This is a genomic window from Acinetobacter sp. DSM 11652, assembly GCF_900109815.1.
Classification (GTDB): Bacteria; Pseudomonadota; Gammaproteobacteria; order Pseudomonadales; family Moraxellaceae; genus Acinetobacter.
This window is the reverse complement of record NZ_FOBK01000002.1, coordinates 126577-184247: the sequence shown is the minus strand read 5'-3', so window position 1 is coordinate 184247 and position 57671 is coordinate 126577. Positions and strand designations below refer to the sequence as shown.

The 57671-nt window shown below is 38.3% G+C and carries 56 protein-coding genes and 1 riboswitch (2 of these 57 only partly in view); of the genes, 32 read left to right on the top strand and 24 right to left on the bottom strand.

Annotated elements, in window-relative coordinates; genetic code table 11:
• On the bottom strand, positions 1 to 1760 hold the 5' portion of the coding sequence (gene putA / locus BMW42_RS03220) for a trifunctional transcriptional regulator/proline dehydrogenase/L-glutamate gamma-semialdehyde dehydrogenase (protein ID WP_092766386.1). Its footprint begins 1990 nt before the window's first position; 1760 of the gene's 3750 nt are visible here — the first part of the coding sequence; its start codon is at positions 1758 to 1760; its stop codon lies off the left edge, out of view.
• Positions 1761 to 1885: 125 nt separating this feature from the next.
• Between putA and BMW42_RS03215 the strand changes: the two genes are divergently transcribed.
• Complete coding sequence (locus tag BMW42_RS03215) at positions 1886 to 2377, top strand: Lrp/AsnC ligand binding domain-containing protein (RefSeq protein WP_035263751.1); 492 nt, start codon at positions 1886 to 1888, stop codon at positions 2375 to 2377.
• A gap of 45 nt (positions 2378 to 2422) precedes the next feature.
• Here the strand turns inward: BMW42_RS03215 and putP are convergent, their stop codons facing one another.
• A complete protein-coding gene (gene putP / locus BMW42_RS03210; protein WP_092766385.1) occupies positions 2423 to 3937 on the bottom strand; it encodes a sodium/proline symporter PutP in 1515 nt (504 codons plus the stop codon).
• A gap of 368 nt (positions 3938 to 4305) precedes the next feature.
• On the opposite strand from putP, the gene BMW42_RS03205 reads away from it, so the two are divergent.
• A complete protein-coding gene (locus tag BMW42_RS03205) occupies positions 4306 to 5763 on the top strand; it encodes an aspartate ammonia-lyase (protein ID WP_092766384.1) in 1458 nt (485 codons plus the stop codon).
• A gap of 168 nt (positions 5764 to 5931) precedes the next feature.
• Positions 5932 to 6819, top strand: coding sequence for a DUF4349 domain-containing protein (locus tag BMW42_RS03200; protein WP_092766383.1), 888 nt, complete (start codon positions 5932 to 5934; stop codon positions 6817 to 6819).
• 9 nt (positions 6820 to 6828) lie between these two features.
• Here the strand turns inward: BMW42_RS03200 and BMW42_RS03195 are convergent, their stop codons facing one another.
• From BMW42_RS03195 to BMW42_RS03185, 3 genes are all read right to left on the bottom strand, one after another.
• Positions 6829 to 7551, bottom strand: a complete 723-nt coding sequence (locus BMW42_RS03195) for an SIR2 family NAD-dependent protein deacylase (protein ID WP_092766382.1) — start codon at positions 7549 to 7551, stop codon at positions 6829 to 6831.
• Between the two features lie 75 nt (positions 7552 to 7626).
• Positions 7627 to 8535, bottom strand: a complete 909-nt coding sequence (locus tag BMW42_RS03190; RefSeq protein WP_092766381.1) for an alpha/beta fold hydrolase — start codon at positions 8533 to 8535, stop codon at positions 7627 to 7629.
• Positions 8536 to 8546: 11 nt separating this feature from the next.
• On the bottom strand, positions 8547 to 9089 hold the full coding sequence (locus BMW42_RS03185) for a PadR family transcriptional regulator (protein ID WP_092766380.1): 543 nt from the start codon (positions 9087 to 9089) through the stop codon (positions 8547 to 8549).
• Between the two features lie 138 nt (positions 9090 to 9227).
• Between BMW42_RS03185 and BMW42_RS03180 the strand changes: the two genes are divergently transcribed.
• From BMW42_RS03180 to BMW42_RS03170, 3 genes are all read left to right on the top strand, one after another.
• Positions 9228 to 11252 carry an NADPH-dependent 2,4-dienoyl-CoA reductase gene (locus BMW42_RS03180; protein ID WP_092766379.1) on the top strand — a complete coding sequence of 675 codons (2025 nt, stop codon included), beginning with the start codon at positions 9228 to 9230 and terminating at the stop codon, positions 11250 to 11252.
• 146 nt (positions 11253 to 11398) lie between these two features.
• The gene (locus BMW42_RS03175) at positions 11399 to 11806 is read left to right on the top strand and encodes a nuclear transport factor 2 family protein (RefSeq protein ID WP_092766378.1); all 408 of its coding nucleotides are present in this window, start codon (positions 11399 to 11401) and stop codon (positions 11804 to 11806) included.
• Positions 11807 to 11857: 51 nt separating this feature from the next.
• Positions 11858 to 12958: a YheT family hydrolase gene (locus tag BMW42_RS03170; RefSeq protein WP_092766377.1), complete on the top strand. Its 1101-nt coding sequence runs from the start codon at positions 11858 to 11860 to the stop codon at positions 12956 to 12958.
• A gap of 97 nt (positions 12959 to 13055) precedes the next feature.
• On the opposite strand, the gene BMW42_RS03165 is transcribed toward BMW42_RS03170, so the two are convergent.
• The gene (locus tag BMW42_RS03165; protein ID WP_092766376.1) at positions 13056 to 13454 is read right to left on the bottom strand and encodes a hypothetical protein; all 399 of its coding nucleotides are present in this window, start codon (positions 13452 to 13454) and stop codon (positions 13056 to 13058) included.
• A gap of 227 nt (positions 13455 to 13681) precedes the next feature.
• On the opposite strand from BMW42_RS03165, the gene BMW42_RS03160 reads away from it, so the two are divergent.
• The 7 genes from BMW42_RS03160 (at position 13682) to BMW42_RS03130 (ending at position 21984) form a co-directional block, all read left to right on the top strand.
• A complete protein-coding gene (locus BMW42_RS03160) occupies positions 13682 to 15322 on the top strand; it encodes a CTP synthase (RefSeq protein ID WP_035263731.1) in 1641 nt (546 codons plus the stop codon).
• A gap of 32 nt (positions 15323 to 15354) precedes the next feature.
• The gene (gene kdsA / locus BMW42_RS03155; RefSeq protein ID WP_035263729.1) at positions 15355 to 16212 is read left to right on the top strand and encodes a 3-deoxy-8-phosphooctulonate synthase; all 858 of its coding nucleotides are present in this window, start codon (positions 15355 to 15357) and stop codon (positions 16210 to 16212) included.
• A 46-nt stretch (positions 16213 to 16258) separates the two neighbouring features.
• On the top strand, positions 16259 to 17548 hold the full coding sequence (gene eno / locus BMW42_RS03150) for a phosphopyruvate hydratase (RefSeq protein ID WP_092766375.1): 1290 nt from the start codon (positions 16259 to 16261) through the stop codon (positions 17546 to 17548).
• Positions 17549 to 17815: 267 nt separating this feature from the next.
• On the top strand, positions 17816 to 18205 hold the full coding sequence (gene ftsB, locus BMW42_RS03145) for a cell division protein FtsB (protein ID WP_035263725.1): 390 nt from the start codon (positions 17816 to 17818) through the stop codon (positions 18203 to 18205).
• Positions 18171 to 18896, top strand: coding sequence for a 2-C-methyl-D-erythritol 4-phosphate cytidylyltransferase (gene ispD / locus BMW42_RS03140; RefSeq protein ID WP_092766374.1), 726 nt, complete (start codon positions 18171 to 18173; stop codon positions 18894 to 18896). The genes ftsB and ispD overlap by 35 nt, the downstream gene beginning before the upstream one ends.
• 82 nt (positions 18897 to 18978) lie before the next feature.
• Positions 18979 to 20115, top strand: a complete 1137-nt coding sequence (gene rodA, locus BMW42_RS03135) for a rod shape-determining protein RodA (protein WP_092766373.1) — start codon at positions 18979 to 18981, stop codon at positions 20113 to 20115.
• A 396-nt stretch (positions 20116 to 20511) separates the two neighbouring features.
• Positions 20512 to 20600: riboswitch (glycine riboswitch) on the top strand.
• A gap of 139 nt (positions 20601 to 20739) precedes the next feature.
• Positions 20740 to 21984: a D-amino acid dehydrogenase gene (locus BMW42_RS03130; protein WP_092766372.1), complete on the top strand. Its 1245-nt coding sequence runs from the start codon at positions 20740 to 20742 to the stop codon at positions 21982 to 21984.
• A 42-nt stretch (positions 21985 to 22026) separates the two neighbouring features.
• Here the strand turns inward: BMW42_RS03130 and nfsB are convergent, their stop codons facing one another.
• From nfsB to BMW42_RS03110, 4 genes are all read right to left on the bottom strand, one after another.
• Positions 22027 to 22680 (bottom strand): oxygen-insensitive NAD(P)H nitroreductase, encoded by a 654-nt coding sequence (nfsB, locus tag BMW42_RS03125; protein ID WP_035263717.1) that lies wholly within the window; start codon positions 22678 to 22680, stop codon positions 22027 to 22029.
• A 113-nt stretch (positions 22681 to 22793) separates the two neighbouring features.
• On the bottom strand, positions 22794 to 23213 hold the full coding sequence (locus BMW42_RS03120; protein WP_035263715.1) for a hypothetical protein: 420 nt from the start codon (positions 23211 to 23213) through the stop codon (positions 22794 to 22796).
• Positions 23214 to 23348: 135 nt separating this feature from the next.
• The gene (locus tag BMW42_RS03115) at positions 23349 to 24080 is read right to left on the bottom strand and encodes a UDP-2,3-diacylglucosamine diphosphatase (protein ID WP_092766371.1); all 732 of its coding nucleotides are present in this window, start codon (positions 24078 to 24080) and stop codon (positions 23349 to 23351) included.
• 117 nt (positions 24081 to 24197) lie between these two features.
• Positions 24198 to 24707, bottom strand: a complete 510-nt coding sequence (locus BMW42_RS03110) for a peptidylprolyl isomerase (RefSeq protein ID WP_035263711.1) — start codon at positions 24705 to 24707, stop codon at positions 24198 to 24200.
• 165 nt (positions 24708 to 24872) lie between these two features.
• On the opposite strand from BMW42_RS03110, the gene BMW42_RS03105 reads away from it, so the two are divergent.
• Positions 24873 to 26594, top strand: a complete 1722-nt coding sequence (locus BMW42_RS03105; RefSeq protein WP_092766370.1) for a glutamine--tRNA ligase/YqeY domain fusion protein — start codon at positions 24873 to 24875, stop codon at positions 26592 to 26594.
• A 218-nt stretch (positions 26595 to 26812) separates the two neighbouring features.
• On the opposite strand, the gene BMW42_RS03100 is transcribed toward BMW42_RS03105, so the two are convergent.
• The 5 genes from BMW42_RS03100 to BMW42_RS03080 form a co-directional block, all read right to left on the bottom strand.
• Complete coding sequence (locus tag BMW42_RS03100) at positions 26813 to 27400, bottom strand: lecithin retinol acyltransferase family protein (protein WP_092766369.1); 588 nt, start codon at positions 27398 to 27400, stop codon at positions 26813 to 26815.
• Positions 27401 to 27547: 147 nt separating this feature from the next.
• A complete protein-coding gene (locus BMW42_RS03095) occupies positions 27548 to 27784 on the bottom strand; it encodes a hypothetical protein (protein WP_092766368.1) in 237 nt (78 codons plus the stop codon).
• A gap of 114 nt (positions 27785 to 27898) precedes the next feature.
• Positions 27899 to 28132 carry a hypothetical protein gene (locus tag BMW42_RS03090; protein ID WP_035263705.1) on the bottom strand — a complete coding sequence of 78 codons (234 nt, stop codon included), beginning with the start codon at positions 28130 to 28132 and terminating at the stop codon, positions 27899 to 27901.
• Positions 28133 to 28374: 242 nt separating this feature from the next.
• Complete coding sequence (gene trmA, locus BMW42_RS03085) at positions 28375 to 29460, bottom strand: tRNA (uridine(54)-C5)-methyltransferase TrmA (protein ID WP_092766367.1); 1086 nt, start codon at positions 29458 to 29460, stop codon at positions 28375 to 28377.
• Positions 29461 to 29545: 85 nt separating this feature from the next.
• Positions 29546 to 30445 carry a LysR substrate-binding domain-containing protein gene (locus BMW42_RS03080; RefSeq protein WP_035263702.1) on the bottom strand — a complete coding sequence of 300 codons (900 nt, stop codon included), beginning with the start codon at positions 30443 to 30445 and terminating at the stop codon, positions 29546 to 29548.
• A 186-nt stretch (positions 30446 to 30631) separates the two neighbouring features.
• Here BMW42_RS03080 and BMW42_RS03075 point away from each other — a divergent pair, with 186 nt between their 5' ends.
• Positions 30632 to 30955: a hypothetical protein gene (locus tag BMW42_RS03075; RefSeq protein ID WP_092766366.1), complete on the top strand. Its 324-nt coding sequence runs from the start codon at positions 30632 to 30634 to the stop codon at positions 30953 to 30955.
• 241 nt (positions 30956 to 31196) lie between these two features.
• On the opposite strand, the gene BMW42_RS03070 is transcribed toward BMW42_RS03075, so the two are convergent.
• From BMW42_RS03070 to ilvA, 4 genes are all read right to left on the bottom strand, one after another.
• Positions 31197 to 32546 carry a TrkH family potassium uptake protein gene (locus BMW42_RS03070; protein WP_092766448.1) on the bottom strand — a complete coding sequence of 450 codons (1350 nt, stop codon included), beginning with the start codon at positions 32544 to 32546 and terminating at the stop codon, positions 31197 to 31199.
• A complete protein-coding gene (locus tag BMW42_RS03065; protein WP_092766365.1) occupies positions 32546 to 33202 on the bottom strand; it encodes a potassium channel family protein in 657 nt (218 codons plus the stop codon). The genes BMW42_RS03070 and BMW42_RS03065 overlap by 1 nt, the downstream gene beginning before the upstream one ends.
• A 107-nt stretch (positions 33203 to 33309) precedes the next feature.
• The gene (locus tag BMW42_RS03060) at positions 33310 to 33657 is read right to left on the bottom strand and encodes a hypothetical protein (RefSeq protein ID WP_092766364.1); all 348 of its coding nucleotides are present in this window, start codon (positions 33655 to 33657) and stop codon (positions 33310 to 33312) included.
• 114 nt (positions 33658 to 33771) lie between these two features.
• A complete protein-coding gene (gene ilvA / locus BMW42_RS03055; RefSeq protein ID WP_092766363.1) occupies positions 33772 to 35310 on the bottom strand; it encodes a threonine ammonia-lyase, biosynthetic in 1539 nt (512 codons plus the stop codon).
• A 104-nt stretch (positions 35311 to 35414) separates the two neighbouring features.
• Here ilvA and rpiA point away from each other — a divergent pair, with 104 nt between their 5' ends.
• The 8 genes from rpiA (at position 35415) to BMW42_RS03010 (ending at position 44043) form a co-directional block, all read left to right on the top strand.
• Positions 35415 to 36086, top strand: coding sequence for a ribose-5-phosphate isomerase RpiA (rpiA, locus tag BMW42_RS03050; protein WP_035263693.1), 672 nt, complete (start codon positions 35415 to 35417; stop codon positions 36084 to 36086).
• A gap of 114 nt (positions 36087 to 36200) precedes the next feature.
• Positions 36201 to 36884: a M48 family metallopeptidase gene (locus tag BMW42_RS03045; RefSeq protein WP_092766362.1), complete on the top strand. Its 684-nt coding sequence runs from the start codon at positions 36201 to 36203 to the stop codon at positions 36882 to 36884.
• A gap of 644 nt (positions 36885 to 37528) precedes the next feature.
• Positions 37529 to 38578: an N-acetyl-gamma-glutamyl-phosphate reductase gene (gene argC / locus BMW42_RS03035; RefSeq protein WP_092766360.1), complete on the top strand. Its 1050-nt coding sequence runs from the start codon at positions 37529 to 37531 to the stop codon at positions 38576 to 38578.
• A 76-nt stretch (positions 38579 to 38654) separates the two neighbouring features.
• Positions 38655 to 39404 carry a DUF6776 family protein gene (locus BMW42_RS03030; RefSeq protein WP_035263690.1) on the top strand — a complete coding sequence of 250 codons (750 nt, stop codon included), beginning with the start codon at positions 38655 to 38657 and terminating at the stop codon, positions 39402 to 39404.
• 16 nt (positions 39405 to 39420) lie between these two features.
• On the top strand, positions 39421 to 39834 hold the full coding sequence (gene clpS, locus BMW42_RS03025; protein WP_035263688.1) for an ATP-dependent Clp protease adapter ClpS: 414 nt from the start codon (positions 39421 to 39423) through the stop codon (positions 39832 to 39834).
• 9 nt (positions 39835 to 39843) lie between these two features.
• Positions 39844 to 42120: an ATP-dependent Clp protease ATP-binding subunit ClpA gene (gene clpA / locus BMW42_RS03020; RefSeq protein WP_092766359.1), complete on the top strand. Its 2277-nt coding sequence runs from the start codon at positions 39844 to 39846 to the stop codon at positions 42118 to 42120.
• Between the two features lie 61 nt (positions 42121 to 42181).
• Positions 42182 to 42535, top strand: coding sequence for a YnfA family protein (locus tag BMW42_RS03015; protein WP_092766358.1), 354 nt, complete (start codon positions 42182 to 42184; stop codon positions 42533 to 42535).
• A gap of 215 nt (positions 42536 to 42750) precedes the next feature.
• Positions 42751 to 44043: an MFS transporter gene (locus BMW42_RS03010; protein WP_092766357.1), complete on the top strand. Its 1293-nt coding sequence runs from the start codon at positions 42751 to 42753 to the stop codon at positions 44041 to 44043.
• A 49-nt stretch (positions 44044 to 44092) separates the two neighbouring features.
• Here BMW42_RS03010 and argF read toward each other — a convergent pair whose 3' ends face one another.
• Entirely contained in the window at positions 44093 to 45013 is a 921-nt protein-coding gene (gene argF / locus BMW42_RS03005; protein ID WP_092766356.1) for an ornithine carbamoyltransferase, read from the bottom strand.
• 118 nt (positions 45014 to 45131) lie between these two features.
• Positions 45132 to 45785 carry a TetR/AcrR family transcriptional regulator gene (locus BMW42_RS03000; RefSeq protein ID WP_092766355.1) on the bottom strand — a complete coding sequence of 218 codons (654 nt, stop codon included), beginning with the start codon at positions 45783 to 45785 and terminating at the stop codon, positions 45132 to 45134.
• 219 nt (positions 45786 to 46004) lie between these two features.
• On the opposite strand from BMW42_RS03000, the gene prpB reads away from it, so the two are divergent.
• Positions 46005 to 46889 carry a methylisocitrate lyase gene (prpB, locus tag BMW42_RS02995; RefSeq protein WP_092766354.1) on the top strand — a complete coding sequence of 295 codons (885 nt, stop codon included), beginning with the start codon at positions 46005 to 46007 and terminating at the stop codon, positions 46887 to 46889.
• A gap of 4 nt (positions 46890 to 46893) precedes the next feature.
• A complete protein-coding gene (gene prpC, locus BMW42_RS02990) occupies positions 46894 to 48024 on the top strand; it encodes a bifunctional 2-methylcitrate synthase/citrate synthase (RefSeq protein ID WP_092766353.1) in 1131 nt (376 codons plus the stop codon).
• A gap of 31 nt (positions 48025 to 48055) precedes the next feature.
• Here the strand turns inward: prpC and BMW42_RS02985 are convergent, their stop codons facing one another.
• The 3 genes from BMW42_RS02985 to glnL form a co-directional block, all read right to left on the bottom strand.
• The gene (locus BMW42_RS02985) at positions 48056 to 48709 is read right to left on the bottom strand and encodes a hypothetical protein (RefSeq protein WP_092766352.1); all 654 of its coding nucleotides are present in this window, start codon (positions 48707 to 48709) and stop codon (positions 48056 to 48058) included.
• Positions 48710 to 48813: 104 nt separating this feature from the next.
• Positions 48814 to 50304, bottom strand: a complete 1491-nt coding sequence (gene glnG, locus BMW42_RS02980; protein ID WP_092766351.1) for a nitrogen regulation protein NR(I) — start codon at positions 50302 to 50304, stop codon at positions 48814 to 48816.
• On the bottom strand, positions 50291 to 51400 hold the full coding sequence (glnL, locus tag BMW42_RS02975; protein WP_092766350.1) for a nitrogen regulation protein NR(II): 1110 nt from the start codon (positions 51398 to 51400) through the stop codon (positions 50291 to 50293). The genes glnG and glnL overlap by 14 nt, the downstream gene beginning before the upstream one ends.
• A 361-nt stretch (positions 51401 to 51761) precedes the next feature.
• On the opposite strand from glnL, the gene rimO reads away from it, so the two are divergent.
• From rimO to rseP, 7 genes are all read left to right on the top strand, one after another.
• Positions 51762 to 53105, top strand: coding sequence for a 30S ribosomal protein S12 methylthiotransferase RimO (gene rimO, locus BMW42_RS02970; RefSeq protein WP_035263671.1), 1344 nt, complete (start codon positions 51762 to 51764; stop codon positions 53103 to 53105).
• 47 nt (positions 53106 to 53152) lie between these two features.
• Positions 53153 to 53881, top strand: coding sequence for a UMP kinase (gene pyrH, locus BMW42_RS02965; RefSeq protein WP_035263670.1), 729 nt, complete (start codon positions 53153 to 53155; stop codon positions 53879 to 53881).
• Between the two features lie 76 nt (positions 53882 to 53957).
• Positions 53958 to 54512, top strand: coding sequence for a ribosome recycling factor (frr, locus tag BMW42_RS02960; protein ID WP_035263669.1), 555 nt, complete (start codon positions 53958 to 53960; stop codon positions 54510 to 54512).
• Positions 54513 to 54520: 8 nt separating this feature from the next.
• Positions 54521 to 55267, top strand: coding sequence for a polyprenyl diphosphate synthase (gene uppS / locus BMW42_RS02955; RefSeq protein WP_092766349.1), 747 nt, complete (start codon positions 54521 to 54523; stop codon positions 55265 to 55267).
• Positions 55268 to 55269: 2 nt separating this feature from the next.
• Positions 55270 to 56094 carry a phosphatidate cytidylyltransferase gene (locus BMW42_RS02950; protein ID WP_035263666.1) on the top strand — a complete coding sequence of 275 codons (825 nt, stop codon included), beginning with the start codon at positions 55270 to 55272 and terminating at the stop codon, positions 56092 to 56094.
• Positions 56095 to 57291, top strand: coding sequence for a 1-deoxy-D-xylulose-5-phosphate reductoisomerase (gene ispC, locus BMW42_RS02945; protein ID WP_092766348.1), 1197 nt, complete (start codon positions 56095 to 56097; stop codon positions 57289 to 57291).
• A gap of 1 nt (position 57292) precedes the next feature.
• On the top strand, positions 57293 to 57671 hold the 5' portion of the coding sequence (gene rseP / locus BMW42_RS02940; RefSeq protein ID WP_092766347.1) for an RIP metalloprotease RseP. Its footprint extends 977 nt past the window's final position; 379 of the gene's 1356 nt are visible here — the first part of the coding sequence; the start codon lies at positions 57293 to 57295; its stop codon lies beyond the right edge, outside the window.

The window sequence follows — 57671 nt, the reverse complement described above, 5'->3', positions numbered from 1 at the left end:
CCCATTGGGGTGGCTTTAATTTGAACTTTAGACCATTGTTGATAAGTATGATTCAAATGTTCAAGGTCTTGGTCATTTGCAAGATCAATTCCAAGAGAGTTAGGGCGATGATCAGCATATAAATGTTTCGGATATGGAATAGCAGGGTGCTTTAATCCAACTTTGCCTTCGATTCGACTTGTGACATCAATGGTTTGATGTGGATTTTCAATCAAGTCATCAATTTTGAGTGTTTTATCAGCAATACGATTTACAAAAGACGTGTTTGCCCCATTTTCAAGCAATCGTCTAACCAAATAAGCCAAAAGGGTTTCGTGATTTCCGACAGGTGCATAAATTCGGCAAGGTACGCCTAGTTTATCATCTGCTTTAGAACCGACGACTTGTTCATAAAGTGGTTCACCCATGCCATGTAAACATTGGAATTCGTATTGTCCCTTATAATATTGTTCAGGATTTGCCAAATGATAAATAGTGGCTAAGGTTTGTGCATTATGTGTTGCGAATTGTGGATAAATAAAGTCTGGTTCGGCTAAAAGTTTGCGAGCACATGCAATATAAGATAAATCTGTGTGCACTTTTCGAGTAAAGACAGGATAATCGGTCATGCCTTCAACTTGTGCTTTCTTAATTTCACTGTCCCAATAGGCGCCTTTGACCAAACGAATCATTAAACGTTTTTGACTACGCTTAGCTAAATCAATGATGTAATCGACCACGTAAAAACATCTTTTTTGATAAGCTTGAATCACAAATCCAATGCCTTTCCAGCCATTCAATTTTGGTTCGAAACATAAGCGTTCAAGAAGTTCCAATGAAATTTCCAGCCGATCAGTTTCTTCAGCATCGATATTTAGACCAATATCATATTGTTTCGCTAGAACCGCTAAATTAAAGACTTTGTGATAAAGCTCATCGTGTACACGGTCAATTTGCGAGCGTTGATAACGTGAATGAAGCGCCGAAAGTTTGATTGAGATCCCAGGGCCTTCGTAAACATCTTTGTCAGACGATGCCTTACCAATCGCATGAATCGCATTTGTATAATCTTGATAATAGCGCTCCGCATCATGATCTGTAAGTGCTGCTTCACCTAACATATCATATGAGTAACGAAAGCCTTGTTCTTCTAATCGTTCGGCATTATTTAACGCCTCATCAATGGTTTCACCTGTAACAAACTGTTCACCCATCATACGCATAGCAACATCAACGGCTTTGCGAATAATGCCACGGCCACTTCGTGCCAAGATGCCTGTGAGTAGACCAGATAAACTATTTGCTTTAGGTGTTTCCATTAATTTACCGGTCAACATTAAGCCCCATGCTGCCGCGTTTACAAACATTAGGCTGCTTTGACCTAAATGATCTTTCCAATTGCCTTGGTTGATTTTGTCTTTGATCAATAAGTCACGTGTTGCTTTATCAGGGATACGTAAGAGCGCTTCAGCTAAACACATGAGCGCAATACCTTCTTGTGAAGATAATGAAAATTCTTGTAATAAACCCTGTACAATGCCTGCTTTGCCCGCTGACCCTTTACGTTCACGTAATGAATGCGCTAAATTGAAGGCTAATTGATAAATTTTGTCTGAAATTTCTTGATCAATCTCGGTCTCTTCGAGAAGTGTTTCGACACATTCAGACTCATCACGGCGCCATGCACGATTTATTTCTAATTCTAGATCTGATTTATCTTTAAATTCAGTAATGTCTTGAATGTCTAATGGGCGAGAAAGGGGTGAGCTAAGTTGTTCCATGAGATATACGCCAGCGTCCTGTGACAATGAAATAGATTTATCTTTAAGGTTTATTTAATTTATGATTACAGAAAATATGGTGCATAACTCACTATAATTGGAGTTAAATTTAGAGAATAATTCGCATGCAGACTCAAATGATGACCTTGGATCGTACAGATTTAAAAATTTTAGATATCTTGCAAAAAGATGGGCGTCTATCAAATATAAAACTTGCTGAAATGGTCAATCTTTCTCCCACAGCAGCGCTTGCTCGAGTACAAAAATTAACCAAAGATGGATATATTACAGGTTATGAAGCCAAGTTAAACCCAGATCTGCTGAATCGAAGTTTTGTGGTATTTGTCGAAATTTTATTAGATAAAACAACTCCAAATGTATTAGAAGAATTTTCTGATGCAGTCAGAAGTTACCCTGAGATTGTTGAATGTCACATGATCAGCGGAGGGTTTGATTTTGTGGTTAAAATCCGTTGCGCCAACATGGAAGAGTTTCGCAAGATTTCTGGACAGGTTTTATGGCAACTGCCAGGCATCAAAGAAACCCGTAGCTATCCAGTGATGGAAGTTATTAAGGAATCGTCGCAAGTGCAACTTAAGCAAACATTTAAAAAGTAAATGTATAAGAAAGGGGCTATAAGCCCCTTAATTTTTTATTTCTCATTACCTTCCATTTTTGATTTCTTGCATTTCAATTTCATATTTCTGTTGAGCTTCATCAAAACGGTCAGTCACATCTTGCGCTGGCGGGCGGCCTAATAAACTCATCACCATAATACTCATCCAAGATAAAATAAACCCAGGAATGATTTCATAGACGCCTGTATCAGCCATGGTGTTTTTCCATACAATGACGGTAACAGCACCAACAATCATACCTGCCAATGCGCCATTGATGGTCATTCGCTTCCAGAAGAGAGAAAGGATAATCAGTGGTCCAAATGCTGCACCAAAGCCAGCCCACGCATAAGCAACTAAACCGAGTACCTTGCTGCCCGGATTCATTGCAAGGAAGATCGCCATAATCGCAACGATTAATACCATCAAACGACCTACCCAAACCAGCTCGGTTTGTGATGCAGATTTACGAATAAATGCTTTGTATAAGTCTTCTGTAAGCGTGGTAGAGCATACCAATAGCTGGCAACTGAGGGTACTCATCACTGCTGCAAGAATCGCGGCGAGAATCACTCCTGCAACCCATGGATTAAATAAAATTTTAGTTAATTCCATAAAAACAGTTTCAGGATTTGCATTGACTGCAGCACCGAGTTGAGGAAACGTATCAAAGTAAGCGATTCCGAAATAACCGACAGCGACTGCACCACCAAGACATAGAATCATCCATGTCATTCCAATTCGACGTGCTGCTGGAATAGACTTCACGGAATCTGCTGCCATAAAGCGCACAAGAATATGTGGTTGACCAAAGTAGCCAAGTCCCCATGCCATTGAAGATAAAATTGCTACAGTGTTGAGATCTGAAAGTAAATTATTCGCTAATGGGCGTGCGGATTCCACAAGGACACTAACTTGCTGAGCATTTTCACCAATGGCTAAATAGGTCATTACTGGAGCAAGTAAAAGCGCAAAGATCATCAAGCCTGCTTGGAATGTATCTGTCCAACTGATGGCTAAGAAACCGCCAATACAGACATAACTAATCGTTGCCACTGCTCCAATCCATAGGGCTGTGTTGTAATCCCAACCAAATAGGCTTTCAAATAAACGTGCACCTGCGACCATGCCAGAGGCACAATAAATTGCAAAGAAAATCAAAATTACAAAAGCTGAGATGATACGAAGAACTTTTTTCCGATCACCAAAGCGGCTGGTGAAATAGTCGGGGAGAGTCAATGCGTTATGTTGTATTTCGGTATGAACACGTAGACGACCCGCGACCAACAGCCAGTTCAACCAAGCACCGATAATTAAACCAATGGCAATCCAAGCTTCGGATAAACCTGAGAGATAAATTGCACCAGGTAGGCCCATGAGTAACCAGCCACTCATATCTGATGCACCTGCGGATAATGCAGTGACGACACTGCCTAAACTCCGACCACCTAAAATATAATCATCAAAATTATTCGTGGCTTTGTAGGCATAAAGCCCAATGCCAAGCATCGCCACAATATAAAAAATAAATGTGATTAGCGTAGGATTTAATTGGCTCATTGCTATGCCATCCTTTGTCTGTCCTAAATGACCATCTTTCCGAGATGAATTTTTAATCGAATTATTCGAGGAGCTGATTCAAGCACGTTTTGAAAATTACGCTCTGTTACATTTGAGTGAGATTTATAGTTGTTTAGTGAAACTGAATGTAATTTTGGTTACAAAGACTATTTTTTCAAAAAAGTTTACTTTGAGGTTTAAAACAATTCTATAAATGATTATTTTTAACATAAAGTTACATTTGTCACTTAAACAGCGAAGTTGTAATTTTTTATTGCATAAAGAAGTATTAAATCAATAGTGAAAATAAGCATGAAGCCTATCATCGATATTGCACGATAATGGTGCATTATTGTTGAGTAATAAAAGTGTCTACGGTTCAATTTGATAAAACAAGAATAGAGCATGATCTGCTCGGTGAAAAAGCGGTTCCTTTCGATCGTTACTATGGGATTCATACCCTGCGTGCGATGGAGAATTTTCAGATTTCGCATCAACAAATAGGTGAAAACATACATTTTATTCGTGCATTGGCACAGGTAAAAAAAGCATCAGCACAGACAAATTTAAAATTTTCCAAATTGAGTCAAGATGTCAGCCAAGCGATTCAATGGGCTTGTGATCAACTGATTGAGCAGCCTGAAAGTTGGAAATCATCATTTCCAATTGATATTTATCAGGGTGGGGCTGGAACTTCTATTAATATGAATAGTAATGAAGTGGTGGCTAACCTTGCACTCGAGCATCTCGGCTTGCCTAAAGGTCAATATGATGTAATTCATCCAAACGACCATGTGAATAAATCGCAATCGACCAATGATGTTTATCCAACTGCATTGAGACTAGCAACATATTACAGTTTAGAAGATTTATTGTCTCAAGTTCGCTCATTAATCGCTGCTATTGAGATCAAAGCATCTGAATTTCAACACGTAATTAAAATGGGGCGAACTCAACTCCAAGATGCTGTACCCATGACACTCGGACAAGAGTTTCGTGCATTTGCGACGCTATTAAAAGAAGACTATCGCCTCATCCAAAAGATGCGTCATTTACTGCTAGAAATAAATTTGGGTGCGACTGCGATTGGAACGGGTGTGAACACACCTCATGGATATGCACTAGAAGTGGTTCAAACGCTTTCTCAAATTACTGGATTGAAATTACAAGGTGCTGAAGACTATGTTGAAGCCACCAGTGATTGTGGCGTATTTATTATTCTATCAAGTACTTTAAAGCGTTTAGCCATCAAGCTCTCAAAAATTTGTAATGACCTGCGCTTATTAAGTTCAGGGCCTCGTACGGGATTAGCTGAAATTAGATTACCTGAATTACAAGCCGGCTCATCCATTATGCCTGCGAAAATCAATCCAGTTATTCCTGAAGTAGTGAACCAAATTGCTTTTAAAGTCATTGGTAATGATTTGACAGTGACCATGGCAGCTGAAGCGGGGCAATTACAATTAAATGTCATGGAACCTGTAATTGCACTGACCATGAATGAATCAACCAATTTATTAATTCAAGCAATGCAAACACTAGAAAACAAATGTATCCAAGGTATTACTGCAAATGAACAGACTTGTTACGATGCAGTGATGCGAAGTGTTGGCATCGTCACATTATTAGATCCGATTCTAGGCCATGCCAAATGTGATGAAATTGGGAAGGTTTGTCTTGCAGAAAATAAAACCATTCAGCAAGTTGTCATTGAGCAGAATCTTTTGACGCAAGAGCAGTTAAATCAAATTTTCTCTTTTGAAAATTTAGTGTCTGAGATCGCGGGTCATGTTGTCGATGATATGAACATGGACAAAGTAAGCTAATAGAGTAGATAGAATCTGAAAATCAATTGAATATGAATTGATGGCATATTTCATTCAATGAGGTATGCCATTTTCATTGAAACTTTTAAGTATAATTTCTTAATTGAATGTTTATAATAATTAAAATTATGAGCTATCAATACAAACATTATAATTTAGAGAGAATGAATGAAAAGAATAGCAATAAGCACGCTGCTGTGTTCGATGTTGCTGGCATCCTGTTCAAAAAAAATAGAGGAACATTCTGCTGAAGCAGTTCAAGAAAATACTGCTGATACTCAAGTCGATATGCAAGAAGCGGCTGAACCAAATACTTTGCCCGTCCAGGAGCAAAAACCTGAGGTCATATTAAATCAAGAGGTTAATCCAGTTGAACTGACTCGTCGTATGGTTCGAGAGGCGCAAGTGAACTTTACCGTTAAGGATGTGGTGAAAAGCAGTTTAGAGATCGAAAAAATAACCCTTGAAGCAGGCGGATTTATTGAAAGAAAAGATATTGATTTCAATGTGGTTGATCTTAAACGTCAGAATATTTCAGAAGGTAAAGTAAAAGTATTTGAAAAAGTTGAACCTATATCTTTTATGGTGCTACGTGTACCGAGTGAGCGTGCCCCACATGTTGTTAATCAACTTTTACCTTTAATGTTTTTTTTGAATCAGCAACGCTATAGTGCACAACGTTTTGAATTGAAGCTTCTTCAAGAAAAAATGAATCAAGCACAGACTATTTCAAGTCAAGCACGACCAGCTCATTTGAATGAAATCACACGGCTCACTCAACTCGAAGTTCAAGACCGTGTTAAATTCAGTACGATCAGTTTACAACTGAATCAACCAACACTGGTCCGAGAAAGGGTTGATATTGATATTGATGCAGTGGCGCGATTAAATGGTGATCACTTTATTCAGCGTGCTTGGAATAGTATCAAATATGGCTGGCAATTTGTGCTCGATCTTTTGGTGTTTTTATTAATGATTTGGCCTTTGTATTTGATTGTCTTAATTGGCTTCTTGTTATATAGATGGTTAAAACCTTATTTTGATAAACTCAAATAAGCCCATGCCTCAATTTGGCTGAACTGAAGAAAGAAGTTTAGCCAAATCTTGCATTCCTTCGGTTGCTGATTTTGAGATACATGTATAGTTTTGTGGCACACGGCCGAGATCGGCTTTAGGGTCGATATAATACGCATCACAACTTGGTGAAATACTGTGTACTAAGCCTGCAACAGGATAAACAGCTAAGCTCGTTCCAATCACAACAAAGATTTCAGCTTGCCGGCAAATCACTTCTGCTTCTTCAAAAGCGGGAACGGATTCACCAAACCATACGACATGTGGACGAAGCGGATATCCAGCGTCACAGAAGTCACGAGAAATATCCAGTTCAGTGCCTTCAATTGTGTAAAATTTGTCTGTGAATTGAGCATCTGGCCCCGAGGTTTTGGCGAGTCTTATATTTCCATGAAGATGCAGTACTTTTTTGCTTCCAGCGCGTTCATGTAAGTCATCAATATTCTGCGTGATCACATGGACATCAAAATGTTGCTCAAGTGCTGCAATCGCAAGATGTGCTGCATTAGGTTCAGATGCTAAAATTTTTTTTCGCCGTTCATTGTAAAAGCGCTGTACTAAAACAGGATTGTTACGCCAAGCTTCAGGCGTTGCGACGTCCTCTATGCGATGGTTTTCCCAAAGTCCATCGCTATCTCGAAATGTATTGATACCACTTTCGGCACTCATACCAGCACCCGAAAAAATCACAAGCTTTGTTTTAGACTGATTCATCCAATCTCCATCCTATTGATTTTGTGCCCACGTATGACGTCAGGATCAACTTAATATTCAAATATTCATTAGAGCTTATATAGTTTGATTCAGAAATTTTGAGATTTCTTGTGCGAATTTAATGGGTTCATTGATTAAAGGCGTATGCCCTGAGCGCTCAAACAGTACGATACGATGATTTTTAACCGATTCAGCAATGAGCTTTTGCCCTTGCGCTGGATAGAGTGCGGATTTAGCGCCGATAAAAAAAGTTACTGGACATTCTAACTTTGAGATCGATGCTCTGTAATCTTCTTTATGGTTTAGATAATTGTCAATGTACCAACGCATATAGTCGAGACGTTGCATAGGGAGGATTAACTTTTGAATTTTCGGTTGATTGAGTGTTGTTTTAAAAATTTTAGCGCTCAATTGATGATTATCTTGTAAAGATAAAAATTTAACCCAAAGCTCGACTAATTCGCGGCTTAAGTGAGTAGGTAATTCACTCAGGTTTTGATAATTTTCATGTTGATGTAAAAAAGAAGAAAGTTCGATGAGTAGCTTTTTGAACTCTGGATAGCGATCGCCCAATAGCCCGAAACTCCAAGTTTCATCAGAAAGTATTTTAGGGGTTTGATCAATATGCAAGTATGCTTGGATTTGATCAGCAAATTGACCATATTGCATACCATGCATGGCAGTAGTTGCCCCCATAGAATAAGCAATCACTTTATATTGTTGTCTAGGGCGTTGACTGATCAATGCCTGAATATCGTTCCAGTGACTTGAAATAGCATCAGTATCTGGAATTTTACAATGCTTAGACCCACCAAAACCGCGCCAGTCAGGAATAATGAATTTATATTTCTTTAAATTAAATGCAAAAAAAGGAATCCATTGCCAACTTTGCATTCCTAAACCAGATAGCACCAAAACAGGTTCACCTTGACCTATTTCACGAACATATAATTTTTCGTCATCTTGCATGGTATAAAATGGCATAGATATATCCTTTATTTTGTATTCATTATTTTCAATTGTGGAATTACACGTTCTAACCAACTGATCCAACCTTGCTCTAATTCAATGCCTAATTGAAGAATCATTTTATGAATATAGAGTGTACGATCATCATTATTTTTATTGGCAAAATCTTTGTCGTAAATCGCTTGGTATATTTTTAACTTATTTTTATGAATTTCTAAATGAGACTCCAATTCTGTCAGCACATTATTACCACCTAGTTGTGCTTCAGCTCTTAAACGCACCATCAATTCTTCTCTGAGTTGGGCAGGCTCACTATGCTGTACCATCCAATTGGCAAGTTCAGTTCGACCTAGAGCATCAACTTTATATTTTTTCTTTCTCGAGTTGGGATCACCTTCATCAATAGTCGAAATCCAACCTTTTTTTTGCATAGCATTGAGTTCACGATAGATTTGTTGATGAGTTGCATTCCAAAAGAATCCCATAGAACGGTCAAAGCGACGCGCAAGTTCAATACCTGTACTTGGTTTTTCGATGAGACTGGTCAACAAAACATGTGCTAAAGACATAAATCATATATCGTAAAATGTTGAATCAACTTTATTATGCAACATGTTGCATAAAATGCAAAATTAGAATATATATTTATGCAACAAGTTGCATGAAGCACACAATAATAGCAAGCAAACGCGAGCCATGAGGTCAGAATGTCAAATTATCCAAACTTACTTGCACCACTAGATTTAGGTTTTACCACTTTAAAAAATCGTGTATTGATGGGTTCAATGCACGTAGGTTTAGAAGAGGTTGAAGGTGGCTATGAACGTATGGCCGCATTTTATGCTGAGCGTGCTCAAGGACAGGTCGGTCTTATCGTGACGGGGGGAATTTCACCCAACGATGCTGGTGTGACTTTTGCTGGAGGGTCAAAATTAGACTCGATTGCTGAAGCTGAGAAACATAAAATCATTACACAAGCGGTGCATGATGCTGGTGGTAAGATTGCAATGCAGATTTTGCATACTGGTCGATATTCATATCAGCCTGAAAATGTTGCACCATCAGCAATTCAGGCACCAATTAATCCAGTTAAACCTCATGCTTTAAGCTCAGCTGAAGTTCATCAAACCATTGATGATTTTGCCAACTGTGCAAAGCTGGCTCAATATGCAGGTTATGATGGTGTTGAGATTATGGGGTCTGAAGGTTACCTCATCAATGAGTTTATCGCAGCACGTACCAATCACCGTGATGACGAATGGGGTGGGAGTTATGAAAACCGTATTCGTTTGCCGATTGAAATCGTGAAACGTACCCGCGCAGAGGTGGGTGAAAACTTTATTATCATTTATAGACTTTCGATGCTCGACTTGGTTGAGGGCGGTTCAACGCTTGAGGAGGTCATCCATCTTGCAAAAGAAATTGAGAAAGCCGGCGCGACTATCATTAATACAGGTATTGGTTGGCATGAAGCGCGTATACCCACGATTGCAACGAAAGTACCTCGAGCAGCATTTACATGGGTGACAGAAAAGCTAAAAGGTGAAGTCAATATTCCATTGATTACCTCAAATCGTATCAATACCCCTGAAATGGCTGAACACGTGTTAGCTTCAGGTCATGCAGATATGATTTCTATGGCTCGCCCAATGCTTGCAGATGCAGAATTTGTACTAAAAGCTGAACAGGGTAGAAGTGACGAAATCAACACGTGTATTGGCTGTAACCAAGCGTGTTTGGATCATATTTTTTCACTCAGAATTGCGTCATGCTTGGTTAATCCACGTGCATGCCATGAAACTGAACTCATTTTTAAAGAAACCCATACGCCTAAAAAAATTGCTGTCATTGGTGCAGGTCCTGCAGGATTGAGTTTTGCTACTTATGCAGCTGACCGTGGTCATCAGGTCACCATTTTTGAAGCAGCCGATCAAATTGGGGGGCAATTTAATATTGCAAAAACGATTCCAGGAAAGGAGGAGTTTTATGAGACATTGCGTTACTTTAAGCGAAAAATTGAGTTGCAGCCTTTAATTCAATTAAAACTTAACCATACTGCAACTTTTGAAGAGCTCAATACAGATCAGTTTGATGAAATTGTCGTCGCTACAGGTGTGACACCTCGACATTTAGATATTGAAGGAATTGATCATCCAAAAGTGCTGTCTTATATCGAAGTTTTAAGAGAGAAAAAACCAGTCGGACAGCGTGTTGCGATTATTGGTGCTGGTGGTATTGGTTTTGATACTGCTGAGTATCTAACCCATGAGGGGGAAAGTGGAAGCTTGAATCCTCAAAAATTTTATGATGAATGGGGAATTGATACATCATATTCTAATGTAGGAGGTTTAAAACCTGCTCAAGTTGAACAGCCATCACGTGAAATCTACTTATTACAACGTAAAGCGACTTCAGTTGGTGCAGGCTTGGGTAAAACGACGGGTTGGATTCATCGTACTGGATTAAAAAATCGCGATGTAAAAATGGTTCCAGGTGCAACGTATAACAAGATTGATGACCAAGGTTTACATATCACAATCAACGAACAAACTACCGTCTTAGACGTGGATCATGTGGTGATTTGTGCAGGTCAAGAATCATATACGGCTATGTTTGATCAACTTGAACAGGCAGGTAAAAAAGTTCATTTAATTGGTGGGGCGAAAGAAGCGGGTGAGCTGGATGCAAAACGTGCGATTCGTCAAGGCGCTGAATTGGCTGCCAAGATTTAAGCCATAAAATTTCTCTCTTGTATTCTAGATGAAAGTGCAAGAAGAGGATTTGGAGAGGGTACTTAATTAAATGAGACCTCTCCTTGACGCAGTATTCTCCCTTTTCTTCTAAAAGGTTGGACTGATACAACAAAAAGGACATAAAAATGACACTCGAAACCACACAAAAATCTATTCAACGTTGGCACCACATGCTTGAAACGCGTGATTTAAGTCTATTGAATGAGCTTTTGTCTGAAGAAGTCGTATTTAAATCACCCGTCGCATTTAAGCCTTATCCAGGCAAACAAGTTGTTACTTTTATTTTGACCAATGTGATTGAGATCTTTGAAAATTTTCGTTATCACCGTGAGTTCTATACAGCAGATGGGTTCAGTGTTGTGCTTGAATTTTCCGCAAATGTGGGTGAAAAAACATTAAAAGGTATTGATATGATCCAGTTTAATGAGCAAGGTCAAATTATTGACTTTGAGGTGATGATTCGGCCTAAAAGTGGTTTAGAAGCTTTGGCGTTGCAAATGGGCCAACGTATGGCTCAATTTCTACCAAAATAAATTAGGCATGTTTTTGGCTTATGAATTGGAGTAAGTAAATTCGGAGTCTGTATGAATCTTAATCAGCGTTTCAAGTGGGTGCAGGAATTCACTCAAACCCAATTTGATTATTTTACTGGTGCAGCTATACCTTCAATCTATTTTAATCCGCAAGGTGAGTTAGCGTATGTGATTTCAAACTTGAAACGTTTGCATTATAAATATAGACCAACGCCGTGGCTCTCGAATACGCATGCTCACTTGGTGTATTTTGATAAAATTCGAAAGAAAACCGTAAAATTAGAATATGACTTCATTGAACAGTTAATAATGTCTGATGGGGGAACAACGGGTATTGCTTGGTATGGTATGCATCTGCCTGCGGAAACACCTACTATTTTAGTGCTGCATACCATTACTGGAAGCCCAGCCAGTATGAGAGAATTGGTCAGAGACTTACATCAAGTCACAGGTTGGCGTATCGCATTGTGTTTAAGACGAGGGCATGCAGGTCTACCACTTTCAGTTCCTAAAATTAATCTTTTTGGAAACACGCAAGATCTAAGAGAGCAGATTGAACATATTCAACAGCGCTTGCCATATTCTAAATTGTATGCAGTTGGGTCTTCAGCAGGAACTGGCTTATTGGTTCGATATTTAGGTGAGGAAGAAAGCTCCACACCAATTCAAGCGGCTTTCGCACTTTGCCCTGGATACAATACGGAAACTGGTTTTTCAAATGTTCATCCTTTTTATAGCCGTTTGATGGCAAAAAAGTTAAATTCACATTTTTTAAAACCGTATAAGCAACATTGGCGAAATTTAGAAAGTTTAAAGCAACTGAGTGTTGCTAAAGATTTATTTGATTTTGAAAAAACATATTATCAGTTTGCTGGATTTGAAAATTATGACGCATATTGTAAAGCGACAAATCCCATCTATGTCTTTGAGAAGATTAGAGTGCCGTTGATGATTTTAAATTCGGAAGACGATCCAGTATGCCATATCCGCAATTTAGAGCCTTATAAAGAAGTGATTCAACATATGCCGAACATGGCAGTAGTGACCACAAAAAAAGGAAGCCATTGCTGTTTCTATGAAGGTAATAAAAATCCAGAATCTTGGGCACACAAATTAATTGCAGAATTTTTTTTAGAATTAGAGAAAGCCTGACAATTTTTGTTGTTTATAAATGAATAACAATTTGAATTTCATTCATGTTGACATAAAAAAACCGAGTCTTGTCACTCGGTTTTTTTAAATTTGAAAATTAGTTTTCTAAAGCAGGGGTAGCAGCAGCAATAGCAGCGGCAACAGCATCATCTTCAGATTGAGAACCACCTGTTGATGCACTTGGAGAAGGTGTAGGGCGTTCTACATTTTCAACAGCTGGTGCTGGCGCAGGATTCGTTTGTGCAGGCGCATCACGGTATTCACGACGAATAGTCGCTGACGTATTGTTTGTCTCCTGATGCTCAATTTCAACTTGAGTTGGTGGCTCAGGTTCGATTTCAGGTTCAGAAATCTCTATGTTCTCAATTTGTTCTGCCTGTTCAGTTGTTTCAACAGTTTGTTCCTGTTCTTCTTCCTTAGGCGCTTCTTTTTTTACACATGCAGTAACGAGGAGTACAGATAAGATTGCACCACCGATTAAAAATTTTTTATTCATAGTTGCTCAAAACAAACTAGCTAGATCGACTGACGTAGTATAACAGCAAATTAACAGATGAAAATCACTGAAAGTGTGCGTGAATCTTTATTGGAAATGATGATAGAATAACCAATTGTTTATTGTTCTTTGAATTGATGCGGATTGACTTTGCTTTATAGGTACAGAGTAAAGTAAAATTGCGCAACATTGCAGGCCGATTTAGGCTCGATTGTACGAGAAACCCAATGACCCATTTTATTTTCGTTACTGGTGGTGTTGTTTCATCACTAGGTAAAGGTATTTCAGCTGCTTCAGTTGCTGCACTTTTAGAAGCCCGTGGATTAAAAGTAACCATGGTGAAAATGGATCCATATATTAATGTCGATCCAGGGACGATGAGCCCGTTCCAACATGGTGAAGTTTTTGTCACAGAGGATGGTGCGGAAACTGACTTAGACTTGGGTTATTACGAACGTTTCTTGCGTCGTGCGAAAATGACCAAGCTTAATAACTTTACATCTGGTCGCGTGTACCAAGACGTTTTAAATAAAGAGCGTCGCGGTGATTACCTTGGTGGAACAGTTCAAGTTATTCCACACATTACAGACAATATTAAAGAACGTGTTCTTCGCGCTGGTGAAGGCTATGACGTTGCTATTGTTGAGATTGGCGGTACAGTAGGTGACATTGAATCTCTCCCATTCATGGAATCTGTTCGTCAGTTAATGGTTGAACTTGGTCACAAACGCACAATGCTGATGCATTTAACGTTGTTGCCATATATCAAGTCAGCTGCAGAGTTGAAAACAAAACCAACTCAGCACTCAGTGAAAGAATTACTCTCAATCGGTATTCAACCAGATATTTTGATCTGTCGTACTGAACACGATGTTGATGCTGATACAAAGCGTAAAATTGCGTTGTTCACGAACGTAGAAGCTCGTGCAGTTGTGGTGTGTAAAGATGCACGCACAATTTACGAAATTCCACGTACGTTCTATGAACAAGACGTTGATGATTTAATTTGCGAGCGTTTTGGTTATAACGATTTACCAGAAGCCGATCTTTCAGATTGGGATAATGTCGTAGAAGCACTATTAAATCCTGAGTACACTGTTCGTGTTGCGATGGTGGGTAAATATGTTGAACTTCCAGATGCTTATAAATCTGTAAACGAAGCACTCTTACATGCAGGTATCCAAAACCGCGTTAAAGTTCAAATTGATTATGTCAATGCCGAAGAACTAGAAAGCCAAGATGTAGCGGAAGTGTTGAAAGATGCTGACGCAATCTTAGTTCCTGGTGGTTTTGGCGAGCGCGGTACTGAAGGTAAGATGCAAGCGATTAAATTCGCACGTGAGAATGGAATTCCATTCCTTGGTATTTGCTTGGGTATGCAACTTGCGGTCATTGAATACGCACGTAATGTTGCTGGTATCGTAGATGCAACTTCAACTGAATTTAACCGTTCAACTAAATCGCCTTTAATTGGTTTGATTACGGAATGGTTAGACGAACGTGGTGAAGTACAACAACGTTCTGTAGATTCTGATCTTGGTGGAACAATGCGTCTTGGCGCTCAAAAATCAGAATTGGTTGAAGGCACTAAAACTGCAGAAGTGTATGGTTCAGTAGAAATTATTGAACGTCATCGCCATCGTTATGAAATGAATAATCGTTATATTCCTACTTTAGAAGAAAAAGGTATGAAAATTTCTGGTTATTCACCAATCCAACGTTTAGTTGAAACTGTTGAAATTCCTCAACATCCTTGGTTTATTGCTGTACAATTCCACCCGGAATTTACAAGTTCTCCACGTGATGGTCATCCATTATTTGCTGGTTTTATTGATGCTGCTAAAAAACAGTATCAAAAATCGAAATAATGAATGTCTTAGGACATAACTAGGAAGTTTAAATGTCACAATTAAAAGCACAAGAAATTGTACGTTTAGGCGATATACAAATGGCAAATCATTTGCCATTTGTATTATTCGGCGGAATGAATGTACTTGAATCAAAAGATTTAGCTTTTGAAATTGCAGAAACTTATGTTGATATTTGCAAACGTTTGGATATTCCATATGTTTTCAAAGCAAGCTTTGATAAAGCAAATCGTTCGAGCTTAAATTCTTTCCGCGGACCTGGTCTTGAAAAAGGAATTGAGTGGTTAGCTGACATTAAAAAACATTTTAATGTACCCATCATTACAGATGTTCATGAACCATATCAAGCAGCACCTGTGGCTGAAGTGGCTGACATCATTCAATTACCTGCTTTCCTCAGCCGTCAAACAGATCTTGTTGAGGCAATGGCAAAAACTCAAGCCATTATCAATATCAAAAAAGCGCAATTCTTAGCACCGCATGAAATGCGTCATATCTTGCATAAGTGTTTGGAAGCAGGGAATGACAAGCTGATTTTATGTGAGCGTGGCTCAGCATTTGGTTACAACAACTTAGTTGTCGATATGCTTGGTTTCGACATCATGAAAGAAATGAATGTGCCGGTCTTCTTTGATGTGACACATGCACTTCAAACCCCGGGTGGTCGTGCAGATTCAGCAGGTGGTCGTCGCGCACAAATTACGACATTAGCGCGTGCGGGTATGGCGACAGGTCTAGCAGGTCTTTTTCTGGAAGGACATCCTGATCCAGAAAAAGCAAAATGTGATGGACCTTGCGCTCTTCGAATGTCTCAACTTGAGCCATTCTTAGCTCAGCTTAAAGAATTGGATACCTTGGTTAAAGGTTTCAAAAAATTAGATACACACTGATGCAGCGTTAGACGCATCGTTTTATTAATCAACTGAGGAATTGTTCATGAGCCAAATCGTTGACATTCGTGCACGTGAAATTTTGGACTCTCGTGGTAACCCAACCATCGAAGCAGACGTTATCTTAGCATCTGGCGTAGTTGGCCGTGCATGTGCACCATCTGGTGCTTCAACTGGTTCTCGTGAAGCTTTAGAACTTCGTGATGGCGATAAAGCACGTTACTTAGGTAAAGGTGTTAAAACAGCTGTGAACAACGTAAACACGTTAATCCGTGACGCGTTAGTGGGTAAATCAGTATTCGAACAAAAAGACATCGATAATACGATGATCGCTTTAGACGGAACTGAAAACAAAGAAAAATTAGGTGCGAACGCAACTTTGGCAGTGTCTTTGGCTGCTGCGCGTGCTGCTGCTGACGAAAAGAAAACTCCTCTTTTCCAATACATCGCAGACCTTCGTAACAACAGCATTTTAACAATGCCTGTTCCAATGATGAACATCTTAAACGGTGGTTCACATGCGGACAACAACGTTGATATCCAAGAGTTCATGATTGAGCCAGTTGGCTTCACTTCATTCTCTGAAGCACTTCGCGCAGGCGCAGAAATCTTCCATTCTTTAAAATCAGTTTTAAAGAAACAAGGTTTAAATACTGCTGTTGGTGATGAAGGTGGTTTCGCGCCGAACTTACGTTCAAACGAAGAAGCAATTACAGTTATTCTTGAAGCAATTGAAAAAACTGGCTACAAAGCAGGTTCTGACATTATGCTTGCGCTTGACTGTGCATCTTCAGAATTCTACAAAGATGGTCAGTACATCCTTGCTGGTGAAGGCAATAAAGCATTCACAAACAACCAATTCTCTGACTACCTTGCAGGTCTTGTAAACCAATATCCAATTATCTCTATTGAAGATGGTTTAGATGAATCTGATTGGGAAGGTTGGTCTTACCTAACTTCGATTCTTGGCGACAAGATTCAATTGGTTGGTGATGATTTGTTTGTTACAAATCCTAAAATCCTTCAACGTGGTATCAACGAAAAAGTTGGTAACTCTATCCTGATTAAGTATAACCAAATCGGTACGTTGACTGAGACTTTAGATGCGATCTATCTTGCTAAAGCAAATGGTTACTCTACAGTGATTTCTCACCGTTCTGGCGAAACTGAAGATTCTACAATTGCGGATCTTGCAGTAGGTACTGGTGCTGGTCAAATCAAAACTGGCTCACTTTGCCGTTCTGACCGTGTAGCGAAATACAACCAATTGCTTCGTATCGAAGAATTGACGAATGCTATTTACCGCGGTAAAGCTGAGTTTAAAGGTTTAAATTAATCGTTTAGATTATTTTGAATTTCAAAAAACCACTCTGTAAAGAGTGGTTTTTTTTTGTTATTAAGCTATGAAATAAAAAGTGTAAATATAATGACTCTAGAATATTCAATAACTTTTGATATTTAACAGTACATATTTTTAAAAGAAATCAATCAATGTGAATTTGTTTAACATTTGCATATTTAACACAGTTACACATACTACCTTTCTTTGTTTTAGGGTATATTAGTGCTCTAATTTCATGATGTTAACTAAGCCTCAAATATAATGTTAGACGTCTTTAAAACTACTTCAAGTAAAGTGATTTTGCTGGTGGCAATAATTTTAATTGCCATCTTTCAATATCGCTTTTGGCTCGGTGAAGGAGGATATTTCCCTCATCAGGCGCTACTTCAGCAAATGAATCAACAAGCTGAAACAAATGAAGAGTTAAAAGAGCGTAATCGTATTCTGGCTGCTGAAGTATATGATCTAAAAAATGGTGTAGAGGCGATTGAAGAACATGCACGTTTAGATCTTGGCTTAATTAAGCCTCATGAAACGTTTATTCAAATGAGTACAATCAGTACGAATTACAAGCCGATTTACATCGACCCAAATGCTAACGTAGATTTAAGAACCAATGAGTCTAGACAACCTGAATCTGAACAACCGTAAATTATGGGCTATTATTCCGGCAGCAGGTTCTGGTAGTCGATTTTCCAAATCAGCGTTAAAGCAATATCAAATTATCCAGAATAAAACTGTACTTGAGCATACTGTAGAACGTATTGCTCAATTGCCTATTGCTGGCTATGTGTTGGCAATCTCAGAGCATGACCAATTTGCTCAGACACTTCAATTTGCTAAATCAGAAATCCTTCATTTCTGCTTAGGTGGTCAGGAGAGGGTTGATTCTGTACTTAATGGTTTAAATTATTTAACCAATATTGCAGATGAAAATGATCTGGTGTTTGTGCATGATGCTGCTCGACCTTGTGTCAGCTTGAGCAATTTAGAGTCTTTAATTCGCCATGTTATCGAATCTAAGCATAGCGCAATTTTAGCAACGCCTGTGCGAGATACTTTAAAAAGAGTAGATCCGTCGAGTGCTATTGAAAAAACTGTAGATCGAAGTGCATTGTGGCAAGCACAAACTCCACAATTGTCGACCATTAAATTGTTAAAAACTTCCATTGAACACGCTTTAACTCACAGGATCACAATCACGGATGAAGCGAGTGCGCTTGAATATGCTCATCATCCAGTAGATGTGGTGATTGGACGATCTGATAATATTAAAATTACTTATCCTGAAGATTTAGAACTTGCTCGTCTGATTCTTCAGTCACAGTCTGACTCGAAATAATTTAGTTTTATGTTTGGGACTTTGCTTAAATAGCCAAAACATTGTCTTATAATAACGCCACTTAGAATATGCAATTCAGCCAATGATACCTTCACAACAGTACCGTTTTTTGCGTCATGCCTTGAGAGATGGACGAACAATCAAACATGATTCGTCACGTTGGACTAAATTACATTTAGATCCATGGTTACTTGGTTTTTTGATATTAAACGCAGCTTTTGGACTCATGGTTGTTTATAGTGCAACCAATCATGATTCAAGCATGGTGATTCGTCAGGCGACCAGTTTTGGTATCGGTTTTATTTTGCTGTTTATTTGTGCACAAATTCCTCCAAAAGTTTATCAAATTGTCAGTCCTTATCTGTATGCATTTTCGATTGTGCTTCTGCTTTTGGTATTGCTAATTGGTGATGTCCGCTTAGGCGCAAAACGCTGGATTTCTATTCCTGGATTAGGGAGTGTGCAGCCCAGTGAATTTATGAAATTTACGATGCCACTCATGATGGCTTGGTTTTTCAGTCTGCGGACTTTACCACCCAAATTTATGCATATTCTCTTTGCATTATTTCTGATGATGATTCCTTTTGTTTTAGTCGCATTACAGCCTGACTTAAACATTGGATTAATTATTCCCGGAATTTTTGTCATTTTTTTAAGTGGTATTTCTTGGCGTTTGATTGGGGCTGTGGTCGCTGGGTTTGCAGTGGTTGCACCATTATTATGGAATTTCTTTCTACAGGAATACCAAAAAAAGCGAATTTTAACTTTATTTGATCCTGAATCAGATCCGCTAGGTGCAGGGTGGAATATCATTCAGTCTAAAATTGCGATTGGTTCTGGTGGACTATTTGGTAAAGGTTTTAATGAAGGAACACAGTCTCATTTAGGTTATCTCCCCGAACATCATACAGACTTTATTATGTCTGCTTATGCAGAGGAATTTGGCTTTTTCGGTGTGTTCGTATTATTTGTTATTTTTGCTGCGATCATTATTCGTTGTTTGATTATTTCCATGAACAGCTTCCATAATTTTGGGCGTCTTTATGCGGGTGCGGCAGGTTTAACTTTCTTTTTCTTTGTGTTTTTGAACAGTGGAATGGTGAGTGGAATACTTCCAGTAACGGGTGATCCATTGCCACTCATGAGTTATGGTGGTACGGCAGTCATTGCAACGCTTGCAGGTATGGGCATTGTAATGTCTATACATACTCATCGCTAAAACATCTGGGGTTGACAGCAAATTTTCAACTCACATTCTGCTTACTCTCACATCTATTGAAACTTTGAGCTTCAATGATTGCTCTAATCAGTCATTACACTTTTATGCTGAAGAAGATGAAAGTGTAGATGGAAGTTGATCTATGCTATTTGAGAGAGTAACTCTAAAAAAATTAACTTATTTCCTCATTTTTTTGTAATAACTAAATTTTTATCGATGGTAGAGAAAATTTGAGCTAAACAATGATCTTTGTAACGTTTCCCAAGCTAAAAATTCCTGTCTTAGCTGTTGTCTTAAACTTGGTGATCCATTTGTATAAAAATATTTTTTAAAATTGATTTTCGTAGATGTATAAAAAAATTAACTATGGCATATTAATTGCTGAATAAGAATTAAACGAATATTGCAGGAGAGAGGTCTTCTGTAGATCCGCCGAAGGAGCAACGACCCCGGAATCTCTCAGGCAAAAGGACTGTAATTATTCTCAATCATCTGGAGAGAAGTCTAATGATGTTTAGACTCACCGAAGGGGATGGAAATAATCATATGTTATGAAGATTTCCGAAGCTCTCAGGTACCGTGACAGATGGGGCATTGAAAATATAAAATTTTCAAGGAGCTTTTATGTCACATATTATGGTGATTGGTGCTGGCATTACAGGAATAACCACTGCCTACGAATTGTTAGAACTTGGTTATCAAGTCACGATTCTTGATAAAAACTTATACCCAGCAATGGAGACTTCATTTGCGAATGGAGGTCAACTTTCAGCATGTAATGCAGAGGTGTGGAATCAGAAAGCAACGGTACTGAAGGGTATCAAGTGGATGACCCAAAAAGATGCACCATTATTACTCAACCCATCTTTTGATTTGCATAAATACGCTTGGTTGATTGAATTTATGGGTAATATCAAGCATTACGAAGCCAACACACAAAAAACGGTAAGACTGGCATTATTGGCAAGAAAACGGCTGTTTGAAATTGCACAGAAAGAAAATATTCAATTCGATTTGGAAAAGCGTGGAATTTTGCACTTTTATCATAATCAGCAGGATTATGACGTTGCTATACGAGTGAATGATTTGTTATGCAAAGGTGGATTAGAGCGTCACGCTGTTACAAATGAAGAAATTCACAGTATTGAACCAAGTTTGACGGGAGAATATTACGGTGGTTTTTATTGTCCTGATGATGCCACAGGAGATATACACAAATACACCACGCATTTAGCCCAAGTAGTAGCGCATAAAGGCGGGAAATTTTTATACGGTGTAGAAGTTGAAGATTTAAATCTGGATCATTCTACAGAGCAAGTTTCAGCGAAATATCGCGCTTGTGATCCTAAAAATAAAGATATACCCGATGGATTTATTCAAGCTGATGCAATTGTCATTTGTGGTGGAGTTGAAAGCTATCATTTAGCAAAACAGGCTGGGGATCGTGTCAATGTTTATCCAGTGAAAGGGTACTCGATTACAGTTCAGCTGAATGATGAACATAGCCAACAACATGCACCATGGGTAAGTTTATTGGATGAAAGTGCAAAAATTGTGACGTCGAGATTAGGTCGAGATCGTTTAAGAATTGCTGGTACTGCGGAATTTAATGGCTATAACCGAGACATCCGTATTGATCGCATACAACCTTTAGTTCATTGGGTGAATCGTAATTTTGATATTTCAACTGAGCATTGTGTCCCTTGGGCTGGATTAAGACCGATGATGCCGAATATGATGCCAGTGGTAAGACAAGGGAAGCATCCGAGAGTCTTTTATAATACCGGTCATGGGCATCTGGGTTGGACGCTGTCAGCTGCAACTGCTGCAATGATCAGTTTAGAAATTTCACAGAAAATAGCGGCTTAATGAAAAGCCACAATAGTATGAAAACTATTGTGGCAAATACATTTATAGTCGAGTGAAAACTTGATCTGCATTCAAACGAGATTTAGGTAATTTGGCATTAAAATCTTTTTCACTTCGATAACCAAGTGCCAATAGCACTGACGGAATCAGGCCTTTTGCGTCAAGATTTAACTCTTCAGCGATAATTTTTTCATCGAATCCTCCAATTGGAGTGGCATCGATACCTTCTAAACCTGCAGCAAATAAGGTTTGCCCAAGTGCAATAAAAGTTTGATTTTCAGACCAGCGCTGGATATCGCCTTTTTCGTTGCGATAATAATCAACATAGCCTAAGCGCGTATCTTTTTGAGCTTGTTTTGCTTGGTCATCTTTAAAACGACCACTGATTTCATCTTGATTTAATAATCGATCTAGATGAGAGTCTGTAATGTCTTTATGCGTACAAAACAGAATTGTGTGTGAAGATTCAAGGACTTTGGGTGCATTATAAACATACTTACCAACCAGTGCTTTAGCAATGCGCTGTTTGGCTTCATCAGTTTCGATGACAAAGAAATGCCACGGTTGAATATTGATAGACGAAGGTGCGAGCCTTAAAGATTCCAATAATTTTTCAAACTTTTCTTGAGGGATCTTTTTTGAAGAATCGTATGCTTTGGTGGTGTAGCGAGATTGGGAGATGTTTAACAAATCCATATTATCCTCCGATTATTCACAATATATTCATCTAAAAATTTTAAATGACTCTGAACTTAAATATTTTCTATAGTTGATGCTAAATGATATGAAAAATCTGACTTGTCTTTAAATCAATAGGCATATTTTAAATCAGTATATTTTTCTAATGACATTGCAATTTGTTGGTTGATAAATGCGCGCACATCTTCTTCAGTCATAGGTTGACCATTCTTGCTGATATTATGTTCGATCGGTGCTTGGTCTGCGGCCTTAATTTTGTAGACAAGGTGGGTGATCAATTCGTAATCGTTATTATGGTTTACGATGTTAGTCACATATTGATATGAATGCTCAAAGTTGAGATCTTGATGGGAAAATATAAATTGTTCAAAGATTGTCAATGCGGCGCCATCAGCAAGATTTTTGAGTTCATCAATAATTGTGGCATCTAGGCGTACATCATAACGTTCAGAGATTGCTTTACCATCGATTAATAATGACACTTTATCATCTTCATGGTGTTGAACAGTAATATTGCTGAAATTAGACATGACAAACTCACGAATTGAATTGAGTCGTTATTATCATATGCAAAAAAACTTAAAGCAAAACATACTGATTAATATTCAAACATTGAGTGAAATTTCAATTTAAAGGTTGATGAGATCATTACAAAAATAGAGGAACTAATAAGACCATGTTTTCAGTGTCAGATCATTGATTGACTGCTTAGAGAATTTCGATTGATTAATTTCCAAAATTTGAGCTTGATCCAAACGCCAGTCGCCTAAGACAATTCTTCTTTTATCTTGAGAGATATGGATTTGAGGGCGATGCGTATGACCATGAATTAATAACTCAACTTCTTTCAATGCATCGTGGACAGCATCTTGATTTACATTCATGACATCATAAGATTTAAATTCTTTTGATTCGTGGCTTTTTTTTCTAAATCCATTTGCAAGTTGAGTACGAAAAGAAAGTGGGGTTTTCCGCAGTATCCAAATGAGGAGAGGATTTCGGATTATTTTTTTAAAACGTTGGTATGAAATATCATCTGTACACAAGGCATCGCCATGTTCGAGACGAATATTGACATCGTTGATTTGTAAATAAGAAATTTCTGGTAGCAACTGACCACCAAATTTATTTAAAAAAATTTGATTCAGCGCAAAATCACGATTGCCGACAGAAAATAAAACTTGATTTCCCTGAGCAGTAAATCTTTTTAAGCGTTCAACGATTTCATCGAGCCAAGGAGCTGTATAGTCATCACCAATCCATGCATGAAACCAATCACCTAAAATATAGAGTTGGGTTTGCTGGTCTTGATAATGATCTAATAAATCTAAAAACCCTCGAACGAGTCGAGGGTGTTCAGGTGACAGGTGTAAATCTGAAATAAACAGATAGGTCACTTAATATTCCTTATTTGCCTACATCCCCATCAACTTTAGATGGGGAAACAATCCCTTGAACATGATATTCGTTTTAAAGCAGTGCTTGAAAACTTAATAAGTTAAGGGGTAGGTTTTTTATTCTGAGATAATTTTAGCAGATTCGATCACAACGTTTTCTAGTGGAACGTCAGCGTGGTAGCCACGGTTACCAGTGCGAACGCCTTTGATTTCATTAACAACGTCCATACCTTCTACAACTTTACCAAATACTGCATAACCCCAGCCTTGAGCTGTTTTACCCGTATGGTTAAGGAAAGCATTGTTTTTCACGTTAATGAAGAATTGTGCAGATGCTGAGTGAGGAGCTTGAGTACGTGCCATGGCAATCGTACCTTCGTCATTGCTTAAACCGTTGTCAGCTTCATTTTCAATAGAATCGCGAGTTGCTTTTTCTTTGAAGTTTTCATCCATGCCACCGCCTTGGATCATGAAACCGTCAATTACACGGTGGAAAATTACGCCATCATAAAAACCATCACGAACGTACTCTAAAAAGTTAGCAACAGTTTTAGGTGCTTTTTCAGAGTTAAGCTCTAGAACAATACGTCCTTTATTGGTGTTTAATTCGACTTGAGGAAAACTCATTCTATAATCTCCTGATCATGGACAAAAAGCCATGGGTTTGTGGTTGAGAGAAGCATAAGCAAACTGTAAACTACAAGGCAAGCAAAAACGTTATTTTCTTTGTTAATAATATGAAGATAGCGTTTTAATTATCCTATTTTATCTTATAGAAGTGATTTATCAACTATGAAGCCGAATGATGTTGTTTCATCCCTGCCAATTACCCCGACGACTAACAATCCATCAGTCGATGCTGCGCAGCAAGAACAACAACCGGGCTTAGACTTTGTACGTCAAGTAATTACAGAAGATCTTGCAGCAGGGCGTACAGATAAAGTCGTGACGCGCTTTCCACCAGAGCCTAATGGTTATTTACACATTGGACATGTTAAAGCGATTTGCCTGAATTTTGGTATTGCAGAAGAATTTTCTGGTTTATGTAATCTTCGTTTTGACGATACAAATCCAGATGCAGAAGAACAAGAATATGTAGATGGTATTGCGAACGATGTTAAATGGCTCGGTTTCGACTGGAATGGTGAACCACGCTACGCATCAAGTTACTTTGATCAATTGTATCAATGGGCGATTCAATTAATTAAACAAGGTGATGCATATGTCGATTTGCAATCTCCTGAAGAAATTAAGCTGAATCGTGGAAATTTTGTAGAACCAGGTAAAAATTCTCCGCAACGTGATGCAACGGTTGAAGAAAACTTAGCACGTTTTGAACAAATGCGTAATGGTGAACTTGGAGAAGGCCAAGCAGTACTTCGTGCCAAGATTGATATGGCATCACCGAACGTACATATGCGTGATCCAATTCTTTATCGTGTTTTACATTCTGAGCATCATCAAACAGGCGATACGTGGAAAATCTATCCAATGTATGACTATGCTCATCCTTTGTCTGATGCGATTGAAGGCATTACGCACTCGTTATGTACGCTTGAATTCCAAGACCATCGCCCGTTCTATGATTGGGTTGTCGCTAAGGTAAATTCTCCAGCAGTTCCACGCCAGTACGAATCAAGCCGTTTGAATGTTGATTACACCATCACCTCAAAACGTAAATTACGTAAGCTGGTCGAAGGTGGTTACGTCAATGGTTGGAATGATCCACGTATGCCTACAGTCGTGGGAATGCGTCGTCGTGGCTTTACTCCAGAAGGCTTACGTGATTTCTGTAAGCGTGTGGGCGTATCTAAAACTGATGGTATTGTCGATGTTGCAATGCTTGAATTCTGCATTCGACAATCATTAGAAAATACTGCTGCACGTGGTATGGCGGTATTGAATCCTCTTAAAGTGACATTGACCAACCTTCCAGAGGATATGGATTTAACACACGCACGCCATCCAAATGTTGATATGGGTGATCGTGTAATTCCACTGACTTCTGAATTGTATATTGATCGTAAAGATTTTGAGGAAGAGCCGCCTAAAGGGTTTAAACGCTTAATTCCTGGTGGTGAAGTCCGTTTACGTCATGCTTATGTGATTAAATGTGATGAAGTGATTAAGGATGAAAATGGCGAAGTTGTTGAACTTAAATGCTCTATCGATCCGCATACTTTAGGTAAGAATCCAGAAGGTCGTAAAGTCAAAGGTGTTATTCATTGGGTATCTGCAAATAAAGGGATTCCTGCTGAAGTTCGTATTTATGATCGTCTATTTACTGAAGCCGCACCTGATGCGGACGATGATTTCTTAGCGAATTTAAATCCAGATTCTCTAAAAATTGTTCAAGCGGTAATTGAGCCTGCTTTAGCTCAAGCGAAACCTGAAGATCGATTCCAATTCGAACGTGAAGGTTATTTTGTCGCTGATCAATTTGATCATACTGTTGAAAAACCTGTCTTTAACCGTATTTTGGATTTAAAAGATAGTTTTAAGCCTGCAAAATAAAGTTTGGTAATATCAAAAAAAGCCTGATTGATTCAGGCTTTTTTTTATTCAAATTTAGGTTAATCAATAATTTTTGGGATTAAATTCACATGATTAGATAAAGGTGAGTATTTAAGAATAATTTAATAAGTTATAAATAAAAACTAAAATAACATTATATTTCAAATATATATTTGACTATTTGGATTTTCAAGCGCATATTTAATTCAACCGAAAGGTTAATTTGAAACTTTGTTTTCCTCGAAACCCTGCTTAAGCGGGGCTTTTTTTTGCTTTAGTTTCTGATGTTGCTGTAAAGCGATATACACAGGGCCTTTCAGTTTGCGCTGATCATTTAACTTTTTCTTAATATAAAATACCAAAGCAAAACAGGTGGTTGCTAAAGTTAAAAGAAGACTATTTAAGTAGCTCATGAGTGAGCTGATATAACCAATAGTGGTGAGTCTATTCATCATTTTGATGACTTGTGGACTACTTTCGATGCCCGTGATCGCCCAAGAACATAAGTGTTCACAATTATTAATAATGAGATGATAGTTATTTTCATGCATTCGAGAGCGCATTCGTCTTACGACAGCACGACCTGAATATTTGGGGGTACTATAATGCCGAATCGTAATTTTTTTGCCATGTGCAAATTTTTGCAGAGATGTAATTTCGATCGGATGTTTTTTAAAGAGATGAGCAAAACCTGAATAATGAATAACACGACCCTTACCCACATAAATACCATGATGTGAATAACCAAAATGCTTAACAATTAAGTGAGCACCAAGAGGGAATTTTTTGACGTGTTTATGCCGCATTTATAAAATATTCCAATAACTTTACAGATGTACATTTATTGAAAGAGAGTCCACAGTATAACCGAATTGGAAATAAATAATGAGGTATAAATACAATATAAGCACCCTAAAAAAGGTGCCTAAATTTTTTATTCAAGTCAAATGAAGTTATGAGAAGAAAGCATTTTGTGCTTCACAATTTTTAATTGCATCTTCTTTAGGAAGCTGTTTAATTTGCTCTTCAAACTCGATTTTTTGACGATCTATGGCAGTTTGAGGAATACCGCTCTCTTTCGCTAATTTTTCAATGTTGCCCCAAACTTCCTCACATGCTGAAGGTAGCTTATTACAACCACTAAGCGATATGAAAGTCGCCCCTAAAATAATGAATAGAATATTTTTCATTGAATCCCCAAATGTATTTTTAATTATCCTATGAGCTTATCTTAATTGAACATTTTTAAATTGAACAGAAAATTTATCATAAAAAAAGCACTGTCTATGCAGTGCTTTTTTTCTTTACTGAAGGGTGATTTTGTTACTCAATAAATCAGTAAGATCTTTTTTTGAATAGCCACGCGAAATAAGAACTTTTTTGATTCCGCGGATTACATCTTCATCTGATGCCTTTTGTAAAGCCTCGATCAACTGATCGTTAGTCTTACATGAACAATCATTTTCAACACAAGCAATTTGATTTTTATGCTCGTTCTGCTGCGAATCTGATGAAAACAGCTTTTGCCAAAAACTCATAGAGCCTTCATTTGCAACCAAAGATAGGTCGAAATATAGTCGATTTAAAATTTAATGCAAGTTTGTAACCGTGATTTAAGGCTCATTTTAAAATAAATATTTCGATGATAAACCTAAAGTTTAACGAAATTATGACATTGAAAAATTAAATATTTCTTTATTTATATGATTTCTAAGTGAAATTCAAAAAGAATAAAAAATGGACAGTGTAAGAACTGTCCATTTAGTAAGAAATAAATTGTTTAAATTTTCTCTAACAGAACGCCTGACTCGACATGGTGGGTATAAGGAAATTGATCGAACAGCGCAAATTTAGTGATTTTATGAGTTCCCGATAACATCTTTAAATTGTCGTGCAAAGTATCTGGATTGCATGAAATATAAATAATACGGTTAAAGTGTTGAAGTAGCTTCAAGGTATCATCATCAATGCCTGCACGAGGTGGATCTACAAATACAGTATCGAAGTCATAACTTTGAATATCAATATTGGCTTCTTGTAAGCGTCTAAACTCACGTTCTGCATTGAATGCTAAGGTAAAATCTTCAGCTGAAAGGCGAGCAACTTGAATATTATTAATTTGATTTTGCTCAATATTCCATTGCGCTGCATAAACTGATGATTTAGCCAGTTCCGTCGCTAGAACGCGATTAAACTTTTGCGATAATGGGAGGGTAAAATTACCATTGCCGCAATAAAGCTCTAAAAGATCTTTATCACTGGTTTGGGCTGCATTACATGCCCATTCTAACATTTTTTGACAAACTTGCGCATTAGGTTGCGTGAAGCTACTCTCAATTTGCTTATATTTGAATTTACGGTCAAATACTTGTAATTCTTCAACTACATACTCATCTGTCAATACAATTTTTTGACCACGGCTGCGACCAATAATCTTAATTTTGAGTTTTGAAGATAAACTTTTTGCTAGTTGTTCCCAGTCTTGATCAAGCGGACAACGATAAATCAATGAAACCAGCATTTCACCGTTCAACGTTGAAAGAAAATGTACTTCAAACAGACGCTTAGAGAGCACTGCATTTGATTTTAGTTCAGACAGGAGAACTGGCATTAAATCATTAATAGATTTATCCGCGATTGGAAACTCATCAACACGTACAACTTTCTTTTGTATACCATCTTCCGCGCGTTCAAACATGGCATAAAACATATCATCTTCTGTATGCCAAATACGGAACTCAGCTCGCATACGGAAATGTTTTTCAGGAGATGAAAAAACTTCTAGTTCAGGTGGTTGATATTCAGCAAATTGATTGCGGATACGTTCAATTTTTGCATCAAGTTGTTGTTGATAAATAGAAGTCATAAAAATCTAAAAAAACTAGCACAAAGCAGAGTGAATGGTAGCAAATAATAAGCCAACATTCTTCTAAATCTTTGTGCTGTTGTGACTATCTTTTGGTGAGGTGCTCAACTAAGTAGTCGATGAACACACGTACAGCTGGTAATAAACCACGGCGAGAAGGGTAAACCACATGAAAAATACCGTGTGGCGCATTCCAGTTAGGCAGAACCTTAACAAGACGCCCATCTTTAATATAATCTTCAACAATACTGTCTGGGAGTAATGCTACCCCACAATTGTCACTTGCAAGTTGTGCAAGCATAAGTAAGTCAGAGCCCATCACGACTGGACTCACTTTGACTTTAATCGATTTGTTGTTTGAATCATGTAGTACGAGTTGTTGATCAGTATGTTCATCAACCATACTTAATATTCGATGATTTGAGAGTTCTTCAGGTTTTTTGATAGATCCAAATTCATTGAGATAAGCCTGGCTGGCGAAAAGATGTTGTTCAATATTTTCAAATTTTCGAATGACCAAACTTGGGTCATCATCCAAACTTGAGCGAACACGAAGCGCTAAATCAATTCCTTCATTGATGATATCGACACGTCGATTAGTAACCATCAATTGAACTTTGATTTCAGGATACTGCTTAAGGAAATTTGGCAGTATTTTGGTCATTTCATGCTGGGCAATTGATACGGGTAAACTGACACGAATTAAGCCTCTTGGTTGTTCACTTAAATGATCTACCAAATCATGAGCAGATTGGGCAGCATTCATCATTACTTGCGCATGGCGATAAATGTTCATCCCAATATCAGTGACAGCAAAATGACGTGAACTACGTTGAATAAGCCTTACACCGAGATTTTCTTCTAAATTATAAACACGTCGACTCAATTTTGATTTGGGAATGTCAGTTGCTCGCTCGGCAGCGCTAAAACCACCATGTTCGACAACAAGGGCAAAGCAATAAAAATCATCTAAATCTGAAAGCATGGATTCATTCCATATATGCGACGTTTTGTTAAAAAATACATTATTGTTCTGAATAGTCAATTGAGTTGCTGTGTTTTCTCTAAAATCTAAGGTTGTTATATGTAGTAATGAATAAAGAGGGCTATTTAAAAATCTAAAAGCAATGGTTAAACTTATGTTTTATAGCACGTAATACTTAAGGTTGACATGGCTTATACAACAATTGAACTTCAAGATCCTCAAGAAAATGTACAGTGCCCGCATTGTCAACATGCTGTTATCGACTGGAATGAAGAGCAATATATTCAACCTTGTGATCATACATTGTTTATTGCCATGGACTTGGGATTTGAATTTATTTCGGATGAATTTGAAGCAACTATGCCTCGCACAGTAGATGAAATTCATGCAGATGATGAAAACTCGGATGTGTTTACTGAGATTACACGTTCTGATTTACCTCAGTTTAAAATTTATAAAGTTGCATTGGGTGTCGAAAACCTCAATCGTTATATTGGTTTCCAATCATAATTTTTTTAATCACACGCATATGGTGAAAAGACTTGGGGTTTCCTTGAGTCTTTTAATTTCATTGTATTTTGATATTGATTGCAAAGTTCTAAGTTTGTGTTAATTCATGATAAGTTCAATGCTTTGAATTAATAAATCACGGCTATCATAAAATGCACTTATGGCTATAAACATCTGATCTACTTTTGGATTGGTTCGTGTTTTATCGATCAACTTCACCTTAGATCCAAGTGAATTCTATTTAACCCACTTGGATTTCAGCATTAGGATGACTCAACCTGCTTTTTTTAGGGGTTGCAATTAAATATGCTAATGTCAAAGGACCGAGACGACCCGCAAACATCAGTATCATGAGCATATATAAACTTGCAGGTTGTAATTCTGAAGTAATACCTCTAGATAATCCGACTGTACAAGCCGCGGAAACAGCTTCAAATAGTAAATCTAGAAAACGTTTATTAGGCTCTAAAATTAACAGCGTAAAGAAACCAATGAAAATGAGCATAGCAGTTATGCTAATGACCGCAAGAGCTTTATAGGTGACCGTTGCGGGAATCGAGTGTTTAAAAACAGTGACTTCGTCAGCTCGTCTCAAAAACGTGATCACACTCAATACAACAATAATAAATGTACCTACTTTAATACCACCAGCAGTACTTAAAGATCCGCCTCCAATAAACATTAATAGCATAGTCACCAAGGTTGCTGGATCACTCATACTGGCCATATCAATACTATTAAATCCAGAGGATCGTGGTACTGTGGCATGAAACCAAGCATTTAATGCTTGGTCTCCAATTGACATTGGGGCGAGGGTCAATGGATTATTTGCTTCTAAGCACCAAATCATAATAAAGGCAAATAGATTGAGTCCCGCGATAGTAGAAAGAATCAGTTTGCTGTTGGTTGAGAGTTTTTTCCACTTATGAGCGCGTTTGATATCCATAAGTACCACAAAACCTATTCCACCAATGATATACAACATGCTGATGGTCAGAGTTACAGCATATTGGCCTGAAAAACTCATTAAACTGTCTGGAAAAAGAGAGAAACCACCATTATTAAATGCTGAGATACTGTAAAAGGCTGCATAAAACAGGGCATCACTAAAATCGTAGTATTGAAGCCACGTAAATGTCAGGATGAATGTTCCAATCCCTTCGAAAAATAGAGAATACAATAAGACGGCTTTAACAGTGAACGAGGCCCTTGCTAAACTGGTTTGACCAATTGTTTCTTGAGCCATCACTTGTTGCTCTAAACCAAGTTTAGTGGAAAGGCTCAAAGCAGCCAAAATTGCGAAAGTCATGAATCCTAAGCCACCACATTGGATGAGTAGCATAATGATGAACTGACCAAAAGTCGTATATGCCTCGCCAATATTGACCACAGAAAGTCCCGTAATTGTCACAGCAGACGTGGCGGTAAATAAGGCTTCTAGCCAAGAGACATTTCCTTCGTGTGCAAAGGGAAGTTTTAGCAGTAATGTTCCAATGATAATAAAACTGAGAAAGCCCAAAGCAAGCAAACTTGGTGGACTCAAATTAATACTTTGCGTTTTTTTATTGATCAATTGATCATAAAATTTCATCATTTCGAAATAAATCTCGATGAGAGTTTACGTAGAAGATTGACAGGACCTTCAACAATTAAAATGTCATTTTTTTGCAGCAATGTACCAGGTGCGATGTCATAAATTACATGTGTGCCACGTTGTAATAGTAATGTTTGTACGCCGTCGCTGTGCTCCATGATATCTTTAAATTCTACACCTTGTAGTTTTTCACTCACTTCCACTTTGACAATATAACGGTCATCATTCAACGCCATATAGCGTCTAACCATTGGATAACTTAATGATTGTGCAACGCGAATACCCATGTCTTCTTCTGGATGAATAATTTGACCAATACCGAGATGCGTCAAAATCATATGATGGGCTTTCGATTTTGCTTTTACTAGGATTTTTTCTACGCCTAAATTTTTAAGGTTGAGGACACATAGAATACTGGCCTCAATATCTTCTCCAATTGCGACAACGACGGCATCGCAATTCTGTACATTCAGTTCTCGAAGTACATGTTCATCTGTGGCATCGGCGATGACAGCATGACTGATGTTATCAGAGATATTTTCAACGTATTTTTTTTCAGTATCGATTCCAATCACATCATGTTTTAATTGAGTGAGTTCTAATGCAACTGTACCACCAAAGCTGCCTAAGCCAATTACTGCAAATAGCGCCATTGAATATCCTAAAATTTTAAAGATCAGAAAGTAATGATTTGATTTTAATTTCGCTTCGACTGAGTTTATCTTGTTGATCTGAGTCGATTCAATTCATTTGTTGAGGATTATTTGTGATCACTATAAAAATAGTAAATCGTAATTGAAATCAATGTCCATGAAAGTGCTAAGTAAATATAAGTTAAATGAATATGATCGATCATAAAGTTAGCATGAACGAAACTTGTCATGAGCACAATTGCCATCATATATATCAACGTCATACGATAACGATAAATAGGTGCTAATCCCAACATGATATAGGGTAGTGCTGCATAACCTAAAAAAATAAAAACTTCGAGAAATTTGCTTAAGGTGGTAACTTCAGGATAAAGATATTTCGAAATAAACAGAATTGCGGAAAAGATGATCCACATGAGAAAAGGAATTACTACAAAACTGAACCATATTTGCATGATTTATCTTAATATCTAAAATTTTAAAGTGATCGTTTTTTCTATCTTTCGATTTTAATTGTATATCAATTATTGAATTAAAAAAGCCTGTCAAAATGACAGGCTGTATTGATTTTATTTGAGGAAACGTTGATAACCAAGATTATTGGTAATTTCTTCGTATGGATAATTGATACTTTCTAATGTTTCAACTAAACCATCAGGGTTTTGTTGTGCATCTTCAGCTTCGAGTCCAACCAATACACGACCTTCAGCCGCACCATGATTACGATAATGGAAAAGGGTAATGTTATGCGTTGGACCAAGACGTTCCAAGAATGTTAATAATGCACCTGGACGTTCAGGAAATTCAACGCGGAATAAACGTTCATTTTCAATATCAGCATGACCACCGATCAGGTAGCGAATATGTAATTTGGCTACTTCATCATCAGATAAGTCATCAACATCGTACTGAAACTTTAATGTCTCGAAGATTTCTTGACGTTCTTTTTCGCCGCTCTTTAAACTAATTCCAACAAATACTTGCGCTGCAGTCGCACTACTTGAACGGTAGTTGAATTCAGTAATATTTCGACCTTGAAGGGCACGACAGAAATTGAGGAATGCACCTTTTTGTTCAGGAATCGTGACAGCAAAAATAGCTTCTTTACGTTCACCTAATTCAGTTCGTTCTGCAATATAACGTAAACGGTCAAAGTTCATATTTGCACCGCATACAATTGAAACGATGTTTTTACCTTCTAAGCCGTGCTCAGCCACATATTTTTTAATACCAGCAAGTGCCATCGCACCTGATGGCTCAACAATACTACGGCATTCATCATAGGTGTCTTTAATTGCTGCGCATATTTCATCAGTATTCACAAGAACAACTTCTGGTTCTACGATTGGACCTGAATTGTCAGATTTTTGCAGACGAATCACTTCGAAAGGTTTTTCACCGATTTGCGCCACAGCTGTACCATCGGCGAATAAACCAACTGAAGGCAGAATCACACGTTCATTTACTTCTAAAGCAGCTTTTAAACAAGCTGACTCGTCATATTCCACAGGAATAACTTTGACATGCGGTGCTACATCACCAAGGTAAGCAGCAACACCTGCAATCAAACCTCCACCACCAACGGCAACAAATACATAATCCACATCTCGCCATTGACGTAAAATTTCATTGGCAATTGTACCTTGACCAGCCATAACGAGTTCATCGTCATAAGGCGGAATAAAAGTCATTCCTTCTTCTTGCGCACGTTGAATTGCGTATTTATTTGCGATGTCAAAAGAATCACCATGAAGTACGACTTCACCACCTAAACGCTTTACAGCTTGGACTTTAATGTCTGGTGTTGTCTTGGGCATCACAATAATCGCGCGAATTCCTAATTTTTTTCCTGAGAGTGCTACGCCTTGAGCATGGTTACCAGCAGAAGCGGTAATGACACCTCGTTCTAGTTGAGCTTTAGGAAGTTGGCTGATTCTGTTATAGGCACCGCGGAGTTTGAAGGAGAATACGGGTTGTAGGTCTTCACGTTTAAAACGAATATTATTGTTAAGACGTTCACTAATTCGTGGTGCCGCTTCGAGTGGGGTTTCGATAGCAACGTCGTATACCGTTGCTTGTAAAATTTGTCGAACCAAACGAGACAGCATGTTAATTTTCCATCTAACAGTTTAAAATAGGCGCTTATTGTAACAAACCATAAGGCTTAGCGGTTTAAAATAACTGCAAAAGTCCAAATTAGTTGAGTGAAGTCATGAGTCTATATGCAACCCAAGATGAGAAAAAACAAGCAGCAGCACAAGCAGCTTTAAAACACTTACCGAAAGGGGGCATTTTAGGCGTAGGCACAGGCAGTACTGTTAACTTTTTGATTGATTTACTTCCTGAACTTCAATTAGAAGCTGCTGTTGCAAGTTCGGAAGCGACTGCGCAGCGTTTGAAGAAGCTGGGCATTGAAGTGGTAGATATGAACTCAGTGGGTGGTCTTGATGCATATGTAGATGGTGCAGATGAGATTGATCGTCATATGCACATGATCAAAGGTGGTGGTGCCGCATTGACACGTGAAAAAATCGTGGCATCGATTGCAAAAAAATTCGTCTGTATCGTAGATGATTCTAAATGGGTAGATCAGTTGGGGCGTGATTTTCCACTTCCTGTTGAAGTGATTCCAATGGCACGTTCTGCTGTTGCTCGTAAAATTGTCTCTTTAGGTGGCGACCCAGCGTACCGTGAAGGTGTAGTGACCGACAATGGTAACGTGATTTTAGACGTGCATAACTTAAATATCTTAAATGCACTTGAGCTTGAAAAAACATTGAATGATATCCCTGGTGTGGTATGTAATGGTATCTTTGCTTTGAATAAAGCAGACATTGCGATTGTTGCGACCAACAATGGTATTGAAGAGCGTACAGCGGTTTAATTTTAACTCCTTGACGAGCTAGTCTCCCCAAACTCCCTCTTTTAAATAGAGGGGCTTTTCTTCCCCCCCTTTCTTAAAGGGGGGCTGATGGGATTTAATAATTAAAGAATAACAATGACTTTATCCGACCTTCCTGATATTGAAATCACCAAAAGTACTCGATCGAAAAGACTACGTCTACGTATAGATGGAACGTCAATTCGTGTGACTGCGCCATGGTTTTGTACCCATAAACAAATACAACAGTTTGTTCAAGATTCAGAAGCTTGGATCGTTCAAACTTGGCAGGCACAACAAAGTAAAATTCAACAGATTGATCGCGTTTTACCTTTATCTTTACAGTTATTTAATTTAGAAAATTCTATTAAAATTCAATATATTCAGCAGAAATTAAACTATAAGTTTGATTCAGTGATGAATGAGCTGAGTGTGAGTGATCGTCAGCCTCAACAATATTTAAAAGCCTTTGTTATTGATTATGCTAAACAGCATCTGCCTGTATATCTGGCTCAAGTATCTGATCAGTGTGGTTTAGCTTATCATGGCTGTAAGATTCGTCAGCCAAAAACGCGGTGGGGAAGTTGTACAGCACGTCATGACATTATGTTGAATAGTGCTTTGGTGCTTTTTCCTGAGGAAATAACACGCTATGTTTGTGTTCATGAATTAGCACATACAAAGCATTTTGATCATAGTGCTCAGTTTTGGGCGGAAGTGGCGAAGTATGATCCAGATTTTAAACTTAACCGAAAAAAATTAAAAATAACGCCGTTGCCATATTGGTGGATGCATAATTAATTATTATGCTGGGATTGCTTTGTCGATATTAAAAAATCAATTGTTTAACGCTAGTCAATTAGTCTGATCTGGCGACTGGTATTCTAAATTTTGGCTATCATGATTGCTCTGTTTGGTTAGTTTGTCTCTAATATGCTCATAAGACGAATTGGTGTGTGTTTTTTGATTCTAATTTTGTCTGTACCTGCTTTAATGCTTTATAGCATCCTCATGTATATTCTACTGAACCCCAGTAATCCTATTCACTATCATTGGATGAACTATATCGCTTTTTGGCGGGGCTATAGCGTGGTTGATATTATTGATCATGGCAACTGTATGGATAAATCAAAAAAGGATTTCTAAATTGCTTTCCGTGAGTGGAGGGTTATGTTCGATATGGGGAGTAACTCCTTTTGTTGTGAAACAGGATCCGATCGTATTTCTTGCTCTCCCAGGGTTTATATTTGCACTATATTTATGCTATTTCAGTTGGCAAGAAAATCAATGAAGTCACATGATAGACTTTATTAGATGCTTAACAGAGCCATCTAAATTATTAAACTTACAAAATAACAGCATTCCCATATGAAAGGGTTCAGAAAGTCACAAGTTCCTGTCATACTACTGCCTGTAACGAATACAGTCATTTAGAGGTAGATATCGTGATTTCAGTTGGTATTGTTGGTGGTACAGGATATACAGGCGTTGAACTTTTGCGTCTTTTGCTGCGACACCCAAATGTTCAAGTGAAAGCACTGACTTCTCGTACTGAGGCTGGTCGTCGTGTCGATGATATGTTTCCAAGTTTACGTGGTCATACCGATCTAGAGTTTTCAGATTTAAGCTTAGATTTATTAAAGTCTTGCGATGTTGTGTTTTTTGCGACACCACATGGTGTAGCAATGAAACACGCTGAAGAATTAGTAGCAGCGAATACAAAAGTAATCGATTTAGCCGCTGACTTTCGTTTGCAGGATTTAGCGCAATTTGAAAAATGGTACGGTATGGAGCATGCTTGTCCAGATTTACTTAAAAATTCAGTGTATGGGCTTTCTGAGCTCAATCGTGAAAAAATTAAAAAAGCTCAAGTGATTGGTAATCCTGGTTGTTATCCAACGACAGTTCAAATTGGTTTGGCGCCTGTACTGAGATCTTCAGAAATATTGGTAAAACCTGAAAGTATTATTATTGATGCAAAATCTGGTGTATCTGGAGCTGGACGCAAAGCAAGTTTGGGCATGATCTATACTGAAAATGCTGATAACTTCAAAGCCTACGGTGTAGCAGGGCATCGCCATCATCCTGAAATTGTTGAAGCGCTTGAAAATATATCGGGACAGAAAGGTGTATTTGACAATATCCTTTTTGTTCCACATTTGGTGCCGATGATTCGTGGCATGTTATCTACAATATATATCGACTTAACAGAAGCAGGTCAGCAAGCCGATTTGCAAACAATTTACGAACAGTTCTACCAAAACGAGCAGTTTGTTGATGTTATGCCGGCAGGAAGTTCACCAGAAACTCGTTCTGTTCGTGGATCAAATGATTTACGTATTGCGTTGTATAAACCACAACCAACAAAGTTAGTCATTTTAGTTGCCCAAGATAACTTGGTGAAAGGTGCAGCAGGACAAGCTGTTCAAAACATGAATTTAATGTTTGGATTTGCGGAAAATGCAGGCCTTAACGTGATTGGTTTATTACCATAAAAAACCTTTTTTGACTTCACACACATTTAACTTTGCAGTTAAATGTGTGTTTTGATTTTATAAATTAGAGATGACGATGCAAAACTCAGAATCAAATAATACGTCACAGCATAAAGATGAAAAAAATATCGGTTTTTTTCAATCGAATAAACCCCTTATGGCGGGTGGGATCATCTTATGTGCAGGCAGTTTACTTCTGGGCTATACGGTTGGTCATCGTCAAGGTCTAACTGTAGTTGGTTATGATGCTGACGCGGAACAATTGGTTGAAGTTGTCGAAAAACAAAAAAAAGAATTATCTGAGCTGAATAAGAAATTAAATACCTCAGTTCAAGAACGTGATGTTGCTGTAACTAACTCAAACGATATGTATGCTGCATTAAATCAAGCCAACGCTGAAAAACTTCAAATTGAAGGTCAGAGTGCGATTTTCCGAGAAGTGCTGAGACAACGTGGTGGATTGAGTTTAACTGTGCAAAATTTAGCTGTTAAGTCGCTTCCAGAAAATGTATATGAATATCAGGTTGATTTAGTTCAAGTCAGTCCGAATAAACGTAAAGCATCTGGTGAAATTGAAATCAGATTAATTCAAGGTACGGAAGTCTTGGTTGTTCCAATTTCAGAAAAATCATTCAATTTCGACCATTATCAGCGATTAACTGGTCGTTGGACCATGCCAAAAGGCTTTACGCCCCAATTTATTGAAATCCGTGTAAAAGGCTCAAGTGCTCAAACCAAGCGCTTTAGTTGGCAACGTGGTGAAGCAATCGAATCAACTGCTGCATTTGCAGCTGAAGTACCGCAAGCTGCGGCAAATTCTCAATAATAGATTATAGAGTGCTATGCGAAGTAATAAACGTCATAAATGTCTCAATGACATTAAATTATCATTTCAACAATCTGGATTGGTGGATTGGCACTTCAATCCACGATTGAGTGATGCACAAAATGATGAAGCCGATGGCGATTTAGCTGTAGCAACAGCACCACCGCAATTTAAGCGACCTCCCTTATACAATGTGGTATTGTTGAATGATGATTACACGCCAATGGATTTTGTAATTGAAATTTTACAACAATACTTTGCATTGAATCTTGACCAAGCTACCGAAGTAATGCTAACAGTACATTATCAAGGGAAAGGTATCGCAGGTGTCTATCCTAGAGACATTGCTGAAACCAAGGCGAATCAAGTCAACAATTATGCGCGCTCTCAAAGTCATCCATTGCTTTGCCAGATCGAGCCACAAGAATAAGGGGATCACATGCTCAGTCGTCAATTAGAAGTATCACTGCGTTTGGCTGTTAGCATGGCTCGTCAAAAGAGACATGAGTTTCTTACAGTTGAACATTTGTTACTCGCACTTTTAGATAATGATTCTGCCGTGAATGCACTAAAAGCCTGCGGTGCAGAAATTGTCAGTTTGCGTAAAGAACTTGAAGAGTATGTAGAGCAACATACGCCTAAATTAGGCGATAATGCTGAGCAAGCGCCTCATCCTACAGAAAGCTTTGATCGTATATTGCAACGTGCAATTTTCCATGTTCAGTCTAGTGGTGGAGATCGGACAGTTGAAGGTGCAGATGTACTGGTTGCAATGTACTCAGAAAGAGATTCATTTGCGGTTTATTTGCTAAAACGCCACCAAATCAATCGTCTTACTTTAACTCAATATCTTTCACACGGTGCGCGTAAGGAAGATGTTCCAGCTGAAGAAGAAACGGATGACTTAGATGGTGAAAACTCAGCCTCAGCAAATGCAGGTCCATTAGAACTTTATACCCTAAATCTCAATGCAGAAGCTTTAAAGGGTAAAACCGATCCTTTGATTGGTCGTGAAAAAGAAATTGAGCGTGCAGCTCAAATTCTATGTCGACGTCGTAAAAACAATCCGCTTTTGGTGGGTGATCCAGGTGTGGGTAAAACATCCATAGCAGAAGGTTTGGCTTGGCTGATTGTTAACCATAAAGCACCAAAGCCACTGCTGAATGCGGAAATCTATAGTTTAGATATCGGTGCACTTGTTGCAGGTACAAAATACCGTGGTGACTTTGAGAAACGATTAAAGCAATTGTTAAATGCCCTAAAGAAGAAGCCCGAAGCAATTTTGTTTATTGATGAAATTCATATGATCATTGGTGCAGGCTCAAGTATGGGTAGCACTATGGATGCATCGAATTTAATCAAACCTGCATTGGCAAATGGTACTTTACGTTGCATTGGCTCAACAACGTTTCAAGAATATCGTCAAGTTTTTGAAAAAGATCATGCATTATCACGCCGTTTCCAAAAAATTGATGTTAATGAGCCATCAATTAATGAAACAATTGATATTCTTCGTGGACTCAAGTCTAAATTTGAAGAATTTCATAAAGTTCAATATGATGATGCAGCTCTTGTTTCTGCAGTTGAGTTATCGGCTAAATTTATCAATGATCGCTTCCTCCCAGATAAAGCGATTGACGTAATAGATGAAGCAGGGGCACAACGACGTTTGAGAGCTGATCAAGATAACACTTTGATTACAGTTGAAAATATTGAAGATATTGTTTCGAAAATTGCACGAATTCCACCTAAAACTGTGTCTAAAGATGATAAATCTGTACTTGAGCACTTAGAGCGTGATCTTAAACGAGTTGTATTTGGTCAAGATGAGGCGATTACCGCATTATCCTCTGCAATTAAATTGTCACGAGCTGGGCTTAAAGCACCAGATAAGCCAGTTGGTAGTTTTGTATTTGCAGGACCTACTGGTGTAGGTAAAACAGAGGTAACAAAACAACTTGCAAAACTACTCGGTGTTGAACTAGTTAGATTTGATATGTCTGAATATATGGAACGCCATGCGGTTTCACGTTTAATTGGTGCACCTCCAGGTTATGTTGGTTTTGATCAAGGTGGCTTACTGACTGACGCAATACATAAAAATCCACATTGTGTATTGTTATTGGATGAGATTGAAAAGGCACATCCTGATGTGTTTAATTTATTGCTGCAAGTCATGGATCATGGTTCATTAACTGATAATAATGGTCGTAAGTCAGACTTCAGAAATGTCATTATTGTGTTAACAACGAATATTGGCGCTGAAAGTATTTCCCGTACAAGTATTGGTTTTACAGAGCAAGATAATAGTCGTGATAATCAGGAAGCAATGAAGAAGGCATTTACACCAGAGTTTAGAAACCGCTTAGATGGGGTTATTCAATTTAAAGCTCTACCTACGACAGTAATCGATTCTGTAGTAGATAAATTCCTTACAGAACTTCAAGCTCAACTTGATGACAAAAAAGTTGTTTTAGAAGTAGATCAGTCTGCACGAGATTGGTTAAGTGAAAATGGTTATGATCGTTTGATGGGTGCTCGTCCAATGCAGCGTTTGATTCAAGAGCATTTGAAAAAGCCGCTTGCTGAAATGATTTTATTTGGTGAGCTGGCTGAAAACGGCGGTAATGTAGCAGTAACAGTTAAAAAAGAAGATGGCAAAGCTGTTGGATTAAAGTTGGAAGTATTTGAAGATTCTGCAGCTGAACCAGCATAGTGTGTTATTAATTGTATTAAAGCCCGTTTATTTAAACGGGCTTTAATTTTTGGGTGAAAGTATGGACATACAAGTTACAAAAGTAATATCTACGACAGCTTTATTTTTTCTAACAGCACTGATGGAAATATTAGGGTGTTACTTTCCATATTTGATCCTAAATCAAGGGCGTTCGCATTGGTTGTGGCTACCCACTTTTGTCGCACTCGCTGCTTTTGTGTGGTTATTGACTTTGCATCCAGCAGCATCAGGTCGAATATATGCTGCATATGGAGGTATTTATATTTGTTCGGCATTGTTGTGGTTAAAGTTTGTGGATCAAATGGATCTTACTAAATGGGATATCATTGGTGGCGGAGTGGTTATTTTCGGGGCGCTGATTATCATTTTACAGCCACAAGGCTTAATTCGGTGAGTTGTTATAGGAGAAAGTCTGTTTAATTAAATTAATAATAAATCGACCTTGAATATTTTTGAGAAAAATTTAGAAGCCTATTTAATAAAATTTACATAAAGGCTTTTTAAATTGGCATGAAATAGGCATATATTTTCCGCCTATAATTTTGAAATGCTTCAGAGTTTCATCATTATTCGACAATAAACAATGTAATTAGAATAAGGATTTTTCATTTGTCTACAACATATTCCAAGCAAGAAAAAACCAGCCGTATCAAAGGAATTATTGGTGCAGCTTCTGGTAATTTAGTTGAATGGTTTGATTTTTATATATATGCAGTATTTGCTGTATATTTTACCCAAGCTTTAACTGCGCCAGATATGGATAGTTCTACCCAAGCCATCTATGTGTGGGGTGTATTTGCAGCAAGCTTTTTTATGCGACCTATCGGTAGTTGGCTTTTTGGTCGAATTGCAGATAAACACGGTCGAAAAAAATCAATGGTCATCTCAATTATATTGATGGCTATAAGTTCTTTCATGTTTGCAGCGTTACCAACGTATGAGCAAGTGGGTATGGCTGCACCGTTTTTATTATTAATGGTTCGATTGCTTCAAGGCTTATCCGTTGGTGGTGAATATGGTGCTGTGGCGACTTATATGAGTGAATTGGGTTTAAAAGGTCAACGTGGCTTTTTTTCATCATTTCAATACGTAACGCTCACGGGTGGTCAACTCCTTGCAAGTTTATTGGGTGTAATATTCTTAGCTTTTATGTCTGAACAGCAGCTTTATGATGGGGGATGGCGAATTCCATTTATTATTGGTGGTGTTGCAGCAATTTTATCTTTATTAGCGAGAAGTAGATTAGAAGAGACTTTATCCAGTGATGAAAGTGATAAAGAAGATTCTGGTACACTTCGTGAGCTTTTTAAAAATCACTGGAAAACTTTCCTTTTGGTAGTTGGTTATACTTCAGCAGGCTCTCTTAGTTTCTATGTGATTACAGTTTACTCAAAAACTTACCTTACCAATATTGGAATAGATCCTAAAACGGTAGGGTTGATGATGACAGCCTGCATTTTTGTACTCATGGTGGCGCAACCATTCTTTGGTGCATTGTCAGATCGTATTGGTCGCAGAAATTCTATGCTGTTATTTAGTGGTCTGATGGCTATATTTATCTATCCAGTCATGGCAATCGGGATGAGATATTTCAGCGAAACTCCATTCATTGTCGCGATGCTACTGATTTTCCTTATGTTGTTGCTTAGTTTGTATACCTCTATTGGCGGTATTGTAAAAGCTGAAATGTTTCCTCCGCATGTTCGTGCGTTGGGTGTAGGTTTCTCTTATGCGATAGGTAATGCTGTATTTGGTGGTTCTGCGCCGTCTGTTGCCTTGCAGTTTAAGGCGGCAGGAATTGAAAATTCATTTTTTATTTACGTGATCATTATTTTAATCGTATGTTTCTTTTGTAGTTGGCAACTTCCAAAAGAACCTAAATATTTAAAAGATGACCATTAAGATTTAGAAAATAAAAAAGCACCCGAGGGTGCTTTTTTAGTAGATGGGATTAATCTTTTTTTAAGCTTTCATTGATGAGGAACTCAACAAGTGCTTTTTGAGCGTGAAGGCGGTTTTCAGCTTCATCCCATACCACAGCATTTTTGTGATCTAGCATATTTTCTGAAATTTCTTCACCACGATGGGCAGGCAAACAGTGCATAAATAAACAGTCTGGATGAGCTAGATCCATTAATCGTTCGTTGACTTGAAAATCAGCAAAAGCTTTTTCACGAATTTTTTGCTCTTCTTCTTGTCCCATGCTGGCCCAAACATCAGTGACGATAAGGTCAGCATTCACTGCAGCATCTTCAGCAGAGTCTACAACTTCGGCGCAGTGCGCGAATTCAGACAGAAATTCAGGTTTTGGTTCATAACCTTTTGGTGATGCAATCTTGAGTTTAAAGCCCCACATATGTGCAGCTTCGATATATGAGTTACACATATTATTACCATCACCAATCCACGCAACGGTTTTGCCTTGGATAGCGCCACGGTGTTCTACGAATGTTTGAACATCAGCAAGCAATTGGCAAGGGTGGTGATCATCGGTCAGTGCATTAATAACTGGAACTTTAGAATATTCTGCAAAACGTGTGACGATATCGTGGCCAAAAGTACGAATCATCACAATATCAAGCATGCTTGAAATAACGCGAGCTGAATCTTCAATCGGTTCGCCGCGACCTAATTGTGTATCGCGAGATGAGAGGAAAATTGCACTACCACCAAATTGGGTCATACCAGCTTCAAAAGAAACACGGGTACGTGTGCTCGATTTTTCAAAAATCATTCCCATTACTTTACCAACAAAGGGTTGGTAGACTTCATGATTATGCTGCATGCGTTTTAATTCTATAGCACGATCAATAATGCGATTTAATTCTGCAGTTGAAAGGTCACGTAAAGTAAGAAAATGTCGTAGAGCCATGGTTACTCCACAATCATTGTTTCGTCAAAAAAGTGAATGAGACGACCAATAATTGTTGGTTGATGAAAAAAAACGAGAATCGACTAATATACTATATGTAAAGAGAATTGCAAAAAAACTAGACTTTTTGGTGCCCATCTAGGAAGCGATCGACAGAATAGCTGATGTATTCGATGGTTTCTTGATCGGTTTCAAGTACTGGTATCCCCATTAAAATTTTCCATTCTAAATTTCTTAAGATTCCAAAATATAATTGAGCAGAAAATAAAGGATTTTCACATTTTAACACACCAAGTTTATGCGCATTTTCTAATGCATTTGCGATCGCTAACTGGATATGTTTAGGGCCTTTTTCGTGCAAATAAAGAGCAAGTTCTGGATTTTTTTGGGATTGCTCAATCACGAGGCGCATAAAGGCAGTATGATCTTCTTTTTTAATGTGGCGATGAAAGTTAAGTAGTGTATGTATCAGATAAGATCTAAAATCGCCATGATCTGGATCATATGCAACACAGATATCTTTAAAAAAGAGTTCACGTCGATAATCACATATAGCAGTAAAAAGGCCTTCTTTGCCGCCAAAATATTTATAAATAGATGCTTTGGAGCCTCCAGCATGTTGAACAATATCATCCAAAGACACAGCATCGTAGCCACGTTCCAAGAATAGCGTATTGGCGCTTAGCAATAATGCTAAACGTCGTTCTTGACCACGGCGAGTATGGGGCATATCACAACCAGAAGTTTCAATATGCGGAAATGGATGTTGCATGCAGTAACAATAGCGAAAAATGAAATTGAAGATGGAGTATAACAAATTAAAGCACTTAACGCCTGACACTCAAAATAATAACAAAATCAAAAAATGAATGATAATTCATTTTTATATGACTAAAGTTTTAGAGCAAAAATACTAAACGGTCATATATCAAACTAAATTTATAGATATACTAAAAACTCGATAATTATAGTAAACACTGTGGAAAGGAATATGACAGAACAATCGTCTGCAGGCTTAAGATTTAGACAAGCATTAGAAGTGGAAAAGCCATTACAAATCATCGGAACTGTAAATGCATATGCAGCAATGATGGCAAAACAAGTTGGCTATAAAGCAATTTATCTATCAGGCGCAGGTGTTGCAAACTATTCCTATGGTCTTCCTGATTTGGGAATGACGAGTTTAGATAATGTGCTTGAAGATGTTCGTCGTATCACTGAACGTGTAGATACGCCTTTGCTTGTGGATATTGATACAGGTTGGGGCGGTGCATTTAATATCGCACGAAGTATCAAGCAAATGATCGCTGCTGGAGCTGCTGCTGTTCATATTGAAGACCAAGTTGCGCAAAAACGCTGCGGACATCGTCCGAATAAAGAAATTGTGTCACAACAAGAAATGGCAGACCGTATTAAGGCTGCTGTTGATGCAAAAACTGATTCTAATTTCGTGGTCATGGCACGTACGGATGCGCTGCAAAAAGAAGGGCTTCAAGCCGTCATTGATCGTGCATGTGCATGTGTTGAAGCTGGAGCTGATGCTATTTTTGCGGAAGCGATGACTGATATAACGATGTATAAAACAGTCTGTGATGCTGTAGGTGTGCCTGTGCTAGCGAATATCACTGAATTTGGTGATACCCCTTATTATACGACCGAAGAGCTAGCAGAACAGGGAATTTCTATGGTGTTATACCCATTGTCTGCGACACGTGCGATGCAGAAAGCAGCATTAGAAGTGATGCATTCTATTCGTAAAGACGGCACGCAAGTGAATGTTATTGATAAAATGCAACAACGAAAAGAATTATACGAGTTCCTTGATTATCATACTTTCGAAAACACACTAGATAAGCTATTCACTCAGGAGAAATAAAAAAATGGCTGAAGGAAAAGTATTGACTGGCGCAGGATTGCGTGGACAAGTCGCAGGTAAAACAGCACTTTCAACCGTTGGGAAAAGTGGTGCAGGCTTAACATATCGTGGTTATGATGTTCAGGATTTGGCGGAAAATTGCCAATTTGAAGAAGTTGCATATTTAATTTTCTTTGGTGAACTACCTACGGCGCAACAACTTGCGGACTATAAAGCAAAACTAAAATCACTGAGAGCATTACCACAAGCACTAAAAGAAGTGCTTGAGCGTATTCCAGCAGATTCACATCCTATGGATGTTATGCGTACAGGTGTTTCTATGTTGGGTAACTTAGAAACAGAACAGTCCTTTGGTGAACAGCAAGATATAGCTGATCGTATTTTGGCAACATTGCCAGCCATTATTTGTTATTGGTATCGATATAGCCATGATGGTGTTCGTATCGAAGAAAATACTGATGACGACTCAATTGGTGCTCAATTCTTGCATTTATTGCGTGGCGAAAAACCTAATGAATTGCATGAACAAGTCATGAATGTTTCTTTAATTCTCTATGCAGAACATGAATTTAACGCTTCAACATTTACGGCACGTGTGTGTGCTTCGACGTTATCAGATTTACATTCGTGTATTACAGGTGCGATTGGTTCTTTGCGTGGTCCACTGCATGGCGGTGCAAATGAAGCGGCAATGGATATGATTGAGCAATGGAAATCTCCTGAAGAAGCTGAGCGCGAAATGCTGGGTATGCTCGAACGCAAAGAAAAAATCATGGGCTTTGGTCATGCAATTTACAAAGACAATGATCCACGTAATGGGATTATTAAGGTATGGTCTGAGCGCTTGGCTAAGGACGTAGGAGATACTGTTTTATATCCAGTATCAGTACGTTGTGAAGAAGTCATGTGGCGAGAGAAAAAATTATTCTGTAATGCTGATTTCTTCCATGCTTCTGCTTATCACTTTATGGGTATACCAACGAAACTATTCACGCCAATTTTTGTGATGTCTCGTGTAACAGGATGGGCGGCACATGTGATGGAGCAACGTGCGGACAACCGTATTATTCGCCCAAGTGCGGATTACACAGGACCTGAATTGCGCAAAGTTGTACCAATTGAACAACGTGCTTGAAAAGCATAAAAAAAGCTCCTTCGGGAGCTTTTTATTTTGTTGAGCTGAGTAAAATGGCATCTTGTTTTTCGTAGCCTGTTTCAGTAGGAATACCCATATAACTAATAACTGCAACGCGATAATTGGGGAAAGTGTGAGGAAATGCGTAAAGTTTTTTGATCTGAGGTAAATTACGATGATATCGAATATTCTCGAATTGTTGACTTTTATACTTTGAAGGATCAGAGCTTTGGCTGAGTTGTACCTGAGATTGGAATTTACTTACTTTAATTTCAGGCACGTTTAACCAAAAATTTCCAGTCTGTTCTCTTTGTCTATTGAATTTTAGTTTAGCAGTCTTGGGACTTAATGGTGTTGGTTTGACAAGGCGAGCTTGAATACTTTGAATTTTGCGTAGCGTATGCTGAATTTCAGTAATGTGATTTCGGCTATTTAATGGGGTATAAATGGATTGAACCTCAATCGCTTTATGTGGGTTTCTGCTGTTGAGCAAATAATAATAGAGTGTTGGTAGTCGACCAGATTCATCATGGTAATGGCGTAAATAATATATTTTATGATCTTTAATATCTGAACCTAGTACTTCTATTGTCTCCGGACCGCTGACTGTGGCAAAGGAGGGTGAAGAAATAAGGCAGAAGATGATACCTAGATAAGTTTTATGCTTTAAGTGATTATTGTTCATTTGGACTCATCTTTTTGTATTTTATATTGAGCATGATTTAAAATTTTAGAATTATGATGAAGAATAGGTTAATCAATTGTGTTGATTAACCTAAATCTAGAAGTTTACTCGGCAGTAGTGCTTACAACTTCATCTTCATCATCTTCAGCAGTATCCATTCCTAATTCTTTTAGCTTACGAGTCAAGGTATTGCGACCCCAACCTAAAAGCTCAGCAGCATGGCGTTTTCTTCCTCGAGTTTGTTGTAGTGCCGCATTAATTAAGGTGCGTTCAAACATAGGCGTGGCGATATCCAATAATTTCATTTCACCATTTTTGAGTTTTTGTACAGCCCACTGACTAAGCAACTCATCCCAATGCTGAATAGCGATACGATCTGCTTGATTGTGTGGATGATTTGGATCATCAGATTTTTGGATTGGTAGTTGTTTTAACTCAGAAGGAAGATCTTCTGGGTAAACCTCTCGTCCAGTAATCATCACTGTCAGCCAGCGACATGTGTTTTCAAGTTGACGTACATTACCTTGCCAAGGCAACTGTTTCATGTATTCAACAGTTTCTGTACGTAAAATCTTTGGACTTACACCAAGTTCTTTACCTGCTCGTGCAAGAAAGTGTTGTGCGAGCATCGGAATGTCTTCCGAGCGGTGAGCAAGTTTAGGAATATGAATACGAATTACATTCAGACGATGATAAAGATCCTCACGGAAGCGTCCATCATGTACTAATTTTTCTAGATCTTGGTGAGTCGCAGCGACAATGCGGACATCAACACGCACTGGAATGTGTCCACCGACGCGATAAAACTCGCCATCAGCTAAAACACGCAATAAACGCGTTTGGGTTTCGAATGGCATGTCCCCAATTTCATCAAGGAATAATGTACCGCCATTGGCTTGCTCAAAACGACCTTGTCGCTGAGTATTAGCGCCAGTGAATGCACCTTTTTCATGACCAAATAATTCAGTTTCAATCAAATCTTTCGGAATGGCAGCCATATTAAGCGCAATAAAAGGCTTGCTGCTACGTGGTGAATGACGATGCAATGCATGAGCGACTAACTCTTTACCTGTACCTGACTCACCATTAATCAATACTGTAATGTGTGATTGTGACAAACGTCCAATTGCTCGGAAGACTTCCTGCATTGCAGGAGACTCTCCAATGATCTCAGTTGATTGAATTGGCTGTACGATTGATTTCGCAGATTCTTGTTGTTGAAGCTTATTAATGTGCATGATGGCACGATTGACAAGTGCTAGAGCCTCATCAATATCAAATGGTTTTGGTAAATATTCAAAAGCACCTGTTTGATAGCTTGATACTGCTGACTCTAGATCCGAATGTGCCGTCATGATGATCACAGGTAGATCAGGATAATGACCTTTGACTTTAGCGAGAAAGGTAAGACCATCAATTCCTGGCATACGTATATCAGTCAAAATTACATCAGGTGTATCATCAAGTAACTGATCCAGTGCAGATTGAGCTTCTTCGAAACTGGTAACATCTAAACCTTCTTCTTTAAATGTTTTTTCTAGAACCCAACGCATGGCGCGATCGTCATCTATTATCCAAATTTTATTTCGCGACATGGTTTAACTCCCAAGGTATATAAAGACTAAATACGGTTTTGCCCGGAACGGATTGGCATTCAATCATTCCATTGTGTTGATGCATAATATTTTGCGCGATGCTCAGACCTAAGCCTGTTCCTTTAGCGCGTCCTGTGACTAATGGATAAAATACGGACTCCAAAATTTCTTCTGGAACACCAGGGCCGTTATCTTCGATATCAATTCGAACGGTTGAGCGGTGTAAAGTTCCGTTAATCGTGACAAGGCGATGAATACGTGTACGCAGGGTTAATTCAGGTTGAGTGTCTTGAAAAAACTCATTGTTTTCAGTCATGGCTTGAACAGCATTTACACTGATATTCAACATCACTTGAATAAGTTGATCCCGATCTGCTTCAACATCAGGTAAGGAAAGATCATAATCACGAGTAATTTTAATTTTCTTTTTTGTTTGATTCACAATTAACGAACGAACACGCTCCAAAGGCTCGTGAACATTTACAGGTTCATAGCTTGGTAACTGCCGAGAGCCGAGCATTGTGTCAGCAAGATTTCTCAGGCGATCTACTTCACTAATAATAATGTCCGTAAATTCTTTATATTCAGGGTCATTTAAACTACGTGCCAATAATTGAGTTGCGCCACGTATGCCCCCTAATGGATTCTTAATCTCATGCGCGACACCTCTGATTAATTGGCGTGCGACCTGATGTTGTTGAATAAAATTTTCTTCTTTAGAAATTTTCAACATTCGATCAATTGGATTGAGTTCAATCAGAAGGAGGGGGTGATAACTTTTGCCAGTGTTAAGTTGGGCAACAGAATAGTCAACATGTACATCTTTAAAGTTCACAATAATAGTCGCTTCACGGCGGGTATAAGCTTGCCCCGTGAGTAATGTATTTGTGAGTGCTTCTTCAGTGTTAAATGAATCACCTGGAGATTGTAAAATACTGAGCACAGATTGACCTGATGCTCTTAATAAACTGATATCAAAGAGTGCTTCACATGAGGAATTTAAATAAAAAATATTTAATTCACTATCGACTAAAAGTATCGCAGTGCTCAAGTTGTCTACGAGTAAACGGTAATCAATCGTTGGTTGTTGATTCATTAACCTTAAAATCCTGTCTTAAAATAGAGCAATTGCATCTATGTATTTTTCCATCACTGCTCACAAAGAGGGAGTTATTTAATTTTAACGTCTTCAAATAAAGCAAAATATGAGCCAACTTTGTTTGAAATCGTTAAAAACAACTAAAATGAACTCATTTATTAAGAAAAAAAGCGCGAAGCGATTGCAAAATATTCATGCAAAGTTGGGTTTATTTAATAATGCATCATATTGGTGCGATTGCAATATTTTTTAAAATTTATGGGAATATTTTGGTGCGTTATGCAAAGAGTGGGGTTTTCAACTGTTTTTATGAATTGAAAAGACATACAATACGCGGATTCTAGTGGAGCGCAGATTCATGAAATCCCCCAAAGTCGGTTTTGTTTCTTTAGGTTGTCCTAAGGCATTGGTAGATTCCGAGCGAATTCTTACTCAGTTAAAAACTGAAGGTTATGATGTAGCGTCGGATTATGACGGTGCTGATTTAGTTGTTGTTAATACCTGTGGTTTTATTGAATCTGCAGTACAAGAGTCATTAGACGCGATTGGTGAGGCGATGAGTGCGAACGGTCGCGTCATCGTGACAGGTTGTTTGGGTAAAGATGAAGAAAAAATTCGTCAAATGCATCCAAACGTACTTAAAGTTACTGGTGCAGCAGCTTATCAAGAAGTAATGGAAGCTGTGCATCAATATGTTCCTGAACCTCCTAAACATAATCCGTTTATTGATCTTGTGCCAGAACAAGGTATTCGATTAACACCAAAACATTATGCATATTTGAAAATATCTGAAGGCTGTAACCACCGTTGTACCTTCTGTATTATTCCAAGTATGCGTGGCGATCTGGTATCTCGCCCAGTTGGTTCTGTATTAGAAGAAGCGGCGGCTTTAAAACGATCTGGTGTAAAGGAAGTCTTGGTTATTTCTCAAGATACTTCGGCATATGGTGTAGATACAAAATACAAGCTTGATTTTTGGAATGGTCAGCCTGTAAAAACTAAGTTCTATGATATGTGTGAAGCATTAGGTCAATTGGGTATTTGGGTGCGTCTGCATTATGTCTACCCATATCCACATGTTGATGCGGTTATCGATTTGATGGCACAGGGTAAGATCTTGCCTTACTTAGATATTCCATTCCAACACGCTAGCCCTAAAATTTTAAAACTGATGAAGCGTCCAGCGCATAGTGAAAACACGCTAGAGCGTTTAAAAGTTTGGCGTGAAAAGTGTCCTGATTTAGTCATTCGTTCTACATTTGTTGTTGGCTTCCCGGGTGAAACTGAAGAAGATTTCGTGCAACTTCTAGATTGGTTGAAAGAAGCTCAGCTCGATCGCGTTGGTTGTTTTACATACTCTCCAGTTGAAGGTGCAACTGCAAATGATCTGCCAGATCATGTGCCTGAAGAAATTAAACAGGAACGCTACGAACGCTTTATGCAGGTTCAGCAAGAAATTTCTGCTGCAAAGCTACAAAAGCGTATTGGTCAAACCATGACCGTGCTGGTTGATGATCTAGAAGAAGAGTTTCCAGTTGCAGTGGCGCGTTCTTATGCAGATGCTCCAGAAATTGATGGAAATGTCTTTGTAGAAGATATTGATAAGAGCAAGATTAAAGCAGGTGATTTACTGGTTGTTAAAATCACTGATGCGGATGAATACGACCTTTATGCAGAATTGATTGAAATTAAAACCGCATAATTGTTTGAAGTAATACATATAAATGAATTCGGATATTGGAGTTTGTAATGTTAGATTCTAAAAAACCACGCTTTGGTCGTATTCTGCTAAAACTTTCGGGTGAAGCGCTAGCAGGCAATAAAGATATGGGTATCGACGCACAAGTGCTTGATCAAATGTCTTTATCTATTGCTCACTTGGTTGGTCTAGGTGTGCAAGTTGGTATCGTTGTGGGTGGTGGTAACCTTTATCGTGGTAGCCAATTACAGCAAGATGGGTTGGTTGGTCGCGTAACAGGTGATCAAATGGGTATGCTAGCAACTGTGATGAACGGTTTGGCGCTACGAGATGCATTGGTACGTCGTAATATTAAAACCCGTTTAATGTCAGCATTACCAATCGGTACAGTTGTAGAATCATATTCTAGCCGTGATGCGATTCGTCATTTAAATAATGGTGAAGTTTGTGTGTTTGTGGCGGGTACTGGTAATCCATTCTTTACGACAGATACCGCTGCTTGCTTACGTGGTATTGAGATTGAGGCCAACTTAATTCTTAAAGCGACGAAGGTAGATGGTGTCTACAATAAAGATCCAAGCAAATATGAAGATGCTGTTAAATATGATGCATTAACATTCGACCAAGTCTTAGATGAGAAACTTGGTGTAATGGATTTAACCGCGATTTGCTTATGCCGTGACCATAATGTTCCACTTCAAGTATTCGATATGAATAAATCAGGTGCGTTATTGTCAGTGGTTATGGGTGAAAAAGAAGGTACTCACGTTACTAATTGATGTACGTGGCTTTCAAAGCTATTTATACTAAACACTATTTTGATTTAAATTTTGAGAATTAGGTAAGGAAGATCACATGATTAACGATCTTAAAAAAGATGCTGAAGAGCGCATGAATAAATCATTGGACTCATTAGAGCATGGTTTTGCTAAAGTTCGTACAGGTCGTGCACATCCATCAATTCTTAACGGCGTAATGGTTCCTTACTATGGCTCTGATGTGCCATTAAACCAAGTTGCTAACATTGGGGTTGAAGATTCGCGTACATTGCTTGTTCAACCTTTCGAGCGCACCATGGTTGCTGCAATCGATAAAGCAATTCGTGAGTCAGATTTAGGTTTGAACCCAATTACTGCAGATTCAATTCGTGTACCAATGGCGGCATTAACTGAAGAAACACGCCGTGATATGCAAAAAGTGGCACGTAACGAGGCTGAAAATGCAAAAGTTGCGATTCGTAATATTCGCCGTGATGTATTGGGTGATATTAAAGCGTTGTTGAAAGAAAAAGAAATTTCTGAAGACGATGAGCGTCGTGCTGGCGATGAAATCCAAAAAATCACAGATAAGTTTGTTGCTGAAGTTGAAAAGCGTTTAGCAGCAAAAGAAGCAGAGTTGATGAAGGTCTAAGCTATATAATGACCATCTCAGCAGAGCTTCTGCCACAACATGTTGCCATCATTATGGATGGCAACAATCGTTTTGCAAAAAAGAAACATCTACAAAAAGGTGATGGACACCGTGAAGGAAAAAATGTCCTTGATCCGATTGTAGAGCATTGTCGTAAAGTGGGTGTAAAAGCACTTACTGTTTATGCCTTCTCAAGTGAAAACTGGAATCGACCTCAATATGAAGTTGATTTGCTCATGAAATTGTTGCAAGAGACGATTAATGAACAAATTCCTCGAATGATAAAGTTTCAGATTGGGCTCAGATTCATCGGGGATCGCTCTCGTTTATCGCCAGAATTGCAACAATTAATGTTGCAAGCAGAACAAAGGACTGCTACTTTCACAGAAATGACGCTCACAATTGCTGTGAGCTATGGTGGGATGTGGGATATCGCACAAACTGCTAAAACAATCGCACAACTCGTCAAAGAACAAAAAATTGATGTTGATCAAGTTGATGTTGATTTGTTTGCTCAGCATGTCAGTTTAGGTGACTTACCTCCAGTCGACTTATTGATTCGTACTGGTGGTGATTATCGATTGTCTAATTTTTTATTATGGCAATCTGCATATGCTGAGTTGTATTTTACTGAGACGTTGTGGCCAGAATTCACAACAGAAGAATTGGATCATGCCTTTGGTGTGTTTTTAGGGCGTGAAAGGCGCTTTGGAAAAACCTCTGAGCAGATCCAACAAGAGAAAATAGAGAACTAATAATGTTAGAGCGGATAATTACCGCATTGATTTTAGTGGCTGTAGTCTTGAGCTGTATGTTTGCAACTACATCCATTTATCCAATGTTAGCGTTAATGATTATCGCTGCCGGGGGGGCTGGCTATGAGTGGTTTAAACTCATGCCTCGTCAAACTGATCAAGTGAATAAATTTAAAGCAGGATGCTTTGGTGTAATCACTGCGGTATTTTCTGCAATTGCGCTTTATTTTGATGATCTAGTACTGCTGTTGTGGAGTGCTTCGATTATTACTTGGGTTATTACCATTTATTGGGTTAAGCAATATCCTCTTTATGATGCGTGGTATAACACTTCACTGAATTGGATTGGTGTAGTGATTATTAGCGCTGCAGTATCGGCAATATACGAAGTCTGGATAAGTTCACCTTGGTGGCTCATGTATCTATTCCTCTTAGTGTGGGGTGCTGATAGTGGGGCGTATTTTGTAGGTAGGAAGCTTGGTAAGCGTAAGCTTGCACCTGAGGTGAGCCCGAATAAATCTATTGAAGGGTTAATCGGTGGTGTAATTACAGTCATCATTGTTATCTTATTTGTACAATTTAACTATTTAGATTTAACCGCAGTAGAGCATATTCTATTTTTACTCCTATCTGTGCTGACAGTATTTAGCTCAGTTCAAGGTGATTTATTTGAATCAATGATTAAGCGTCGTGCAGGTATTAAGGATTCAGGTCGTATTTTGCCTGGTCATGGTGGTGTATTAGATCGCATTGACTCATTGCTTGCTGCCGCACCTATTTTTGCTGCGGGAATATTTGTTTTAAAACTTGTTGGTGTAGATTTATAGATGTCTCAATCAGTATGTATATTAGGTGTAACGGGTTCAATTGGACAAAGTACCTTAAAAGTCATTGATCGACATCCAGAGAAGTACAATGTTTTTGCGGTATCTGCATTTAGTCGTGTAGAGCAGTTAAGCGAAATATGTCAACAATATCATCCACAGTATGCTGTTGTACCTTCAGGCAAGGTGGATGAACTACATCAATTTTTCAAATTAAAAAATATCACTTCAACCGAAATTCTCTCTGATGAGTCGGGTTTAATCGCTGTTGCTGAGCATCCTCAGGTTGATATCGTGATGGCGGCGATAGTGGGTGCGGCAGGATTATTGCCAACACTCGCTGCTGTTCAAGCGGGTAAGCGTGTTCTTCTAGCAAATAAAGAATCGTTGGTGATGTCTGGTGACATCATGATGAAGGCCGCTAAAGAGAATAAAGCCTTATTATTACCTGTAGATTCTGAACATAACGCAATATTTCAGTGCCTGCCTCAAAATTATTTACAATTAGATACAGGTGGTAAACCCCAGTTAGGTGTTTCACAAATTTTGTTGACTGCTTCTGGCGGTCCATTTTTGCATCATACGCTAGATGAGCTCAGTAATGTGACACCTGCACAGGCTTGTAAGCACCCTAATTGGTCAATGGGACAGAAGATATCAGTTGATTCGGCAACGCTAATGAACAAAGGTCTCGAGTTGATCGAGGCCTGTCATTTATTTTCAATTCAAGAACATTTTGTTACAGTGGTTGTGCACCCACAAAGTATTATTCACTCAATGGTTCAGTATGTTGATGGTAGTACTTTGGCTCAAATGGGTAATCCTGATATGTGTACGCCGATTGCACATGCATTTGCATGGCCAGATCGGATTGAAACACATGTTCCTCCGCTAGATTTATTTCTAAACGATACGCTTAATTTTATGCAGCCTGATACTGTACGCTTTCCAGCGTTGCAATTGGCTCGTGAAGCAATGAAGTCTGGAGGATTGGCGCCTGCGATCTTAAATGCTGCAAATGAAATCGCGGTTGAAGCATTTTTAAAAGATAAAATCAAATTTTTAGATATTCCTAAAGTTGTTGAATCCACTTTGAATCATGTTCAAAATTCAAATGCTGATTCTTTAGAGCTAATCTTAGAGACTGATGCGCTTGCACGTCGCTATGCTATTCAACTCACGAATTCACTGAGTACCTAAGATGAATATACTTTTCATTATCGTCGCGGCTATTTTGCTTCTAGGTCCATTGATTGCAATTCATGAATTTGGACATTACTGGGTAGCACGAAAACTTGGCGTTAAGGTTCTTGTTTATTCAATTGGATTTGGTCCAACAGTTCTAAAGTGGACCTCTAAAAAGTCAGGCATTCAATATCAGCTCTCTGCATTGCCTTTAGGTGGTTATGTAAAAATGCTAGATGAGCGTGAAGGTAATGTAAGTGCAGAAGATTTACCTTATGCGTTTAATCGGCAATCCCCTTTAAAACGAATTGCAATCGTTGCTGCGGGACCACTTGTTAATTTAATTTTTGCTGTTTTACTTTTTTGGATTCTGTTCTTACCAGCTCAGGAACAAT

Bases quoted from the DNA above. Each gene is read 5' to 3' on its own strand.
- BMW42_RS03185 (WP_092766380.1), bottom strand. From the start codon at position 9,089: ATGTCTTTAGCACATGTTTTGTTGACCAGTCTCATCGAAAAACCAAGT.
- BMW42_RS03060 (WP_092766364.1), bottom strand. From the start codon at position 33,657: ATGCAAATATGGTTCAGTTTTGTAGTAATTCCTTTTCTCATGTGGATC.
- uppS (WP_092766349.1), top strand. From the start codon at position 54,521: ATGACCATCTCAGCAGAGCTTCTGCCACAACATGTTGCCATCATTATG.
- BMW42_RS03175 (WP_092766378.1), top strand. From the start codon at position 11,399: ATGACACTCGAAACCACACAAAAATCTATTCAACGTTGGCACCACATG.
- BMW42_RS03070 (WP_092766448.1), bottom strand. From the start codon at position 32,546: ATGAAATTTTATGATCAATTGATCAATAAAAAAACGCAAAGTATTAAT.
- ispD (WP_092766374.1), top strand. From the start codon at position 18,171: ATGAGTCTAGACAACCTGAATCTGAACAACCGTAAATTATGGGCTATT.
- BMW42_RS03110 (WP_035263711.1), bottom strand. From the start codon at position 24,707: ATGAGTTTTCCTCAAGTCGAATTAAACACCAATAAAGGACGTATTGTT.
- BMW42_RS03215 (WP_035263751.1), top strand. From the start codon at position 1,886: ATGCAGACTCAAATGATGACCTTGGATCGTACAGATTTAAAAATTTTA.
- argF (WP_092766356.1), bottom strand. From the start codon at position 45,013: ATGGCTCTACGACATTTTCTTACTTTACGTGACCTTTCAACTGCAGAA.
- rimO (WP_035263671.1), top strand. From the start codon at position 51,762: ATGAAATCCCCCAAAGTCGGTTTTGTTTCTTTAGGTTGTCCTAAGGCA.
- BMW42_RS03090 (WP_035263705.1), bottom strand. From the start codon at position 28,132: ATGAGTTTTTGGCAAAAGCTGTTTTCATCAGATTCGCAGCAGAACGAG.
- ftsB (WP_035263725.1), top strand. From the start codon at position 17,816: ATGTTAGACGTCTTTAAAACTACTTCAAGTAAAGTGATTTTGCTGGTG.
- ilvA (WP_092766363.1), bottom strand. From the start codon at position 35,310: ATGCTGTCTCGTTTGGTTCGACAAATTTTACAAGCAACGGTATACGAC.
- nfsB (WP_035263717.1), bottom strand. From the start codon at position 22,680: ATGGATTTGTTAAACATCTCCCAATCTCGCTACACCACCAAAGCATAC.
- BMW42_RS03165 (WP_092766376.1), bottom strand. From the start codon at position 13,454: ATGAATAAAAAATTTTTAATCGGTGGTGCAATCTTATCTGTACTCCTC.
- BMW42_RS03160 (WP_035263731.1), top strand. From the start codon at position 13,682: ATGACCCATTTTATTTTCGTTACTGGTGGTGTTGTTTCATCACTAGGT.
- putP (WP_092766385.1), bottom strand. From the start codon at position 3,937: ATGAGCCAATTAAATCCTACGCTAATCACATTTATTTTTTATATTGTG.
- glnG (WP_092766351.1), bottom strand. From the start codon at position 50,304: ATGTCGCGAAATAAAATTTGGATAATAGATGACGATCGCGCCATGCGT.
- BMW42_RS03015 (WP_092766358.1), top strand. From the start codon at position 42,182: ATGGACATACAAGTTACAAAAGTAATATCTACGACAGCTTTATTTTTT.
- BMW42_RS03180 (WP_092766379.1), top strand. From the start codon at position 9,228: ATGTCAAATTATCCAAACTTACTTGCACCACTAGATTTAGGTTTTACC.
- pyrH (WP_035263670.1), top strand. From the start codon at position 53,153: ATGTTAGATTCTAAAAAACCACGCTTTGGTCGTATTCTGCTAAAACTT.
- ispC (WP_092766348.1), top strand. From the start codon at position 56,095: ATGTCTCAATCAGTATGTATATTAGGTGTAACGGGTTCAATTGGACAA.
- BMW42_RS03045 (WP_092766362.1), top strand. From the start codon at position 36,201: ATGACTTTATCCGACCTTCCTGATATTGAAATCACCAAAAGTACTCGA.
- BMW42_RS03200 (WP_092766383.1), top strand. From the start codon at position 5,932: ATGAAAAGAATAGCAATAAGCACGCTGCTGTGTTCGATGTTGCTGGCA.
- BMW42_RS03120 (WP_035263715.1), bottom strand. From the start codon at position 23,213: ATGTCTAATTTCAGCAATATTACTGTTCAACACCATGAAGATGATAAA.
- rpiA (WP_035263693.1), top strand. From the start codon at position 35,415: ATGAGTCTATATGCAACCCAAGATGAGAAAAAACAAGCAGCAGCACAA.
- kdsA (WP_035263729.1), top strand. From the start codon at position 15,355: ATGTCACAATTAAAAGCACAAGAAATTGTACGTTTAGGCGATATACAA.
- BMW42_RS02985 (WP_092766352.1), bottom strand. From the start codon at position 48,709: ATGAACAATAATCACTTAAAGCATAAAACTTATCTAGGTATCATCTTC.
- BMW42_RS03095 (WP_092766368.1), bottom strand. From the start codon at position 27,784: ATGAAAAATATTCTATTCATTATTTTAGGGGCGACTTTCATATCGCTT.
- BMW42_RS03195 (WP_092766382.1), bottom strand. From the start codon at position 7,551: ATGAATCAGTCTAAAACAAAGCTTGTGATTTTTTCGGGTGCTGGTATG.
- BMW42_RS03100 (WP_092766369.1), bottom strand. From the start codon at position 27,400: ATGCGGCATAAACACGTCAAAAAATTCCCTCTTGGTGCTCACTTAATT.
- prpB (WP_092766354.1), top strand. From the start codon at position 46,005: ATGACAGAACAATCGTCTGCAGGCTTAAGATTTAGACAAGCATTAGAA.
- BMW42_RS03030 (WP_035263690.1), top strand. From the start codon at position 38,655: ATGCAAAACTCAGAATCAAATAATACGTCACAGCATAAAGATGAAAAA.
- rodA (WP_092766373.1), top strand. From the start codon at position 18,979: ATGATACCTTCACAACAGTACCGTTTTTTGCGTCATGCCTTGAGAGAT.
- BMW42_RS02950 (WP_035263666.1), top strand. From the start codon at position 55,270: ATGTTAGAGCGGATAATTACCGCATTGATTTTAGTGGCTGTAGTCTTG.
- BMW42_RS03105 (WP_092766370.1), top strand. From the start codon at position 24,873: ATGAAGCCGAATGATGTTGTTTCATCCCTGCCAATTACCCCGACGACT.
- prpC (WP_092766353.1), top strand. From the start codon at position 46,894: ATGGCTGAAGGAAAAGTATTGACTGGCGCAGGATTGCGTGGACAAGTC.
- glnL (WP_092766350.1), bottom strand. From the start codon at position 51,400: ATGAATCAACAACCAACGATTGATTACCGTTTACTCGTAGACAACTTG.
- trmA (WP_092766367.1), bottom strand. From the start codon at position 29,460: ATGACTTCTATTTATCAACAACAACTTGATGCAAAAATTGAACGTATC.
- eno (WP_092766375.1), top strand. From the start codon at position 16,259: ATGAGCCAAATCGTTGACATTCGTGCACGTGAAATTTTGGACTCTCGT.
- clpS (WP_035263688.1), top strand. From the start codon at position 39,421: ATGCGAAGTAATAAACGTCATAAATGTCTCAATGACATTAAATTATCA.
- BMW42_RS03170 (WP_092766377.1), top strand. From the start codon at position 11,858: ATGAATCTTAATCAGCGTTTCAAGTGGGTGCAGGAATTCACTCAAACC.
- BMW42_RS03075 (WP_092766366.1), top strand. From the start codon at position 30,632: ATGGCTTATACAACAATTGAACTTCAAGATCCTCAAGAAAATGTACAG.
- frr (WP_035263669.1), top strand. From the start codon at position 53,958: ATGATTAACGATCTTAAAAAAGATGCTGAAGAGCGCATGAATAAATCA.
- BMW42_RS03065 (WP_092766365.1), bottom strand. From the start codon at position 33,202: ATGGCGCTATTTGCAGTAATTGGCTTAGGCAGCTTTGGTGGTACAGTT.
- BMW42_RS03130 (WP_092766372.1), top strand. From the start codon at position 20,740: ATGTCACATATTATGGTGATTGGTGCTGGCATTACAGGAATAACCACT.
- clpA (WP_092766359.1), top strand. From the start codon at position 39,844: ATGCTCAGTCGTCAATTAGAAGTATCACTGCGTTTGGCTGTTAGCATG.
- BMW42_RS03190 (WP_092766381.1), bottom strand. From the start codon at position 8,535: ATGCCATTTTATACCATGCAAGATGACGAAAAATTATATGTTCGTGAA.
- BMW42_RS03000 (WP_092766355.1), bottom strand. From the start codon at position 45,785: ATGCAACATCCATTTCCGCATATTGAAACTTCTGGTTGTGATATGCCC.
- BMW42_RS03080 (WP_035263702.1), bottom strand. From the start codon at position 30,445: ATGCTTTCAGATTTAGATGATTTTTATTGCTTTGCCCTTGTTGTCGAA.